Below are 57671 nucleotides of genomic sequence, written 5' to 3'. Positions count from 1 at the left end.
GGTCTGAATGGGGCCGGATGTTGGCCATGGAAAATCCGAAACCATTCGCCACCAAAGACCGCATTACCGCCATATCGCGTGTCCGTTCCACGATTTTCGGGGCGACAGAAGCCTGTTCAAAAATGCTAAGGAAATAGGTGCTGCTGATCGGCAGATCGAGCAAGACCATTGGATGGTTCGCCAACATTTTGACCGAGACGGATTTGTGATCTGCCAAAGGATGATACCCCGACACGACCGCATACAACGGCAGTGAGCGGACAGGGATGAACTCCAGATCAGGCGGAATTTCCAGATCATACGTTAAGGCCACGTCAATTTCAGCGCATCTGAGCTTTTCGATCAGTGTCTCTTGGTCACATTCAAATTGTGAAACCTGTACGTCGGGATGAGCGTCTTGAAACCTGCGCCGGATTGCGGGCAACAACACCTGCACAAACGTCAAAAGACAGCCGACATTCAGCGGGCCTTGCACGTTGCCCGATATGGTGCCCGCAAGCCGGTTAAGACCTTCGGCCTCGTTCAGAACCCGGCGCGCCTGATCCATGAATTGCCGGCCTGCCTGCGTCAATCTTAGGCCGTGGGCGTGTTTGCGTACAAACAGCGGTAGGCCAAATTCAGCCTCTAACTGGGTGATCGCAGCCGAGATCGAGGGCGAAGACACGTTGACCATCGCACTTGCTTGCGCAATGGACCCCTGTTCGCCGACAGAGACGAAGTATTCCAATTGCCGCAATGTGAAACGTGATGCCATTAAGCCAACATGCCTGAACCGCAGACAGGATCAAGCTGAATAAGGGGCCACATAAATGGGGCAGGTGTTCAGATCTGCAAAAGCGGTGACGCGATAAGAAAGGCCCTATTCGTCACCGGGCACGCCATAAGAAGGGGCCTCGCGGGGGTCAATTGCGCGTTGCACATAGGCGTCCAGTTGGGGCTTGTAGATCTCCCAAGCCGTTGCGACGCTTTCGATCGGACAGGTTTCTGTCCAATCGCAGCGCAAATCCGCCACGGGCCACGCGACCTTGTCCACCAACAGCATTCCAGCGGAATGAAGCGGCCCCGCTTCGCCACCCTGTGCCAGCCCCGCACGCATCGCGGCAATCAGGCGATCCCCAAGGTGCCCCGTAGACGCAAGAAACCCGTCCACAACCGCCTGCGGCACACCGTCGTTGGCCAGCATGTTGCCGCCGGACGCCACATCCTGCGCTTGCGCTTGGGTCCAAATGCCAAGGGAATTCGGGCCGGAATGGATCGCCGTGGCACCTGTTTTATCGACCGCCAAGACCTGACGGTATTCGATGAATTTTCCTTGCGCCTGTACGGCCGCGATGGCCTGTGACGCATGCATCCCTTCGGCCATCAGATCAAGCGCCAATGGCCCCAGTGTCGGGTCTGTTACATTCTGTGAGGCGACGGCGCCAACGCCTGCACGCGCATAGGCGCATCGCGCCGCAACGGCGGGGGAAGAGGATGAAATCGCCAGACCAAACATGCCAGTCTCGGCGCAGCGGGCAACAAGGGAAAAGGTCATGCGGGGATCACCGCCGTGCCATCAATTTCGACCAGCCATTCGGGCCGCGCGAGGGCCTGCACAACCAAACCTGTCGACACCGGATGCACGCCTTTGATGTATTCCCCCATGGTGCGATAAACGGCTTCGCGGTGGCGCACATCGGTGATGTAGACCACGACTTTGACAAGGTGCTCCATCTCACCGCCCGCTTCTTCGATCAGCTGTTTGATATTTTGCATAACTTTATGCGTCTGCTCAACGGGATCGTTGCTGGTGATGTTCACTGCGTCATCCAGATTCTGTGGGCATTGGCCACGCAGCCAGACGGTTTTTCCGCCTTCCGTAACAACCGCTTGGCACAGATCATTGTCGAGGTTCTGTTCGGGATAGGTGTCCGAAGTGTTGAATTTGCGAATGCGGGTATGGGCCATTTGGATGTTCCTATAGTTATTCTGCGGCGGGGCGCACGATTTCAGCGGCACCACGATAATCGGCGTAGGCGCGTTGAATGCCAATCTGGTCTGCGACAAATTTTGCATCATGCCAGACACCCCAAAGAAAGGTCGATCCACGCCGTGACTGCCACGGCAGACCCAGAAAATAGACGCCGGGTTCTTTGGATACGCCGCGTTGGTGGATGGGCGCACCTTTGTCATCAAAGGCATCGACCTTAAGCCAGCCGAAGTCCTGTTTGTATCCGGTTGCCCAAATGATTGTCGTGATGGTTTCTTTGGCGAAATCAATACGGTCGATTGGGTTGGTGAGGCTATCTGGATCCGGGTACATTTCGCGGGCCTCAGGCTCTGGCGGCAGATCAAGCCCCATGGCGCTGGCATAGGCATCCGCCGCGTCCAGCATCCCAAGGTAATTGGCATCACCTGCATCGATGTTGGTTTTCACATCCCCCGCAAAAGACAGTGTGCCATCCGCGTAGGCTGTTGTACGACCCAACAAAGTCACGCCCTCTTTCGCAAGGCGGCGGAAATCCATGGTGCGTCCGCCATATGCGCCACTGACCGAGATCGTCACATGTTCGGTACCCGGTTCTTGGGCGGCAAGATCCCACAATCCCAAAACACCCAACCACCATACAAAATCGCGCCCGCGATAGCGGCGCGGCGGGCGGTCGTGCGGGCCAACGGACAAAAACACTTTGCGCCCCGCCCTGTTCAATTCATCCGCGATTTGCGCCCCGGACGATCCGGCCCCAACGACCATAACCGCCCCTGCATCAAGTTGGTCGGGGTTGCGGTAGTCTGCGGAATGTATCTGTGTCACCGGCGCGTCAGCTGAGACAATCGGCGGGATCACCGGATGTTGAAACGCGCCCGTTGCAGATACGATGCGCGTCGCCTCGATCACGCCATTTGTGGTCTCAACGCGGAACCCGGCACGATCAGGCAAGCGTTCGGCTTTGATCACTTCCACGCCCGTTCGCACAGGCGCGTCCACCATCGCCGCATATTCTTCGATGTAGTCGGCGACGCGATCTTTGCCTACGAATTCATCAGGTGCGTTGCCGTTAAATTCCATGTTGGGGAACCGGTCGTGCCAGACAGGGCCGTTTGTCACCAAAGCGTCCCACCGCGATGTGCGCCAGGCCTCAGCGATGCGGCTTTTTTCAAGCACCAGAAACTGGACGCCCTGTTTGCCCAGATGTTCACACAGCGCGATTCCCGCTTGCCCCGCCCCAACAACAAGCGTGTCTATGGTTTCAACTGGCATAGGCGTAATCCCCCCCCGGGCGTGATGTGGTTTGGATGTGGTTTCATCCGCTTGTGTTCCAGTTCTGCCTTTAGCTGCGCGTTGGGGAAAGAAGTGTCTACATTAGTCCTGATTAGGTTCTGGCTAAGTTTTTGTGTGGAAGGAAAGGATTCACCTAAGCTCGCCTTCGGCAGAAACGATTTCTTAACATCCTGCGCTTCGTCCTAATCTTTGCCAAGGAACCTGCGGGATAGCGTTGGCAAAGGCTGTGCATGCCGGGTTCCTTACAATGCTGGGGGACACCAATGCAGGACACTGCGGAAATTGCGGTTGATGTGCGCGGCGCGGTCAAGCGCTACGGAAGTTTCACCGCCCTGTAAAAATTTTGCTTGGCATACGGGACAATGAATTTTCACCCTTTTGGGTCCCTCTGGCTTTGGGAAAACCACGCTGCTGCACATGATTGCGGGTTTTGAAGACGTCACCGAAGGTGGAATTTTTCTGTTTGGCGACGAGATCGCGAAACTGGCCCCAAACCAGTGCCCCGTGAACACAGTGTTTCAGAACTACGCGCTGTTTCCGCATATGACGATCCTAGATAACGTGGGGTTCGGCCTTGAGATGAAAGGCGCCTCGCGATCAGATGCGCGCAAACGTGCCAGAGTGATGCTTGTGCTGGTCCAGCTGACGCAATTCGCTCACCGCAAACCTGCAAACCTGCAAACCCGCACAACTGTCGGGTGGCCAACAACAACGCGTGGCCCTTGCCCGCGCCTTGGCCCCATCCCCCAAAGTCTTGCTGCTGGATGAGCCGCTGTCCGCGCTTGATCTGAAGCTGCGCAAGGCCCTGCAGATTGAACTGAAACACATCCGACGCGAGACGGGCATTGCCTTTATCTTTGTGACCCACGATCAGGAAGAAGCCCTGACAATGTCTGACAGGATTGCGGTCATGTCTGCGGGTGAATTGCAACAACTTGGCGCACCACGTGATATTTACGAATACCCGCGCAACATGTTTGTGGCGCGTTTCTGGCCCCGATCTTTTGGGCGGTGCCAAAGCATTCATGATCGGTTCGCTGATTGAAGAGCAGTTCAAAGGCAACGCTGGCAATTGGCCGTTTGGGGCGGCCGCTTCTATGATCCTGCTGACAATGGTGATGGTTGTGCTGTTGATCTTTGCCCGTCAGCAACGCGAGGCGAGGGTCCAGACATGAGCGACAATACCGATGTCAAAACCTACGCGGGCTTCAAGGCGATGACGGTGCTGTGCCTTATCATCTTTTAAGCCCATTAAAGTTGGCCAGCGCATCGGGTTCAAGGGCTTGGTAGGTGAAAATCGACAGACATCAAAATTCTTTACTAAAAAAGTCGGGTTGACATGTCTTATGAAATTACTCAGGTATTGGCGCAGACCCAATTCGCGGCCACCTAGCTCAAGTGCCATGGCTTCCGCTTGCATTTTTCTTATCGTTAGGAGGCACCATGAAACCTGTTTATCTGTCAACTTCCGTGCTGTGTTTGGCATTGGCCACCCCCGCGTTTGCAACTGACAAAACCGAAGTTCTGCAAACGTATGCCGATATCGCCGCGGCCAAATACGCGGACAGTCTTGCAACTGCGCAGACCTTACAAGACGCGGTAAACGCATTGGTGGCAGACCCATCAGCTGAGGCATTGCAAGCCGCCAAGTCAGCGTGGCTGTCGGCACGGGTGCCTTATCAGCAGACCGAAGTATACCGCTTTGGCAATCCGATCGTCGATGATTGGGAAGGCAAGGTGAACGCATGGCCGCTGGACGAAGGATTGATCGACTACGTGGATGCGTCCTACGGCGGGCCATCTGATGAAAATGAACTTGCCGCCCTGAATGTTGTGGCCAACCCGAAGTTTTCTTTGTCGGGCAAGGACATCGACGCCAGCGACATCACACCGGCTTTGCTGGCTGAAACACTGCATGAGGCAGACGGGATCGAGGCCAACGTCGCAACCGGTTATCACGCGATTGAATTCATGCTGTGGGGGCAGGACTTGAATGGGCACGGCGCAGGTGCTGGCAACCGTCCTTGGACAGATTACGCAAAGGGCGACGCATGCACCCATGACAACTGTGACCGCCGCGCGGATTATCTGGTGGCTGCCACACAGCTGTTGGTGTCCGATCTGGAATGGATGGCAGCGCAATGGGCGGATGCAGGTGTGGCGCGTGCCGACTTGACTGCGAATGTCGACGCCGGTTTGGCCGCGATTTTGACGGGCATGGGGTCATTGTCATATGGAGAGCAAGCAGGCGAACGCATGCGTCTTGGCCTGATGCTGAATGACCCCGAAGAAGAACATTCCTGTTTTGCCGACAACACCCACAACGATCACTATTATGACGGGTTGGGCGTGCAGAACGTATATGTGGGCGAATACATCCGCATTGATGGCACTTTGGTGTCGGGGCCATCCCTGGCGGATCTGGTTCTGGCCGCAGACCCCGCGCTGGATGCCGAAATGCAAGGGAAGTTGTCGACGACGATGATGTCTTTGGGACGCATAAAAACGGCGGCCGAAGCCGGATTTGCCTACGACCAGATGCTGGAACGAGGCAATGCGGCAGGCGAAGCGTTGGTGATGGGCGGCGTGAACGGATTGATCGATCAAACGCGCAGCATCGAAAGGGTGGTCACGGCGCTGGGCCTTGATCAGATCGCTTTTGAGGGGTCCGACAGCTTAGATGATCCCGAAGCTGTGTTCCAGTAACGCATTTGGCCTGACAGCAAGGCACGAAAAATCATGTTAAAAATTGCACTTCCATTGCATTTGACCCTGCGCAGTTTTGCGTGGGGGCTTTCTTGTGCGGTTGTGGGAATGGGCATGGGTGTAGACGCAAGTGCTTTTGCAGACGAACCCGCAGCACCGCCTGTTTGGACGCTTGGTGATCCGCATCTGAACGTGGTCCCGCGCACGCCGCAAGAAGCCAAGCGCATTTCCGATGTCACCGCAATGCCTACAGATTTTTCCGTGCCGCACCGCTTTGAAGAAAAGTCTGCCGGTGCTGCCACCGTGCGTGTGGCCAAATCGGCAGATGCGTTTTCGCGTCCATCGGGCAATATCACATTTGAAGACGAGTTGAACTTCAAGGTCGGCAATGGCCTGTTCCGCAAGCTTTGGGTGTCTGCGCCGGCCTCCACTTTGGCCTCTGACGGCTTGGGGCCGCTATATAACGCGCGGTCCTGTCAGCGGTGTCACATCAAAGACGGGCGCGGTCATCCGCCTGAACAAGACGACGACAACGCGATTTCGATGTTTCTAAGGGTGTCTATCCCCGCCTCGGCCGCCACAGTCTCTGCAACAGCAGCCAAGATCGCAGACTACATCACCACCGCGCCCGATCCGACCTATGGCACGCAATTGCAGGATTTTGCTGTGCAAGGCCACGCGTCAGAATACCGTTTGGATATACAATACACGGAACAGGCGATTGCGTTGGCCGGGGGGGCAACTGCGTCGCTGCGCCATCCTGAATACAAGGCCGTCGATCTTGGCTATGGACCGTTGCACCGGGATGCAATGCTAAGTCCGCGTGTGGCTCCGCAGATGATCGGACTTGGTCTGCTTGAGGCGATACCGGCTGCGGACATTCTTGCACAAGCGGACCCGGACGACGCCGACGGCGACGGTATTTCGGGCCGGCCAAATGTCGTGTGGTCTGTTGAATTTGACCAACCTATGTTGGGGCGGTTTGGTTTGAAGGCGGGCAGCCCGACAGTCAAAGAACAATCGGCAGCCGCCTTTGCTGGTGACATCGGAATTTCATCGCCCCTGTTTCCGGCAGGCGCAGGGGAATGCACCCTTGCACAATCCGCGTGCCAAACTGCGGTGCATGGCGATGGTGACAACAGGGGCACTGAAATCGATGCCGAAGGCCTCGAACTTGTCAGCTTTTACAGCCGCAATCTTGGCGTACCTGCCCGTCGTGATGTGGGGGGCGCAAACGTTCTGCGTGGCAAACAAGTGTTCCATGCGACGGGGTGTGCTGCGTGTCACACACCCAGCTTTGTGACGCACCGCTTGCATGATCAACCCGAACAAAGCTTCCAGCTGATCTGGCCCTACACTGACATGTTGCTGCATGATATGGGGCCCGGTCTGGCCGACAATCGCCCCGAAGCCCGCGCCACGGGCCGTGAATGGCGCACGCCGCCGCTTTGGGGCATCGGGTTGACGCAGCAAGTCAGCGGCCACAGTTATTTTTTACACGACGGGCGTGCGCGATCGCTGCTGGAAGCGGTTTTGTGGCACGGTGGTGAGGCGCAATCGCAGCGCGATGCTGTTGTGGATATGTCGATTGCAGACCGTGCGGCCCTTATCGCTTTTCTGGAGAGCTTATGAGACCAACCTACCTAAGTTTTGCGCTGCTGCTTTTGCCCGCGTTGGCGCAGGCTGACGCACAAAGTGATGCCGTTGAGACCATTTTGGGCGATCACATTCTGCCCGGATTTGAACAGCTTGCAGTCACGGCGCAAAATTTGGCGAACACGGCTGCAAAAAATTGTGATCCGACATCGCAAGACCTGAAGGTAGCCTATGGCGCTGCTTTCGATGCGTGGGTGTCTGTCAGTCATTTACGGTTTGGTCCGACAGAGGTTGATGATCGCGCCTTTGCACTGGCGTTCTGGCCGGACAGCCGTGGGGCGACGCCGCGTGCCTTGAACAGCTTGATTGCAGCGCAGGATCCGGTTGTGGCATCCGTTGCAGATTACGGCGAAGTTTCCATTGCCGCCCGTGGGTTCTATGCGATGGAATTCTTGCTGTTTGATGATGCGATAAGCCGTGCGGGCGATGCGCAGTATCATTGCGCGTTGGTTCAAACCATAAGCGCGGATATCGCCGCAACCACGCAAAATATCTACGCCGGTTGGCAGTCCAGTTTTACGCAAGAGCTGCGTCAACCCTCAGCCGATGGAACATACCGCAGCACGGCCGAGGTGTCGCAAGAACTGTTCAAGGCGCTGTCCACGGGGTTACAATTTACATCAGATACAAGGCTTGGTCGTCCTTTGGGGGCTTTCGATCGTCCGCGGCCCAAACGGGCTGAAGCGCATCGCTCTGGCAGGTCGGCGCAGCATGTGATGCTGAGCCTGACAGCGCTGCGTGATCTTGCAGCACGTCTGGCAGGTGGCGACGCGGAATTGGCGGCTCGGCTGGACGCACGGTTTCAGACGGCCATGTCCCAGTTAAAGGCGTTGAATGACCCGAGTTTTGCATCTGTGGCTGATCCGCAGTCGCGATTGAAGGTCGAGGTTTTGCAACAATCTGTTGACGCAATCCGCGCGACCGTGCGCGATGAATTGGGCCCGACTTTGGGTGTGGCGGCAGGTTTTAACGCGCTGGATGGTGACTGATGGTTGCTGCGAAAACGGGGCGCCGACAGTTTTTGGCAGGGCTTTTGGCCGCTGGTTTTATTCCCAAACCGTCGTGGGCCGATGCTGGATCGCCGAGATTTTTAGCCGCAGCGGCCAGGCCCGACGGGTCTTATGTCTTGTGCGGTATCTCAGCTGATTTGCAGGTGCGGTTTGCGCTGCCCCTGCCGGATCGCGGTCATGCGGCGGCCGCGCACCCCACCCGCCCCGAAGCCGTGGCTTTTGCCCGCCGCCCTGGCACTTTTGCGATCGTGATCGATTGCGCACAGGGGATAGAACGGGCGGTGCTGTCAGCGCCTGCGGGACGCCATTTCTATGGGCACGGGGCATTCTCGGCGGATGGTGCTTTGTTGTTCACGACCGAAAACAATTATGAGGCGGGCGAGGGTCGCATCGGTGTCTGGGATACCCGGAAGGGGTACAAGCGCGTTGATGAATGGCCCAGCGGGGGTGTCGGCCCACACGACATCAAACGTCTGCCGGGCACCGAACGTCTGGTCGTGGCAAACGGTGGTATTGATACGCATCCCGACAGTGGCCGTACCAAATTGAACATTGCCACGATGCAGCCTTCACTGACTTACATCGAAAACGGCCGCGTGATTCAGGACGTGGTGCTGGGCACGGCATGGCGCAAAAACTCGATCCGGCATCTTGCTGTGGCGCCGGACGGGACTGTTGCCTTCGGGATGCAATGGCAAGGGGGGGACGTTGCGCCCGCACTTGTCGGTGTGCACCATCCGGTAAAGGAGGTGCGCGTCTTGGATGTACCGCCCGATGACGTGCGCCGGATGCAAGGGTATGTTGGCAGTGTTGCCTTTTCTAATGATGGCGCGCGTATCGCTGTGACGTCACCCAGAGGGGGCGTGATGCAGGTGTATGATGCCAAGGCGTCACGGTTTTCCCATAACATCGCAGAACCGGACGTTTGCGGTGTTGCGGCGATGGGGCAGGGGTTTGCCATGTCGTCCGGTCTGGGGGGGATCCGGCACATTGACAATCGCATCCCATACGCAACGCGGCATTCCGATTTACAATGGGACAACCATTTGGTGCCCGTTGTGGACGCGTTTGTGTAGACTTTGGTTTGGGCTAGGTTCAGGCGTAGACAATACGGGTGTCAGAGGCATCGCAAAGCTGTTTGCAGGTTTCGGGCAGTGGTTTGTCGGTGAAAATCGCAGCCATATCGCCCATGGATGCCACGCGCGCAGGCGCTTTTCGTTCAAATTTGGAATGGTCAGCAGTCAAGAACACTTTGTCGCTTTGTTGGATGATGGCCTTGCTGATGCCGACCTCTTGCAGGTCAAAGTCCAGAATGTCGCCATCTGCGCGCAGAGCTGAACAGCCGATGACGGCATAGTCAAACCGGAACTGTTCAATGGTAGTTCGGGCGAAATCACCGGTTAGGGCCCCGTCGGATTTGCGCATCTGGCCGCCGGTGACTGCGACTTCGATGTCTGCGCTGCTCGACAGTGTGTGGGCGATGTTGATGTTGTTGGTGAACACAAGCAGGCCCTGATGGTTCAACAGCTCAACGGCGACGGCTTCGGTGGTCGTGCCGATGTTCAAAAAGATTGAGCAATCGTTGGGGATGTGGCGGGCGCAGGCGCGGGCAATGTCGACTTTGGACGCCTGATTTAACTGGCGGCGTTCATTGTAGGCGATGTTCACAGTTGTGGATGGCAGGATCGCGCCACCATGGACGCGTTCAAGCTGACCGGCATCCGCCATTTCAGTCAAATCGCGGCGGATGGTCTGGGGGGTGACGCCGAAATAATCCACAAGCCCGTCTACGGTCACTTTGCCCTCGCGGCGGGCAATTGTCAGAATTTCCGGCTTGCGTATGGTTAACACCACCAATGAACCTCCAATGTTCGTTTGGGGCCATTTTAGCGCGAAAATCATGTGTGTCACGAATCTTTGCGTGGGTTCGTGTTCGAAAATGTTCGATTTGCTTTCGTGGACCAAGGAAAAAAGCAGAATGAATTCAATAGGTAACTGAAAAACGATCATAAACGAACATTTTTTGCTTCCTTTTTCATGCGTTCCTTGTCACCTTTGCGTTATCGCGGCGGGAGGGCTGCGTGTCGGGAGGGCTTCAATGAAACCGGATTTCGATCTGCTGATTATTGGCGGCGGCATCAATGGCTGTGGTATTGCGCGTGATGCAACGGGCCGTGGTTTGCGTGTTTGCCTTGCCGAGATGAACGATCTGGGATCAGCCACGTCTGCCTCTTCGACCAAACTTTTTCACGGCGGCTTGCGGTATCTGGAATACTTTGAGTTCCGTTTGGTGCGCGAAGCCTTGATTGAACGTGAAAACCTGTTGCGGGCAATGCCCCATATTTCCTGGCCGATGCGCTTTGTGCTGCCCTACCACGAAAGCATGCGCTTCGACATGTCCACGCCCACCTCAAAACTGCTGGGGGCCGTGATGCCATGGATGAAAGGTCGCCGCCCTGCATGGTTGATCCGGTTGGGCCTGTTTTTATACGATAACCTTGGCGGCCGTGAAATTCTGCCCGGCACCACGAACCTTGATTTGCGTAATGCTCCCGAAGGGAACGGTCTGAAGGACCATTTTGAGAAAGCGTATGAATATTCCGACTGCTGGGTCGAAGATTCGCGGCTTGTGATGTTGAACGCCAGAGACGCAGAGATACGCGGCGCCGATATTCGGACACGCACCAAGGTCATTGGCGCAGATGTCGAAGACGGTGTTTGGTCAGTTGTTTTGGAAGACAGCGCCACTGGCGTCACCTCCACCGTCACGGCCGCAATGGTTGTGAATGCGGCTGGCCCTTGGGTTGGTGATGTACTGCGCGGCACGTTGAAAAGCAATTCGCAAGCCGGTGTGCGGTTGGTGCGTGGCAGCCATATTGTCACCAAAAAGCTGTTTGACCATGACAAGTGCTACTTCTTCCAAGGCACTGATGGGCGCATCATTTTTGCAATTCCCTACGAAAATGATTTCACCGTTATTGGCACCACGGACAATGACCATCCGGATGCGTCTGTGACGCCGGAATGTACGCCCGAAGAACAAGATTATCTGATTAACTTCATCAACGAATACCTTCAGGCGCCGATCAGCGCAGCCGATGTGGTTTGGACATATTCGGGGGTGCGTCCCCTATATGATGACGGAGCAAGCAACGCATCGGCTGCGACCCGCGACTATGTTTTGAAGCTGGACGAAGGGCGCGGTGCCCCTGCGTTGAACGTCTTTGGCGGCAAGATCACAACCTATCGCTGTCTGGCAGAAAGTGCGCTTGAGAAAATTCAGGACGTGCTGCCTGTCGATGCCAAACCGTGGACCGCCCGCGTGCCTTTGCCCGGCGGTGATTTTCCGGTGGATGGGGTGGATGCCCTGATCCGGGACACCAAAGCCCGCTATCCCTTTCTGACCGATGCTTGGGCCGCGCGATTGGTCAAAGCCTACGGCACTGAAGCTAAAGATGTGTTGGGCCATGCCGCCACGCTAGACGATTTAGGTACGGATTTCGGGGCTGATTTGTATCAAGCTGAGGTCCAGTGGGTGATTGAAAACGAATATGTCCGCGCCGCTGACGATGTGGTGTGGCGACGTAGCAAACTTGGATTGCGCATGACTGCAGCACAAATTTCTACGTTGGACGCATGGATAAAAGAACAGCTGACGGCGGCACAAAACGCTGCGGCTGAATAGGGGGACGACATGACGCTGGAACTTAAAGGCGTATCCAAAGTGGTGAACGGCGCAACACATATCCACCCGACCCATTTGACGCTGAACAAAGGGACGATGAACGTCCTTTTAGGGCCAACTTCTTCTGGCAAGACGTCCCTTATGCGTCTGATGGCGGGTCTTGATGTGCCAACCGAGGGCCAGGTGTTTTGGCAGGGCGAGGACGTCACAGGTATGCGCGTGCAGGACCGCAAGGTCGCGATGGTCTACCAGCAATTCATCAATTACCCTTCGATGACCGTCTATGAAAATATCGCATCGCCGTTACGGCTGATGGGCAAATCACGCAGCGAAATTGATGCAGCAGTCCACAAAGCCGCCGACTTGATGCAGCTGTCTCCGATGTTGCAACGCAAGCCATTGGAGCTGTCGGGCGGGCAACAACAACGCTGTGCCTTGGCGCGGGCTTTGGTCAAGGACGCAGGGTTGGTTTTGCTGGACGAACCGCTGGCCAATCTGGATTACAAATTGCGCGAAGAACTGCGCGTCGAAATCCCAAAGATCTTTGAAGAAGCGGGTTCAATCTTTGTTTATGCAACCACAGAACCCGAAGAAGCCCTTTTGCTTGGGGGTCATACGGCTGCTTTGTGGGAAGGTCGCGTGACGCAGTTTGACCTAACCCCGACGGTTTACCGCCGACCGGTAAACGCGACAACCGCGCGGGTTTTCAGTGACCCGCCGATGAATTTTTTGACAGTTACGAAATCCGGATCCGAAATCTCGTTTGGTGCGGGTCAGACTGTGATGGCCACCGGATCAATGGCGACGCTTCATGATGGGACATATACGGCAGGCTTCCGGCCCAACCACGTTGAATTGTCGGCCCAAAGCAGCGGCGCGCTTGAATTCGACACACATCTGATTGTGACAGAGTTGACGGGTTCCGAGACGTTTGTGCATCTCGATCATCATGGCGAAAAGTGGGTCGGTTTGGTGCATGGCGTGCATGATTTGCCATTGGGTGCAGCGTTGCCGGTCTATCTGGACCCAAGCCACATCTACATCTTTAGCGAAAATGGCGATCTGGTCGCCCCCGCATCCTACGCGCTTGCGGCCTGAGGGGAACAGACACATGGCAAAAATCACGCTGCAAAATCTGGCACATTCCTACTATCCGAACCCCAAGGGCGAAGATGACTTTGCCCTGAAGGAACTGAACCACGACTGGGCGGACGGCGAAGCCTATGCGCTGCTTGGGTCGTCGGGCTGTGGTAAATCCACGCTGCTGAACATCATTTCGGGGCTGTTGCATCCGTCGCAGGGCCGCATTCTGTTCGACGACAAAGATGTCACGCAGGCCTCAACCGCTGACCGCAACATCGCGCAGGTGTTTCAGTTTCCGGTGGTCTACGACACGATGACGGTACGCGATAATCTGGCGTTTCCGCTGAAAAACCGTGGGGCCAGTGCACAGTACATTCAGGACCGTGTGCAGCAAATCGGCCAAATGATCGGGATGGAAGCTGAGCTGAACAAGCGCGCCCGCGGTCTGACGGCAGACGCCAAGCAGAAGATCTCGCTTGGGCGGGGGATGGTGCGTGAAGACGTGAACGCCCTGTTGTTTGATGAGCCGCTGACCGTGATCGACCCGCATATGAAGTGGGAATTGCGCACGCAGTTGAAATCCTTGCACCACGAATTCGGGCACACCATGATCTATGTGACCCACGACCAGACAGAGGCGTTGACCTTCGCCGACAAGGTTGTGGTTATGTATGACGGGCGGGTTGTGCAGATCGGCACCCCGCAGGAATTGTTTGAAAAGCCGCAGCACACGTTTGTGGGCTACTTCATCGGGTCACCAGGGATGAACGTTATTCCCGCCGAGATCACGGGGAAAACTGCGTCTGTGCATGGTGCGTCGGTAGACCTGAACCGTGGCTATGGCGCGTTAAGCGGCAAGGTCGAAATCGGGGTGCGCCCTGAATTTGTGACACTGACGGACGGGCCGGGTCTGCCTGTCAGCATCCGCCGCGTCGAGGACGTGGGCCGCCACAAAATCGTGCGTGCAGACCTGTTTGGCACAGAAATCAACATTGTTGCGGGTGAAAGCACGTCAATCTCGCCTGACATGACCAAAGTGGTCTTCGATCCGGCGCAAGTGAACGTCTACGTCGATGACTGGCTTAAAGAAGGAAAGGCCGCCTGATGGAAAAAACAGTTAACCAAAAAGCGTGGTTCCTGATCCTTCCGGTGCTTTTGCTGGTCGCCTTTTCTGCGGTCATTCCGCTGATGACGGTCGTGAACTATTCGGTGCAGGACACATTCGGGCAAAACGTCTTTTTCTGGGTGGGGCTTGAGTGGTTTTCCGAGATGTTGCAGTCCGAGCGCATGTGGGATGCATTGGGCCGTCAGTTGATGTTCTCGGCGATCATTCTGACCATCCAAATCCCGCTGGGGATTTTTGTGGCACTGAACATGCCCAAAAGCGGATTTTGGTCCAGCCTGTGTCTTGTTTTGATGTCCCTGCCACTGCTGATCCCGTGGAACGTGGTCGGCACCATCTGGCAGATTTTCGGGCGCGTCGATATTGGCCTTTTGGGCTATACGCTGGACGCGCTGGGCATTTCCTACAACTACACGCAAAACACCTTTGCGGCATGGGCCACGATCATCGTCATGGATGTGTGGCACTGGACGTCGCTGGTCGCCTTACTGGCTTTTGCCGGTCTCAAGTCCATTCCCGACGCCTATTATCAGGCTGCCAAAATCGACCAGGCAAGCCGTTGGGCCATCTTTCGCTACATCGAGCTGCCCAAGATGGCAGGGGTCCTGATGATTGCGATTTTGCTGCGCTTCATGGACAGCTTTATGATCTACACCGAACCCTTCGTGGTCACAGGTGGCGGTCCGGGCAATGCGACAACCCTGCTGTCGATTGATCTGGTCAAGATGGCTTTGGGCCAGTTTGATCTGGGGCCAGCGGCCGCGTTTTCCATCATGTACTATCTCGTTATCTTGTTGATTTCATGGGTGTTTTACACCGTCATGACCAACATGGACAAAAAGGACGGCTGAGCGATGAAAGTGAACAAAAGCGCCATCGTCATGGGGATTTACCTGACGTTCATGCTGTTGCCGATCTATTGGCTGCTGAACATGAGCCTGAAGACAAACACGGAAATCCTGAACACCTTCAGCCTGTTTCCCAATGATCTGACCTTTGCCAATTATGCGACGATCCTGACGGACCCGTCGTGGTACATGGGCTACGTCAATTCGCTGATCTACGTTTTGATGAACACCGCGATCAGCCTGACGGTGGCGTTGCCTGCGGCCTACGCGTTCAGCCGCTACCGGTTCATGGGTGACAATCAGCTGTTTTTCTGGCTGCTGACCAACCGCATGGCGCCGCCTGCCGTGTTCGCCTTACCGTTCTTTCAGCTTTATTCGTCGGTTGGATTGTTCGACACGCATATCGCCGTGGCCCTGGCGCATTGCCTGTTCAACGTGCCGCTTGCGGTGTGGATCCTCGAAGGCTTCATGCGTGGCGTGCCCAAGGAAATAGACGAGACGGCCTATATCGACGGCTATTCCTTCGGGCGGTTCTTTGTGAAGATCTTCATGCCGCTTATCTCATCCGGCATCGGGGTCGCGGCATTCTTTTGTTTCATGTTCTCGTGGGTTGAATTGCTGCTGTCGCGGACCCTGACAACCGTAGACGCCAAACCCATCGCTGCTATCATGACGCGAACCCAAGGCGCCTCTGGAATCGACTGGGGCGTCTTGGCCGCAGCAGGCGTACTGACCGTCGTGCCCGGCGCATTGGTGATTTACTTCGTACGAAACTACATCGCCAAGGGCTTTGCCCTGGGCCGGGTATAGGAAAGGGATCAGACAATGGCTTGGATGGCATGGACATGGCCCACCGCGATTTTCTTCATCATCATCGCTTGCATTTTGACCGTCTTCACGGTGCTGGCGATCAAATACCCTGAAACGCCCCGCAAGGGTGTTTTACGGATCGAGACGACGCGTGGCGATCGTCTTTTCATCACACTGCTTGGCTCTGCCTTTATCAATTTGGCATGGCTGGGCGTGATTGGCGCAAACCAACCTTTTGCGCTGCTTGTATGCCTTGTTTACGCGGCGGCGGTGTTTCGCTGGGTGTAGTTGGGCCAACCAAACGACCAATTCCAATAGGGAGGGAATTATGAAGTTTATCTTGAAATCAAGCACAGCACTGACGCTGGGGCTTGGAATGACAAGCGGTGTGGCTTTTGCCGACATGGATGCCGCAAAGTCGTTCCTTGACGCAGAAATCGGTGAACTGTCCACGTTGTCACGGGCAGACCAAGAAGCCGAAATGCAGTTCTTTGTGGATGCTGCCGCACCTTACAAAGACATGGAAATCAAGGTGGTGTCTGAAACCATCGCGACACACCAATACGAAAGCGAAGTGCTGGCGCCAGCGTTCGAAGCAATCACCGGCATCAAGGTCACACATGACTTGATCGGCGAAGGCGATGTTGTGGAAAAGCTGCAAACGCAAATGCAGTCCGGCGAAAACATCTATGACGCCTACATCAACGACTCTGATCTGATCGGCACACACTGGCGTTACAAGCAAGTGCGTAACCTGACAGACTGGATGGCCGGCGAAGGCGCATCCGTGACGTTGCCCACGCTGGACATCGCGGACTTTATCGGTACGTCTTTCACGACAGGCCCCGATGGCAAACTGTACCAACTGCCCACACAGCAGTTCGCGAACCTCTATTGGTTCCGCTATGACTGGTTCAACGACGACAAGAACAAAGCCGACTTCCAAGCGAAATACGGCTATGATCTGGGCGTTCCGGTCAACTGGTCTGCTTACGAAGACATCGCGGAATTCTTCACGGGCCGCGATCTAAGCCATTTGGACGTTGAAGGCGAAGTCTTTGGTAACATGGACTACGGCAAGAAAGACCCGTCTTTGGGTTGGCGTTACACCGACGCGTGGATGTCCATGGCTGGTATGGGTGACGCGGGCGAACCAAATGGTCTGCCAGTCGACGAGTGGGGCATTCGTGTGAACGAAAATTCACAACCTACCGGATCCTGTGTCGCACGTGGTGGTGCCACAAACGCACCTGCTGCAGTCTACGCTGTGACCAAAGCGATCGAATGGCTCGACAAGTATACGCCACCGGCTGCTGCGGGCATGACGTTTGGTGAAGCGGGTCCAATCCCGGCGCAAGGCAACATTGCCCAGCAAATGTTCTGGTACACGGCCTTCACGGCGGACACTGTGAAACCCGGTTTGCCTGTGATGAACGAAGACGGCACGCCCAAGTGGCGGATGGCACCATCCCCGCACGGCGTATACTGGAAAGAGGGTCAGAAAATCGGCTACCAAGACGCCGGTTCCTGGACTTTGATGGAATCCACACCTGTGGATCGCGCCCAAGCCGCTTGGCTTTATGCGCAGTTTGTTGTGTCCAAAACAGTTGACTTGAAAAAGTCTGATGTGGGTCTGACCTTCATTCGTGAAAGCACCATCGCGTCCGAGCACTTCACAGAACGCGCCCCACGTTTGGGTGGTTTGGTGGAATTCTACCGCTCTCCTGCGCGCATCCAGTGGTCGCCAACGGGTACAAACGTGCCTGACTATCCAAAGCTGGCGCAGCTGTGGTGGCAGAACATCGGCGATGCGATGTCCGGTGCAAAGACCCCTCAGGAAGCACTTGATCAGCTGTGTGCCGATCAGGAAAAAGTTCTGTCGCGTCTTGAGCGTGCAGGCGTCCAAGGTGATCTTGGTCCAAAGCTGAACGAGGAAATGAGCGCCGAGCACTGGTTCTCACAGCCGGGCGCACCCTACGCCAAGCTTGAGAACGAGGACGAAGAGCCAAAAACAGTTGCTTATGACGAGCTGATCAAATCCTGGCAGTAACGTCACTATGAACTGATGTGCGGGGCGTGATTTACATGCGCCCCGCACCCCAACGACCACGATCTTCCCTGATGGCCAGTGATATGGCACACCTTCGGAGGTGGCCCCACGGCTGCCTCCTTTTTTTGCGACCAAACGGAACTTTGCGATGAAATATGTACTGGCAATTGATCAAGGCACCACATCCACGCGGGCGATCATCTTTGATCAAAGTCTGAATGTTATCGCCACTGCCCAAGAAGAATTCCCGCAGATTTTCCCGCAATCTGGCTGGGTCGAGCATGACCCCAACGACCTATGGAGCACGACAGCAGGCACCTGCCGCGCCGTCATTGAACGCGCCGACATTGGCGCCGAAAACATCGTATCTATCGGCATCACCAACCAGCGCGAAACCACCATTGTGTGGGACCGCAAAACGGGTCAACCCTTGCACAACGCGATTGTCTGGCAAGACCGCCGCACCGCTGACTTTTGCAAAGAACTGTCCGTGGCAGGGCACGGTGACATGTTTGCGGATCGCACAGGCTTGCTGCTGGACCCATATTTTTCCGGCACTAAACTGAAATGGATTTTGGACAACGTTGAAGGCGCACGTGCCAAAGCCCAAAACGGCGATTTGCTGTTTGGCACCGTCGACACCTATCTGATCTGGAAGCTGACGGGGGGCGCGTCCCACGTAACGGACGCCACCAATGCCGCCCGCACGATGCTGTATGATATCCGCAAAGGGCGTTGGAGCGAGACGATCTGCGATCTGTTCGACATTCCCATGTCCATGCTGCCGCAGGTCAAAGACAGCGCCGCCGACTTTGGCGAAAGCCGCGCCGATCTGTTTGGCCGCCCGATCCCGATTTGCGGTGTGGCGGGTGACCAACAGGCCGCGACCATCGGGCAGGCGTGTTTTGAACCGGGCATGATGAAGTCTACATATGGCACCGGATGCTTTGCGCTTTTGAACACGGGCGACACGCCTGTGAAATCCAACAATCGTTTGCTGACGACCATCGCATACCAATTGGACGGCAAACCCACTTATGCGTTGGAAGGGTCGATTTTTGTGGCGGGGGCTGTGGTGCAATGGCTGCGCGACGGGTTGAAAATGATCCGTGATGCGTCTGAAACGCAAGGCTTGGCTGAGGGTGCTGATGACACGCAATCCGTGGTGCTTGTGCCTGCGTTCACGGGGCTGGGGGCGCCCTATTGGAACCCGGAATGTCGGGGGGCCATCTATGGGCTGACGCGAAATTCGGGCCCAAATGAATTGGCCAAAGCGGCGTTGGAAAGCGTCGGTTATCAGACGCGCGATTTGCTGGATGCGATGCGTGCGGATTGGTCCACCGAAGGGGCCACTGCGGTTTTGCGCGTGGACGGCGGCATGAGCGCCTCTGACTGGGCCATGCAGTTTCTGGCCGACATCATTGACGCGCCTGTGGATCGTCCGCAGGTTTTGGAAACGACAGCGCTGGGGGTGGCCTGGTTGGCGGGGATGAAAGCGGGGATCATGCCTGGCCAACAAGAATTTGCACAGCAATGGGCGCTGGACCGCCAGTTCACAGCCAATATGGCCGACGACGTGCGCGACCAGAAATACGCGGACTGGCGGCGGGCTGTGGCATGCACGCTTGAGTATTGATCGATGACATCTGCGCCATTTTCTTTCGTCTGCCCCACAAAAGTGCATTTCGGGGTCGGGACGCATCGGGGTATTCTGAATTTTCTACCGCAAAACGCAGCCCATGTTGTGGTTGTTAAAGGTGCCTCTGACGGGGCATCTGCACCGTTGCGTGCCATCTTGGATACCGGTGATTTTACTGTTGATATCGTGACATGCCGGGCTGAGCCGACGCTTGAAACGGTCAATGATGCGCTGGGCCAACTGGGGTCACAGCCAGTGGACTGTGTCGTTGTGTGCGGCGGCGGGTCGGCGATTGATACCGGAAAGGCGTTGACCTTGGCGCTTGATCGCGGGCGCGCATTATCGGACGCGGATTTTGGGCAGTCTCATGCGCATGGACGCGCCATCACCTTGATCGTGTTGCCCACAACCGCAGGCACCGGCGCCGAAGTCACGTCGAATGCGGTCCTTGGATCTGCGCAAACCACCGCCAAGGTCAGTTTGCGCGGCCCCGCTTTGCAGCCTGACATTGCGATTGTGGACCCTTCCCTGATGGTGTCGGCCCCGCGCAAAGTAGCGCTATTTTCCGGTTTGGATGCGGTTGTTCAGAACATTGAGGCGCATACGTCGTCTGCAGCGACCCCGTTTTCGTGCGCTTTGACGACGCCAGCCGTTGGCGCAAGCATCGCCGCTGTGCGTCAGGTGATGGAAGCACCTGATGAAGATGCGTGGACACGCCTTGCCTGGAGCAGCTTGTCCAGCGGGTTGGCTTTGGCGAATGGGGGATTGGGCGTTGCGCATGGTTTGGCATCTGTTCTGGGTGGGGCGTATCAAGCGCCGCACGGTGCGCTGTGTGGCAGGCTTTTGGCACCAACGTTGCGGGCTAATCTGGCATCGGATGATGCCAGCTCAGACACACAAGGCCGGATCAGGTTTTGCATTGACGCGATTGCGCAGGTCTTTGCGCCTGTTGATGTAAGTGACCCGTTGTCGGGGTTCGAGCAATGGGTGCAAATACAGGGCTTGCCGCGTTTGGCGCATTGGGGCGTTTTGGCCAATGACGTTCCTGCCTTGGCGCAAGCCGGCGTACAAGCATCGTCCAGCAAAAAGAACGCGGTGCCTTTAGGTCCTGCTGATCTTGCGCATATTCTGGAAGCCGCGCTTTAGGCGACCCGAAGACCCTGGCACCAAACGCCATGGATCAAGGGCAGCCCGTCATAGACCTCAAACATCACAAGATCTGCGCGTGTGTTCAAAGCCAGTGATCCCCTGTCAGACAGGCCGCAGCCCTTTGCGGGGTTGGCAGTGACCGTAGCCAACCCTGCGGCCATATCGCCCCAAAGCTCTGCCAGTTGCAGCGCGCCTTGCAGCAAAGCGGCTGGAATGTAGTCGGATGACAGAATGTCCAAATGGCCCAATTCTGCCAGTTCCAGTGCCGCGACGTTCCCGGAATGTGACCCACCCCGCACCAAGTTCGGGGCGCCCATGATTGTGGCCATTTGTGCATCTTTGCTGGCCTTGGCCGCTTCGATGCTTGTGGGAAATTCTGCCAGCGTCACCCCGTTGGCATGGCTGTGCGCCACTTGATCTGCGGTGGTGTCGTCGTGGCTGGCGAGGGTCGCGCCATAACGTGCGGCGGCGGCAATGGCTGCATCTTCATGTTTGGTGCCAAGTTTGGCCTGCAAGCCGTAAAGGAAGTCGATGTAGTCGCCGAAGTTGTCGCGGGACAGCCCGTTTTTCCCGCACACGTAGTCTTCGAATTTCTTGAGATCGCGGAATTGCCGCTGACCGGGTGTGTGATCCATCAAGGATACGATACCGATGTGGTCGTCTGGGCCGAATTCCTCCAGCTCTTCTGCGAGTGTTTCAGAACAGAGTTCGGCACGTAAATGGATGTGATGACTGATCCGCAAGATATCGTTGTCGCGCATGGCCAACAGGTCGTCGGCCATGGAACGGGCGTAGCGTCCGTAGCGCTTTTTGCCGCTGTCTGACACGATGGACCCCACTCGAATGGCATCAAAAACGGTCGTAATTCCGCAGCCTGCCATCTCTCGATCATGTCCCAAAATCGCTGCCTTGTGCGGCCAATTGACTTTGGGGCGGGGCTGCATGTGTCGTTCAAGGTTATCGGTGTGAAGTTCGATCAAGCCGGGCGCTAAGAACCGTTCTCCGCAATCAATTGCAAAAGGTGGCACATGGGCGCCTTGATGAATATCCACGATTTGCCCGTTTTGTACACGAAGCCCTCCGACAATCACGTCGGTGGGCAATATCAATCGGGCATTGGCAAAGACGATGTCGGTCTGTGTTGTGGTCATGCGGCCACCTTATTGTCGGGATGTGAGCTCTAAACAACTAGACAATATATTCCGTATGAGGCCACCATTTTCAATTCCTACTAACAAACGGTTTACAGGTGAGCCTGTGACGCTGACGTTTGATGGTGGCTGCGGGTACTAAGGCGTACCATGCGGGCTGACATTCTGATGCGTTGGGGTGCCACGCAAAGGACCGCTTGTGCGCAAAGGCACAAGTTGCTGCAAACGGTCAAACCAGAACGGAGCGCCTAGCATCACAGCCAATGTGCTTAAGATCCAGCCAAACACCTTGGCCAGCCAGTCTTGAAGATCGTAATCGCCCAAGCAAGCCGTGGTCATGCACCCGTTGCCCGACCATCCCAAGGGATGGGGCATCAAGGTGGAGAAGGTGTTGTTTAATACTGTTGCATCGACGGTCGGAACAGCGCCTGTTTCGGAAACAGATGCGTTGGATAAAACCGCTTGCGCCTTTTCGACAACGGCTTGCCGTAGGGCATCATCTTGCCAGATGGATTTGCTGATCTCCAATGTGTCTGCGTCTGCCATGACCACGATCAAGGCCGCAGACAAACCGGACACCACGGTCAAATGCCTTTTATAGACGCCCGATGCACGATCCATGACGGCATTGAACCACGCTTCGATGCCGTTGTGAAAAAGTTCCAATTTGTTGTCTGCGTCTAAAGCGATTTGTTTCAGGACGTCTTCCAAGCCGGTGCCTTTGCCCAAGCCTTGCAATAGCTCAGATGGTTTTTGACCCTTGGCATCGCCGGTCTTGGCAAGTGTCGACACTAGGGCTTTGGAAAACATATGTGCTTCGACATAGCTGGGCGCGGTTTTGACGCTGATGTGTTGCGTGGTGCTTGGCCTGCTGAAGGACCGCATCAGACCAGAGGCCCAAAAGCCGTCCCGCACTTGGGTGTCATCAAGGATCTTGTTTATTTCGTGAAACAGCACTTTGCCGCGCAACCGCAAAAAACCTGCGATGGCTTCGTTTATGCTGGTGCTGAGTAGGCTCAGAACCAAATAAACCAGCACAAGGCCTATTGTGATGTCGATGATTGGGGGAATGGACATAAAACAGCTCCGGAAAAAAAGAGAGAAACCAGAAAGGCCGGCTCAAATATAGCCAGCCTTCCTTTTGGTATATTTTACCGGCCCGGTGTTGGGTCAGCCGCTGTGAGCGTTCCATCGCTGCGGATTTTGACAGCTTTGACTTTGCCCATTGCGCTGGGGTCCGCGCCTGTCAGCAACGCGTCTGGCAATCTGCGTTCCACCAGCAGCGGCACTGTCATTTCCACGTTTTCTTCCGCATGATATGCCATCATCTGTTCGCGTAGAATGCCGATGGTGATCGCTTCGCCCAGAAGTGCCGATTCAATATAGTCGGTGTAGAAATGCACCCCACCGATGTTACGCGCATTTGAGATGTTCCAAATCAGCTTGTTCAGCTCACCTTCTAGGGTCAGACCTTTTTCCATGGGCAGCGCCAAAGCATCAATTGTGACGTCTTCGGGCGACGCACCGCAATCCGGAACCAAGGCTTGGCCTTTGGGTTTCACCAGATAAGTTGGTGACTTTGGGTTCTTGTGATCTGACATGTTGAAAAAGGCTTTTAACAAAGTCACACACGCACCTGCGACTGTCGCATGCCCCGCGCCATATGCGGGATGCATGGGTGACCCTTCGGGGAAAGCCATCGGCAGCAACCACGTTGTATCTCCACAGTTTTTCTCGTTGTGCAGGCGCACTTCTGTCAGGATTTTATCCAGCGCAGGGTCTGACCCTTGCGATGTGCCATCACTTGCATACGGGTGGGTGTAGGGCGCGATCAGGCTGGCCATTTGATGGCGGGCCAAGCTTTCTGCGGATGTCCCGGTTGCGTCATAAGGCGATGTTCCGGGCAAATCCCGGTGCGGATGGTATTCCGTGAAAACGGTGTGAAACAGGGCGGCGGCTGCTTCCGGGCGCAAACGGCGGTGCACTGTGAACTTTTGCAAGCGTACCGCTTTTAACGCACGGCTCGACACTTCGGTGACCAACGTCAACAGGTGTGGTCCACCAAACAAGGCAAACGGTTCGCGGTTGTTGCGTGATAAAGCATTGGCAGATGCGCCGTGAAATGGAATGCCGGAATCAAAAGCAAACTTTTCATCCAGTAAAATCAACGCTGCATTCAGATATGCCTGATACAGTTGGTCATCGTGCACATATGTGGCCATGTCGCGTAAGCTTGACATTTTACGTCGTGCCCCGGGGATAAATTCCGACGCAAGGGGGCGGACATTGGCCCCGTTCTGCACGTCGATGTATTCGGCCCATTTCATCATGTAATCGGTTTCAGGTTTCGCCACGCGGACCTTTTGGTCGATGCTTTGTGCGCCATAGGCGATGGTGCCGGATGCGCGCTTTTTCAGATCTCGGGTGCATCCGCCTGATCCCATAAACATCAATTGCGACAAGAATGGAGTGTTCCAGTTGTCTTCGCCTTCACCGCGGAACATATTGGACGGTGTCTGTTTTTTACCAAACCGGCGCCGGGCGCGTTGGTCGGCGTCCGCAGTGTCGTTTAGGGCGTCGCGGCCTTTAAACCAGCGCAGGTGGCTAAGCGTGTCTGCGGCGTCTTTGGCCTTCGCATTGCATGAGGTGATCCGTTTGGCTGCGGCAGCAGACAATTTTTTGCCACCCAAGGTGGTTAACGCACCCACCAGTTCAGTGCTCATTAGTGACGCAACGCCCCATTCGCGGCCCAGTGCCATTTGGTAAACCTCCGCAATCTCCGCTGCAAATTCTGCTGATCCCGCTTCCGGGGCAGGGGGCATTGTCATGGCGCCAGGGTCGGGGCCCTCAAAGACAAAGGCATGCCCGGCCGTGGGGCTTTCCCATTGACGATAAGGCGACCGATCCGCTTCGCAGTCCAGCGCTGCATGTGCGTTTGGATCAACGTTTAAAAAAGGTCCGCGGTGCGGGCTGACGGCAGCAAAAACGTTGGGATCATGTGTTTGGGTGCCTTTTGCAAAGTCACGATAATCCTGTTCGTTTTTCAACAATCCGTTTTCACCATGAGACAAGCCTTTGGTGAAATTGAACAGGAACGGTTCTTTGGGGTCATTGTTGGGGCGATGCACGGGATGGGGCATGCTTGTCGACAATTTGGTTGCTTTGTTTCGGGTGTGTTTGGCCGCTTTGTGGCGATTGGGTTCGTGATAGGTCATTGTGGAATCCTTTTGAAAAATCGCTTGATCAACGCCGCCACGCGCATGGGCACAGTGAAAATCTGCGCCGCGCGTGGCGACTTGGGGAGAATGAAGAGAACGCTCAGATCATCAGCTGCGGGAAGGAAAAGGATCATTTGAACGCGAAATATCGTTCAAATGATGTACTGGTTAAAATGCAACTGGCATAAATGATCGTCACGCCGCTTCGGAAGTAAGCACAGCGTGTCGCGCCACCCGTGAGCGGCGCGTCAATCAATCGTTAGCAAAGGGTTAACGATTTGTTCGAACTTGAAAATCTAAGATGAAATTGGAACGGCAACCTCTGAAAAACGACTGTGCACGTCTTAGATCTTGCGAGTTGTATGTTCATGTGTCCAAGCCCGCCCACGTCGGTGGTGTTCTACGGATTGCTTGGAAATTTGAAGCGTTGATTGATTTTTTGGCGAAATGCTTAGGCCCGTAAAGCTGCTGATCATGCCAGCACAACCTATGGCCGAAAAACATCCGCGACTTGTGTATTAGGAAAACCGCGACGGAGATACACTGTTTGAGCCGTGGATCATAAACATGAATCTGACAGACCAAAGGTATCGACCTTAGCAAGTCAGTGAACCGAGTGAGGTGGCCCTGCAAATCTATGCCGGGTTTCCAATTCATATACCGCTTCAGAGGCAAAGGGTCGGATGTGTCGGGGTGACACTGGGTTATGTCCATCGGAACCGAAGCAACGCTCCCCGCTGCCGTTAACGCACGATGAATTCTGCGTGTAATGCACCTGCGGCTTTTATGCTTTTTAGAATGTCGATCATATCTCTGGGAGACACGCCCAAAGCGTTGAGACCACCTATGACTTCCGACAAAGACGCACCTGACGGTATTTCTGCTAAACCAATGCCGGGCTCTTCTTCGATGGCCGCATCCGTACGTGGAATAACAACGGTCTCACCCTGCGCAAATGGGTTGGGTTGAACCACCAAAGGGGCCTCTTGAATACGTAAAACAAGATTGCCTTGGGACACAGCAACTCGCGATATGCGAACATCTTCGCCCATAACGATCGTGCCTGAACGTTGATCGACGATGACGCGGGCCTTGCGTTCTGGCTCCACTGAAATGTTTTCAATACGTCCCAACGCATGCGCGACTGAAATCATACGAGTGCCTTCAATGTTGAGTGAAACAGTGCCAGAATCCAGCATCAGTGCAACACGACGCCCGAAGTTTTTGTTGATTGCTTCTTCGATGCGTGCAGCCGTCGTAAAGTCCGCATCACGCAGTGCAAGACGCACGTCTTCCAAATCGGATAAATTAAAGTCTATCTCACGCTCGACGCGTGCTCCGGAAGGAATGACACCAGCTGTTGGCACACCCTGTGTGACCTTGGCGCCGTCGCCTTCCGCAACTGCGCCGCCCGCAATAATCGTGCCTTGGGCCACAGCATAGATCGCCCCGTCCGCCGCATTGAGCGGTGTCATGATTAAGGTTCCCCCCAACAGGCTTTTGGCATCACCAATGGCAGAGACAGTGACATCCACCTGCCCCCCGGTTCGGGCAAAGGGCGGAAGGCTTGCAGTCACCAGAACTGCGGCAACGTTTTTTGGCCTGAACTGTTCGCCTGCGACGTTTACCCCCAAGCGTTCCAAAATATTGGACATTATCTCTTCGGTGAAAGGCGAGTTTCGCAAACCGTCACCGGAGCCGTTCAATCCAACCACCAAGCCGTACCCGACAAGGTCGTTGCCGCGTACGCCGTCGAATTCAACCAAGTCTTTGATGCGTACTGGTCCCGCAGTCACACTGATGGCCAGTGCAATCCAAACCACAATTGCCATGATGAAGCGGATCATAGGAAATTGACCAAAGTTAATTCCGATGACCGAACGGTGACAGTATATAGACTTTGCAATTGAAATTGGACTTCCTCCAGGCGTGTGGCTGTCTCATAGGGATCTACGCTTAACAAAGCACCTTTGGCGTATTCCAAGCTCGTGCTTTCTATTGAATTGCGTGTCGCGATGTCATCGATGCGCTCTTCGATAAAGCCGATATTCGCGCGCAATGCTGTTACATCGGCGGCATTTGTCATCAACCCGACGCCAGCATCGTTCAACAAGGCCGCACGTTCGGTGAAATCAATCCCCAAAGCCGCGTCGTTTGCCAGGGCCGCGACCGCCACGTTTCGTATGACGTCTTTGATTGCTTTGTCATTCGCGCGTACATCCAATGACAAATCCTCATGCTCTGAGAGACGAAATGGTGCCATCGCGTCACTAGAACCTTGATATATCACGGCATCAAAACCGGCGGGGTCGGCAAACCATGCGTCGACTGCTGCGAGTTTATCAGTTGGTCCAATTTGACCTGCCATAACACTTCTGACGGAGTTCAAAATATCGGTGGATGAGGCAAGAGGTGCCTGATTTGAGGCGGTGCCTGAAAAAATACTACGTCCCGCAAGATCAGTGTTCAGCGTGTTCACTATGGCGCCCAACTGTTCACGGGCTTCTACTGTGACTTGTCTGGATACCGCGTCGATACCGCCTGCAACAACAGACAGAATATTGGTTCCCAGATCGGTGCTTTGTGTTTGTACCACGTCTAAGGCGCTTTGCATCGCACTGGTGAATTGTGTGGCTTCTGCAGAGGAAGTTTTATAGGCATTCAGGTGCGACATACTGGTTTCGATGTCGCTTAAGTAGCTGAAATTCCCGGCTAGTATGCTTTTTATGTCCGCGACTTGACCGCTGGTCAGTTCTTGATTCAATTTGGACATTTCAGCCCTTAGGCTGCTTCCGCGTCGCTGTAAAAGATATGAATGGGCGAGATCGCCGATGGAAACACTAGTCATCTTCAGATCCTCAGAATTGTTTGCATCATGTCGTCGACTGTTTCGATAATTCGGGCATTTGCTGCATATGCTTGTTCAATTAAAATCAAGCGGCGTAGCTCCTCGTCGCTGTCAACACCATCAGCCAATTCAAGCTGCGTCAGCTCTTGCAATTGTGTGGACGCGAAGCTGAGTTGCTGGTCCGAATTTTTACGATCGGCAGCCAATGTCGACATCATGGAGGCCGTTAAGTCGTTCGCGTCATAACTGCCAGTTCCGAACCCGCCGGATCCCGGTACCCTTGTTGCCTCCAGTGCGTCACCTAAAGACTGCAGCAGGCGTGCATCGCCCACGTTTCCAGGCGTTGCAGCCCCGATCCCATCCCTAAGTCTCCATGTTTCGCCCCCCTGTTTGGGGTCTACCAGGGCATTCAAAGATATCCGGTCAGACAGGCCAACTTCATCCAAAGGGTCAAAGGCTGTGCCGCCATCTGTGAAAAGGCCTGCCATACCGACCCCAAGCGTCGGGTCCACGGCTGGATCTTGAAACCGTTCAATCAAGTCCCTTGCGACGGCGTCCAACTTTTCCTGTGCTTGAGGCGCAAGTTCGTCACGAATTGCAAATTGAGCTCCTAATGTCCCGCCGCGGAGTGACCCCCGTTCCGATCCTGTTTGCACTGGGTTGCCGTTGACCGTTAGACCTGAAAGAGAACCTGCCGCTTCGGACATGTAGGGTGTCACGATGTTGACGGGATCAAAGCCAACCTCTGCGGCGGATCCGTCTAACAGAACGGAGCCCCCTGTGGTGTAAAGTGCGATGGATCCATATTGGCGTTGAACAGTGCGCACAGGAACCATTTCGCTAACTTCATCAACAAGGTTTTGGCGGACGTCATGTAAGGCTGCAGCATCTCCGCCTTGAGAAAAGGTTGAAGTGATCATACCGTTGAGATCTTCAAGTTCTTGAAGTGCATCGTTCAGACGCCTGACCTGTGCGTCTATGGATCGGTCTGCTTGCGTGCGGGCGTCCTGAATTTCACTGGCGGCTACGTTGATTTTGGTTGCCAGATCACGGGCACTGTTGACGGCAGCACCAAGGCGTTCAGGGGCATCAGGACGGCTTGATGCAGTGATAAGACTGTTTCCCAAATCCGCGACCCTCGCGGACAACGAATTCGGGTCATCGGGCGTACCCAGCATCGTTTCCAGCTGATCAAGAAAGCCCGCAGTGGCGCTCCGATTGCCAAATGTCGCGCTGGCCAATTGTCGATCCGCTAGTAACACAGGATCGACATTGCGCACGATTCCATCAATGCGCACACCGCCGTTGCCTCCCATGATCGACGGAGACAATTCCAGCATGCGTTTTGCATATCCCGGTGTCAGTGCGTTTGACAGGTTCGACGATACGACTTCGGCCGCACGTCCCGTTGCACGCAAGCCCGACATCGCGTTGTTTAAAGCGCCACTGATTGTCATGGATTTCCCTCAATTTGTGCTGACCAGTCAGCTGAGAATGTGAAGGGAGCGGGCGTGGTGCCCGCACCGTTTATCGTTTGATGTTCGTTGTTTCTTGCAGCATTTCATCCACTGTTTGGATGACTTTGGCATTTGAAGAATAGGCCCGTTGGGTTTGGATCATTGCTGTCAATTCACCTGCAACGTCTGTTGCGGATTCTTCCCGTGCAAAGGAAACCACATCGCCTGTCGGGCCATCACCTGCGTCCCAAAGAAAGTATGACCCGCTTTCTGGTGACGGCAAATATGTTTGATTGTCGAGCGCGACCATTCCGTTGGGGTTGGGCAAGTCAACCAATGGCACCTGATAGATCGTTCGGGTGATCCCAGTGTCGAAGAATGCGTGTACATACCCATTCGCATCCACCTCAACACTGGTCATATTGCCGACAGGTGATCCGTCTTTGATGATCGATACCGGCGCGAAGTCATCAGACACCTGCGTTAACCCGTCGCTTTCGCCAATTTGTCCGATGTTGATTTCCATTGGACCACCTTCGACGTTCACGATGAAGCTGCCTGCGGCGGGGTCATATGTGCCACCTACGCCCCCAACGGTCGCCACCGAGGCCAATGTGCCCCCTGATGTGCGCGTGTCGTCGAAGGTCAACGTGTATTCCCCGATCGTGACGCCAGGCTGCGCGGAATCAGTCAAAGTCATTGTCCATTCGTTGGACGATGCAGTGCCTGAAGGTACAGTTGGGGTAAATGTAACTGCGATGTTTTCCGATGTGCCAAGATTGTCAAAGTACTCAACGGAGGTTTCCCGAACGTCACCGACAGCGCCTGGTTCGGTTTCCGTTGCGGGCAGGTTGATGCCCAACTGAATACGCGTTGTTGGTTCACCCGAGAACTGGTTGACGTTGATTTGGATGGGTTCCAAAGCATCTGCCGTATCCCTGGGGTAGAGTGGAACGGACCCATCGGGCAGTGCTGGCCATCCCAATAGGACCAGGCCAGATTGCGACCGCAAATACCCTTCTGCATCGGTCCGGAAAGATCCGGTTGTCGTCAGGAACATTTGATTCGAGCCGTTGCCAACCTCGACTTGTGAGGCTTGAGCGACTGGCAACATGCCCCGTCCACGAACAGCCAAATCTGTAGCGTTGGAAGTGGACACCAAAGGCCCGCGTTCATCAATCAATCTGTGTGCCGTTGCCCGAACACCGCCAGCGGAATACGTGCCACCAGTGGACGAAATAACCATGGACTGGAAATCTGCTGCGACCCGTTTGTATCCGTAAGTTGACGAATTTGCGATATTGTCTGAAATCGACGCAAGCCGCGTCGCGTTTGATTGAAGCCCCGCCACACCTGCATTGAGAGAAGAGGAAATTGTCATGGAAACGCCTTTCTGCTGCACCACTCTGAATTGAAGCAACTGATAGGCCATGCGATTTAACGCGGAGCTAACATTTAAAATGCGTTCTATTTATTCCGCTTTTTGTTCGAGACTGCGCAAAGGTCATTCGCGCAGCATTACTATTTCCAAACGGTTGTTCCGCAACGCCATCGGATCACGAGAGACAGGTTCCCGATCTGCGTGGCCCGTGACACGCTGAATCCGGTTAGCTTTCATGCCGACATCTTCAAGAAGTAGTCGCATTGCCGTGGCCTGTTGGGCCGACATGTCCCACACGCGGTTTTCAGCGATGACGATGGGTTTTGCCGGTACGTGGCCGCCAACAGCCACTTCATTCGTTACAGTTTTGGCCATGTCCACAATTAATACAGCAAGACTGCGCAGCAGTGACGTGGGTTGGTCTGTGCCCGGTTCAAACAATAAACTGTCTTCTCGGGCGAATAGCTCAATAATCAGTCCTTCATCTGTGACGCGTGTTGTTATGTGTTTAAGAGCGTTTTCCATCACGGCGCTTTCGCCGCCATGCCCCAATAGTAAGGCTTCCATTGTTTCAAATGCCTGGTTCTCGGCATCGGCATCGGCATCGGCATTGGCTTCACCACCTTCTTCGGACATGCCGGAGTCTCCGCGGGCTTGGCCTTGTTCCGTTGGGCGCTGGGCGCTTGCCCCTGTACCATTTTGCGGCAAGGTTTCTTCGGAAAACACGCTGCGTCCGCCAAAGGCGCCGTCGCCGCCGCCAGAAATACGGTTGATTGGAATCGTCGGCGAAAAGTAATCCGCGATTCCCTTGCGTTGTTTTTCCGTCGTTGCGTTTAACAGCCACATCAACATAAAGAACGCCATCATCGCGGTCACAAAATCCGCATAAGCGACTTTCCAGGCCCCACCATGGTGCCCGCCGCCTTTGACAACTTTTTTCTTCTTTATGATGATGGGTGCGACATTTGCTTGCGCAGTCATTTCCACCACCTCATTTTCACCCAAGTGCAGGTGTAGCAGGCAGGTCTTACGCGGCTCTTAACAATTAGAATTGTCATGATCTTGTTGTAGATTTGTGACCGGCTTATGAAAAAACGCTACAACCTTAACGGACACCTCTTGCTATCAAGTTCGGATGTCTACAGGTGCGACAAGCCATATGTTAGGAAGTTATATCTGATATTCAGAACATAATTATTTTTGTAGTTGCATACCTTATGTTCTGAATATCAGGAGATAATATGCAACACGTAAAACTATCTGACAGAGAGCTTAAAGTTATGCTTGCCATCTTGCGCTGCGGCATGGACGCCTATGGCCCGCGCATCGGTGAGAAGCTGGAAGACCACACAGGCGAGCGTCTTTCTTTGGGCGCTTTGCATTCCGCGTTGGAACGTTTGGAAGACCGCGGCCTTGTGGACAGCCACATGGGCGCGGCGACAGCCGTGCGCGGTGGGCGGCGCAAGCGCATGTATGAAGTGAAGGCCGAAGGACAGATTGCCGTGCAACATGCGGTGGCGGTGATTGGGAGGATGGCTGAAGGGGTCGTTTCGCCATTGGATGAAGTAGGCGAAGGAGGCGTGACATGAGACTGAGATTGCTTGCGCGGATGCGCAAGTATGAGGCACATGAAAAGCTGTCTTTCATCGTGTTCAATTTATTCATTCTGACGGAAGCGGCGCTTTATGTCCGTAAACCCGAAAGCGGTTCTCTTTCCGTGTTTGATGTGCTGATTTTCACGCTGCTAGGGCTTAGTCTTCTCATCACGGTGGTAAGTGCAAAGGCGAGACGAATAGATGTATCGCGAACAGAGTTCATTATGATGCAAATGTGCTCTAAGGAGGACACAGAAGTCGCTTTTGGTGACTTTCTTGAGCGCACAAAGGGTCAGCGAACTGCTTGGTTCGCGTATGAAGCAGTTGTTCTGATGTCCAGCTTGGTGTTTCGGCGCACCAGAGGTCTTTTTCGATAGGTTTTTGGTCAATCGCAGGGCTAGGCGGGCTAAACCCCGCCTTACTGGCTGGCATCCGTAAGGTGTCGCCTGTGGCGCACCTAACCTAGGTGTTCGCCGCCACGTTTGCGAGCCAGTTCGATCTGTTTTTGGCGTTCGCGGAAACGGTTCTTGTCGGCCTCTGATGTCACGTTGATGCACTGGTGGCAGCTGACGCCAACGACAAACTCTGACCGCTTTAAGTCCTCGGGGAACAAAGGTTTGCGGCAGGCGTGGCACAGCTGGTGCGGCCCAACTTTTAACCCATGCCCAACCGACACCCGGTTGTCGAAGACAAAGCAATCGCCGTCCCAGGTGCTTTCGGCTTCTGGCACCTCTTCAAGGTATTTCAGGATGCCGCCCTTCAAGTGGTAGACGTTTTCAACCCCTTGCCCCAACAGGAAGTTCGTGGACTTTTCACAACGAATGCCGCCCGTGCAAAACATGGCGATCTTTTTGTTGTGGAAGCGCTCTTTGTTGGCTTCCCACCATGCTGGAAACTCTCCAAAGCTGGAGGTTTCAGGGTCAATTGCGCCTTCAAATGTGCCAATGGCCACTTCGTAGTCGTTGCGGGTGTCGATCACGGCGACGTCTTCGGACTGGATCAAAGTATTCCAGTCTTCGGGCGCCACGTAGTTGCCGACCTTCGCCTGCGGATCCACGTCGGGTTGCCCCATCGTCACAATTTCCCGCTTCAGGCGGACTTTGATTTTGCCGAAAGGGGCTGTGTCCGCAAAGCTTTCTTTCCATTCCAGCCCTTCACACCCCGGCAAAGCACGAATGTGCGCCAGCACCGCATCGATGCCGGAACGCGGGCCTGCGATGGTGCCGTTGATCCCTTCGCCTGCCAGCAGCAACGTGCCTTTCACGTTCTGGTCCACACACAGCGCCTTAAGCGCTGGACGCAAGCCATCGGGGTCATCAAAACGGGTGAAGTGGTATAGGGCAGCGATTGTATACATGGGCGCGGAGATACGCTTGTGCGTACGTGCTCGCAAGGGGGCAGTGACGTGTGGGAACCTTTGACGCACCGTGGTGCGCACGTCACGGTTTGGCAATGGATGATACGTTTTACGAAGATGTTGAGGGTTGGAGCGGTCCGGGTCGCTTGCTGCGGGTGCGAGGTTCAGCAAAGGCCGGCGTTCCCGTGGTTGTCACGCATGGCACCTTTTCGGATGCATCGACGTGTGTGCCTATCGCGCATTTTTTCGGGCAGCTGTGTCCGACCTATGTGATTGAATGGCGCGCCCGCGACATTGGCTGGGGCCACGTGCAGCGTTTTGATTACACCGACTTGGCTATGGATGAACTGTGCACCGCCTTCGCCCATGTACAGGCTTTGCACGGCGGCTCTGTGCATTTTGTGGCCCATTCAGGTGGCGGGTTGGCGGTTTTACTGGCCTTGGCGTTGAAACCTGACGTCGCACAGATGTTGCGGTCGATGACGATAATTGCGGCCCAAGCCACATGGCGGAACCCGGATTGGCGCAGCCGCGTCGGCGTTGCAGGGATGGAGCGTTTGGGGCGGTGCATCGGGTATTGGCCAAAGCGCTTTTTGCCAATCGGGCCGTGTAGCGAAGCTGGAACGCTTAAGTCGAATTGGGTTTCTTGGACCAAAGCCGGATGCATTTTTGATCGGGACAGGCGCGATGTTTTGGCTATGGTGCGTGGCCAAAAGGTGCCAAGTCTTGTTTTGGCCGGGGCTGCCGATCATGACATTGCGCCACCTCATGCGTGTCAGCCGATTGCATCGGCCTTGGGGGCCCGGTTTGAAGTTTGTGGGACAGCGACGGGACATGGTGAGGATTTCACGCACCCGCGGATTTTCAAATCCCGCGCCGCCGCGCAAACGGTGTTTCCAATGATTGCCGATTGGATCGCCGCGCAGTAAAGAGAGAACAAAGGAGATCTCGATGTCCCATGCTTTGATTGTGATCGATGTTCAGAACGATTTTTGCCCCGGTGGCGCGCTGGCCGTGGCGGGGGGCGATCAGATTGTGGATGGGATCAACGCGCTTATGGGCGACGCGGGCGCTGTTGTCTTAACGCAGGATTGGCATCCGGCCGGGCATTCGTCGTTTGCATCGTCCCATGCAGGGCAGGGGCCTTATGATGTGGTTGAGATGCCTTATGGGCCGCAGGTTCTGTGGCCAGATCACTGTATTCAAGCCAGCCCTGGCGCACAATTCCACATGGGACTGCACCGTGACAAAGCCGATTTGATTATCCGCAAAGGGTTCAATCCCGAGATCGACAGCTATTCTGCATTCTTCGAAAATGACAAATCGACGCCCACGGGGCTTGAGGGCTATTTACGCACCCGTGGTTTTGAAAAGTTGGTCATGGTCGGATTGGCAACCGATTTTTGCGTGAACTTCTCAGCGGTGGATGCGGCGAAACTGGGGTTTGAAGTTGAGGTGCGCATGGACCTGTGCCGCGCCATTGACCTGGATGGATCCTTGCAGGCGGCGATAGATGGGATGACGGCGGCTGGGGTGGCTTTAAGCGACGCCTAGTTTGGGCGGGCCGTTGTGGCCAAATTGCTCCAACCCCATGCTGAGACCGCGCCCAATGCGGTGGGCCAGCGTACTCCATTGCGCGGCGATATCTGCGGGCAGTTCTTCGTTCAAAACCCTATCAAACAAAGCCAACCACGTTGGAAAATGCGTTGCCATCACGTTTCCTGCAGCCATATGCACGCGCATGGGGTTTCCTGAATAGATGCCGGACCCCAGAATTGCGTTGGCCCAGAATCGCGTGATTTTGGCCTCGTGGGGGTCCCAATCGGTGACATGGGTTGCAAAGATCGGGCCTAGTTCGGGATTGGCACGCACGCGCGTGTAGAAGCGATCAACAACATGCGCGATGTCGTCTTCTGTCACGTCGAACCGCTGCATCACGACGCGGCCATCACGGCCCACATCACAAACAATATGACGATCAGGTAAACCAGCATGTTGAACATGGAACGGATCAAACCTTGATCGGATGTTGGTTCAACACCCAATGCTTCACAGATTTTGGTGCCGGGCCACAGGATAAGATCAGAAATAGACATGCGCGATTCCTTTAATGCGTATTTTTTATGCGCAATAACTGCCCCCTTTTATTCCGCAAATCAAATGCTAAATATGTCGCATGCAATTGGATAAATTCACCGACTACGCCCTGAGGGTTCTTGTAATCCTCGCCGTGCGTGCGCCAGAGCGCTTGCCGACGTCTGCCATCGCCAAGATTTACGACCTGTCAGAGCATCACCTGTCCAAAGTTGCGACGGCTCTTGTGCGCGGCGGGTTTGTGACGTCGGAACGTGGACGCAGTGGGGGCTTGTTGCTGGCGCGACCCGCCGATCAGATCAACATCGGGCAGGTCGTGCGCGTCCTGAAATCGGATGATCCTGTGGTGGAATGTTTTGGTTCAGGGACATCTTGTTGCATCGTTCCGGCTTGCGGTTTGCGCACCCCTTTGCAGCAGGCCCAAGAAGCATTCTTTGCCGCCTTGGACGTCTATTCCTTGGCTGATGTGACCCAGCAACACAGCGCTTTGGCTGCGCTATTGACCCCGCAAGACCCCCTTGCCCCTGCGCGACCAGACTGATCTAAATCACCCAAGTCAGGGAGGACCATCCATGGTCGATATCGCAAGCCGCGTCTGGAATCATAAGTGGAAGATCGACCCGATTGTGCGGTCTTTGATCGACACAGATTTTTATAAGCTTTTGATGTGTCAAAGTATTTTCCGCAATAAGCCGGACACGTCTGTCACTTTCAGTCTGATCAACCGCTCCAAGCATATCCCGCTGGCTGATTTGATCGACGAAGGTGAATTGCGCGAACAACTGGATCATGTGCGATCGTTGTCTCTAAGCCGCGGCGAAAGCACATGGCTGCGGGGAAACACGTTTTATGGCAAGCGGCAGATGTTTCGCCCCGATTTTATGGAATGGTTTGAGGGCCTGCGCCTGCCGCCCTACCACCTTGAACGCGTCGGCGATCAGTACGAGCTGACGTTTGAGGGCAAATGGCATGAAGTCATGTTGTGGGAAATTCCGGCGTTGGCCATTCTGATGGAACTGCGCAGCCGTGCCGTTCTGGACCAGATGGGCAAGTTCGAACTGCAAGTGCTCTATGCGCGTGGCATGACGCGCGTTTGGGAAAAGATTGAAGCCCTGCGCGATGTTCCTGACCTTTCGATAGCGGATTTTGGCACCCGCCGCCGTCATTCGTATCTTTGGCAGGATTGGTGTGTGCAAGCGATGCGCGAGGGGCTTGGGACAAGTTTCACAGGCACATCAAATTGCAAAATCGCCATGAACCGCGAAGTAGAAGCGATTGGCACAAATGCGCATGAACTGCCGATGGTGTATGCCGCTTTGGCCAAAGACGATACTGCGTTGTTCCAAGCACCTTATGACGTTTTGTCGGATTGGCATGATGAACATGAAGGCAACTTGCGCATTATTTTACCCGACACCTACGGCACGCAAGGGTTTTTGGACAATGCGCCGGACTGGTTGGCGGGTTGGACTGGTATTCGCATCGATTCCGGTGATCCAGCCACAGCGGCCGAGGTTGCATTGAAGTGGTGGAACGCACGTGGTGAAGACCCGAAAACCAAGCGCATCATCTTTTCCGACGGCTTGGATGTTGAAAAGATCAAAGAGCTGCACGCACAGTTTTCAGGCCGCGTCGCCACCAGTTTCGGATGGGGCACGCTGCTGACCAACGACTTTCGCGGCTTGGTCCCTGATGACGCATTGGCCCCATTTTCGCTGGTGTGCAAAGCGGTGCAAGCCAACGGAAAGGCCACGGTCAAGCTGTCGGACAACCCCAAGAAGGCCATGGGCCCCGCAGAGGAAATCGCGCGTTATAAACGCGTCTTTGGTGTGGGGGATCAGGTGGCGCAAGAGGTTGTTGTTTAAGGCCGGTTTCGCCGTTCGCGCCAGACGATCAACAGCCCACCCAATGCGATCAGGATGGCCCCCGGAAACAGGGTGTCCCAAGGGGCTTCGTCGAAGAACAACCATCCCAACACGAAGGCCAAGGGAATGCCAAAGTAGCTGAACGGTGCGAGGTTGCTGGGTTCCGTCATGCGGTAACTCGCGACCAGAAACAGCACCGCTGTGCCACCAAAAGCCCCCATCGCAATGATCCAACCCATGTCTGCAAAGGATGCGACAGGTGTGAAGCCGCCCCACCAAAGTGCCAGAAAAAACGCCCCAACCGTAGAGGCGATGGTCGAATAGACACTGACCAGCGGATTGGGGACATCATCATCGAACAACCGCGCTGTAATCGCGACAAGCGCATACAAGGCTGCGGCGGCCAATGGCAAAAGGGCCGTGACGGAAAATGCATCGCTGCCGGGTTGCATGACCAAAATCACACCGGCAAAGCCGATCATTACAGCGCTCCAGCGGACCCAACCGACTTTTTCAGCCAGCACAGGCACGGAAAGCGCCGTCATGAACAACGCGTTGGCGTAGGTGATCGTCGAGGCCGTAGCAAAGGCCATCAATCCCAAAGACAGATAAAAGCAAAGCTGCGCCCCGGTCACGATCACACCGCGCATCAATGCCAGCTTCCATTGCCGGATTTTCCAGACGCGACCAGATGAGCGCCACGCAGCGGATGTCCACAACGCAAGGAAAGACGGCACCAACCCGAACAGATTGCGCCACGCAGAAAGTTCTGCCGCAGAATAGTCCGAAGACAGGTGTTTGATAATCAACCCCATGGCATCAAACAATGTCAGCGCAATAAGGCTCAGGACAATGGCAAGGCCGGTGCGGTCAGTGGGGCGCATGGTTGGCTTTCATGAGGTGCGGGGTTTGATTTCAAAGGGGGGGCTCGCAGGTGTTTGTGTTTATTTGGATCTAGCTGTCGGGATCAACTTTGCCGCGCATCGATTTGACCTCGCCGCGTACTTTTTTGGCCTTCAGGCGACGCTTTTTTGACCCAAGCGTCGGACGGGTCGCAATGCGCCGTTTGGGGGCGACCAAAGCCTTGCGAATAAGATCGGCAAGGCGGTCGCGGGCCAGATCGCGGTTGCGCGCTTGTGATCTGGTTTCTTCACAGTAAATGATCAATGCACCCTCTAGGGTCCAACGTCTGCCAGCAAGGCGTTTCAATCGTGTTTTTACGGGTGGCGGCAGGGACGGGCTGGTGGATGCTTCAAAGCGCAGCTCTACTGCCGTGGATACTTTGTTCACATTTTGCCCGCCCGGTCCGGACGACCGTACAAAGCTTTCCGTAAGCTCCCAGTCCTGAATGGTGATGTCTTCGTTGATGCGGATCATAACATTTCTATAAACAACTGCGGCCCGACGAAAAAGTGTAGCCCGACGAAAAAGGGCCGCCCAAGGTAGGCGGCCCTTTCGAAAGTTTCAGGAGGGATCTCGGTTAGACCGGATGGATCCACTTGAGCGGTTCACACCGCTATGGGCTGCCTTAGCGGGCGACCTCCCAAGCTGTTCCGACACCTCGCTCCAATATCTTTCTCGACACTAGATCACCTCCTTTGCATTTGTTTAAGACACCTGAATCGTCGCACAGGTTTTCAAATCTGCCAAGACATTTCTGCAAAAAATTGTCTTGGCCAAAGGATCGGACCCAAACCGCTGCCGCTTTAACGGGCTGCTGCCAGGCGTGCCGTCAGGATGCGAAACGGAACAAGTGCCAACAGGGCTACACCCAGCTTCACCAGCCAATCGGCAAAGGCCAGCGTCACCCACAAGGGCGCTTCGGGGCCGGACATCATGAAGGGTACAGCTTCCCATGCCCAATTGATTGCACCGTCTGCATTGGCGCCAAAGATCGTGACGGACGCGGAAAAGGCGATGGTGAAAAACAAGGCGGTGTCCAGCGCCGACCCCACGATGGTCGATGCCAAAGGTGCGCGCCACCACGCGCCGGTGCGCAAGCGGTTGAAGATGCTGACGTCGGTCATTTGTGCCAAAAGGAACCCGACACCTGACGCAACAGCGATACGAAATGGCACGGCGGGGCCGTATTCCAGCATGATCTGGCTGCCGATCAGCGAACAGATGATCCCTGTCACGAACCCTGCAAACACGACGCGACGTGCGGCCGCGACCCCGTAGATGCGGTTCATCACATCGGTGACAAGGAATGCCAGCGGGTAGGTGAACGCGCCCCACGTAAGCAGGCCGTCAAGGATCAGAAATTGAACAAGGATGTTGGAGGCAACCACAATGGCGGCCATGGCGAAAATGCCCGGAAGAAGGCTGGAAAGACGTGTCATAATGTATCCCGTTTTATCAAGGTAGCGGAGAACTCGGCCCGCACCATGCGGACGGGCGGTCTTTAGGCCTGCACGCGCTGTGATGCAAGCCTCATTCCATTAGCCTGTATTCCACGACCTGATTGCGTTGGAGCGGTTGGAAGTTGTCGTCCGACACCAGTGTCAGCCGGATATGACCATTCGGATCGGTCCAGACCGTGATCCCTTCCAGATTGTCGTGTTGCAGCGCAAAGGTGGTCAGCAACAGCTTTTCGCCCAAGTCTGGCTGCGCCAAATCGAAACGCCGTATTTGGCTACGAAACCCGATAGGGGTGAAGTGACGTTCCAGCAAATACAGGAAGCCGTCTGGCCCGAAATCGGCCCCAACAGGCACAAATGGTCCGCGTTTCGGGATAACAGTGGTCTTGGTCCATTGGCCTTGATCAAACACATACAGCGGGAAAGGCGCGTCATTTGTACCGGTGCGTTCTTGTAGCGTGTAAAGGCGCCCATCCGCGTCGATGGCCAAGGCCTCAAGGGCGCGATTGGATGGCATTTTGCGAAAATCCGGATGCCTGCGCAGGGACATCCCGTCCAATGTGCGGATGCGTGCGGGTCCTTCAAACGACAGATAGGTTTCGGACGGTGTCATCGCCAGCCCTTCGGTGTCCTGCTGTGTCGGGGCGATGTTGGCGGGGCTTGCCTGAACTTCTACAATCTCACCAGCGGCATCGCGCATCAGGTGCAGATCAAAAAAGAAACCACGATCGGAAACAGCTAAGGCATGGACCCCGTCCTCGGTTTCAATCGCAGAAAGCCCGCCCAAGGTTTTGGCGGTTCCGTCAATGGACGTCGCAGACATGAAATCCAGCGTTTGCGCCCCCACAGAGGACGCAAACAGCGCTAATCCGACGCCAAGACTGCGGAACATGAACCCGGAAGGTCCGCCACGCGCAATTCACGACGCGGTTTGGGCGGCTTTGCGTTTGGATCTCGTGGTTTTGGGGGGGGCGGGTTCAAGATGTCTTTGACCCATTGGCGTGCATCCGCGCAGCCGTCCCCTTTGGGTGGGGCTGCTTGATCGACGCAGCCGCGTGCACCTTTGGGGCATTTCAGGCGCACATGGAAATGGTAGTGGTGGCCGTACCACGGGCGCACTTTATTCAGCCAAGACCGGTCGCCTTTTTCGTCGTTGCACATTTTCACCTTTGCGCCGGGGAAGACAAAAATGCGGGCGGTGCGTTTGTCTTTGGCGGCGGCTTTGATGATTTCGTGATGCGCGGGCGACCAATTGGAATTGGTGTAGGCCCCTTTGGCGCGACGTGTGGAAATACTTGAGATATTTTCGCGATCCGTAGTGTTTAGGTTCAGGTTATTGGCGGGCAGCATCCAGATGTCTGCGTCCAGCCCGATCTGGTGGCTGCGGTGGCCTGTCAACATCGGCCCCCCGCGCGGCTGACTTAAATCACCCACATAAAGCCCGTTCCATCCGGGTTGTGCCGCCGCTTTGCGCGACAGCTTTTGCACCATGTCCACAAGTTCGGGGTGGCCCCAGTTGCGGTTGCGTGACAGGCGCATCGCCTGCCATGTGGGACCGGTTTCTGCCAATTGGACGGACCCTGCCGCACAGCCCTTTGCGTAGCTGCCAAAAGCGGCTGGACGCTGTGCCGAAGCGCTGCGTTTCGCACCAAAGGCAGACTTTGCCAAACCGCGCAATTCGGCGGCGGTTGGTTCTTTCACAGGGGTGCCGTCGATGTTGGTGTCGGAGCTGCCAGCGCAGGCAATCAGCACAAGGCTGGTGACAATCGCAAGAGTGTTTCGGATTCTAATCATTACTCGTTTTCTCCGTCCGGCTTGACCCAGAGTAACAGGATCAGACCAATTAAGAAAAGGGCCACCAGCGGTGTGACCCCCAAACGCTGGGACCCCGTGATGTCACTGGCCAACGCGATCAACAACGGCGCCATAAAGGACGTGGCTTTGCCCGACAGCGCATAAAGGCCAAAGGCTTCGGTCATGCGGTCAGGATGGGCTTGGCGTGTCATCATGTTGCGCGAGGCCGATTGCACCACGCCGCCACCCGCACCGATCATGGCCCCAGCGATGTAAAACGCGATGTTGGGCAGGTTGGATCCTTCGGGAACGGCCACCCACAACACCGATGTGGGCGTCAGTGAAATGATCAGCAAGGACGACAACATCAGGACAATGACGCTGGCGATAATCACAGGCTTTGGGCCGATGGCCTTGTCGATGTATCCTGCAATATAGCAGAACACTGCGCCGCTGACCGCACCCAGAATGCCAAAAACGCCAACCTGTGTGATCGACCAGTCCAGCACGCCCAGTGCGTAAATGCCCCCAAACGTATACAACCCGTTCAACGCATCACGGTAAAACATGGACGAGCCAAGATAAGCAAACAGGGACGGGCGCGACGGCAAGGATGCGAGTGTTGTGCCCAATTCGCGGATCCCGTCCATCACAGACACTTTTGTTTCAGGCACTGCCGTTGGGTCGTCGCGCATGTATAAAAAGAACGGGATCATAAAGACCGCAAACCAGATCGCCGTCATGGGGCCGACAATGCGGGTGTCAGCCTTGGTTAACGGATCAAGGCCGAACAGAGGTTTTAACCCCAACATCGTATTCCCCGTTTCTGTCGCTTGAAACAGGCCCAGCATCACAAGCAACGACACCACACCACCCACATACCCAAAGGCCCACCCCGTCCCCGATATGCGGCCCAAATCATCCTTTTTGCCCAGCGTGGGCAGGTAGGCGTTGGTAAAGATGGTGGCAAACTCCATGCCAATCAGGCCAATGCCAAAGAACACAAGCGTCTGGATCACAGAAAAGCTGCCGGGGGCGGCCAACCAAAGGCCCATGGAGCCGATGAAATACAGCATCGAAAACAGCCAGATCCACGGCATTTTGCGCCCAGAGTTGTCCGAAATAGACCCAAGGATCGGGGCAAGGATCGCGATGGACAGGCCCGTGACCGTTAACCCGTAGCCCCAATAGGCCTGCGCCTTGGCCTTTGCGATGCCGGGGTCCATGCCCCCGGCGGTCAGCGCATCGCTGGCGACCAAAGCAAAATAGGGGCCGAAAATAAACGTCAGGATCAAGGTGTTATACGGCTGGCTGGCCCAGTCGAAAAAATACCAACCCCAGATGCGCTTCTTTTGTGAAATCTCTGACATGCCCTGCCCCCGTCTTTATTGTTAACGGATTAAGAACAGGCGCAGGGCGTTGGCGCAAGAATTAACTGCCTTGCGCGGGGGCTTGCATGGGGGGCCAAGGGCGCATGGCGTCGGCCTCTACCCAGGCTTTGATCCAGTCGGGAAAGGGCGGGCTAACGGGATCGCGCCCCAAGCCTTCGGCAACGCGGGCGGGGTCAATGGCCTTGCGGTTTTCCAAAACGGCAGCGCGGTAGAGGATGTGGTTGGCGCAGGTTCCATCGGGAAAGAACATGGCGTGTTCGAGGTAAATGAACCGGTCATCCCAGCACACTGCGCGGCTGTGGGTGGTGAACTTTTGAAACATAGTGATGCGTTTGCGGTAGCGCACGGTTGCCCCGGCCATGGCCAACGCCCATTTTTTCCTGAACAGCAACGCGATCAACCCGCCACGCTGCGCAAGTGCGAAGCGTCCCAGGTCCGAGATCGTTAGCACTCGACCATTGTTCATTTCTGCAAACATGTCCAAGTCCCATGGCCAGCAAATGTGGTGTGAGACATGCGTGTCGTTGAAATTTTCCAAAGGCGGCAAGCGGCGCGCCATCAGGATATCTTTGAAAAAGCGGATGAAGGGAAACATGCGGGCTCCTTTGTAGTCCGAAATGGAGGTGTTGGCGCATGGGTCAAGCATTAACCTTGCGGCAGGGTTGCCGTTTTATGTAGGGACACCTAACTGTTTGGTGGAAACCGGAGGATCATGGATGATCATTATTTACGATGCACTGCAATTGGTTTTGGGTGTCGCCTATTTTATCATCATCGCGCATGTGATTATGAGCTGGTTGATCAACTTTCAGGTGCTGAACCTGCATCAGCCGATCGTTTCGCAAATCTGGTATGGCATTTCGCGCCTGCTTGAACCGATGTACGCGCGCATTCGCAGCTTTCTACCGGCAACAGGTGGGCTTGATCTGGCCCCGCTGGTGGCTTTGCTTGCGGTGATTTTATTGCGTTCTTCCGTGCTGCCAGTTTTGTTCGGGCTGCGTTAGGACTTGTTCACCAAATCGTAGTGTGGGAGTCTGCATTAAAAGAGCAGACAACCCAACAGGATCCGCCCGATGACCAGCGCTGCCACGCTGCTTTCTGACGTTTTTGGCTTTGATGCCTTCCGCGCTGGCCAACAAGAGATTGTTGAAGCCGTAACGGACGGTGAAAACGTGTTGGCCATCATGCCGACGGGTGGTGGTAAGTCCCTTTGTTTTCAATTGCCTGCTTTGATGCGGTCTGGGGTGACTGTGGTGATTTCACCGCTGATCGCTTTGATGCGCGATCAGGTGCGGGCGTTGCAGGAAGCGGGCGTTTGCGCGGGGGCATTGACCTCTGGCAACACCGAAGAAGAAACTGACGCGGTCTGGGACGGTTTGGAACGTGGCGACCTGAAGTTATTGTACATGGCGCCAGAGCGGCTTGCCTCGTCTGGGACCCGCGACATGTTGCGGCGGGTGGGTGTGTCCTTGATCGCAGTGGATGAGGCGCATTGCGTCAGCCAATGGGGGCATGATTTTCGCCCTGATTACCTGCGCATTGGCGAATTGCGGCGTGCTTTGGACGTGCCCTTGGCGGCATTCACGGCGACGGCAGACGCCGAAACCCAAGTCGAGATCGTGCAAAAACTATTTGATGGCACCCCGCCACGTGCGTTCTTGCGTGGATTTGATCGGCCCAATATCCACTTGGCGTTCGCTTCAAAAGACAGCCCGCGTCGTCAGATTTTGGATTTTGCAGCGGCACGAAAAGGGCAATCTGGCATCGTATACTGCGGCACCCGTGCGAAAACCGAAGGTATCGCAGGGGCGCTGCGCGACGCCGGGCATGCAGCGATGCATTATCACGGTGGTATGGACGCCGATGACCGACGGATCGCAGAACGTAGGTTTCAGCAAGAAGATGGCCTGATTGTTGTGGCAACTGTCGCTTTTGGAATGGGGGTCGACAAGCCGGACATTCGCTGGGTTGCGCATGCGGATTTGCCGAAATCTATCGAAGCGTATTATCAGGAAATCGGTCGTGCCGGGCGTGATGGGGCACCGGCAGAAACACTGACTTTGTTTGGCCCCGAAGATATTCGATTGCGCCGTACCCAGATCGATGAAGGGCTTGCACCACCTGAACGCCGCGCGGCGGATCATGCGCGTTTGAATGCACTGTTGGGGCTGGCCGAAGCGTTGGAATGTCGCCGCAAAACGCTGTTGAAGTATTTTGATGAAACGGACGTGACCTGTGGCTCGTGTGATTTATGTGATGCACCTGTGGATGTCTTCGATGGGACAACGGCAGTACGCAAGGCCCTGTCGGCGATGTTGCGCACCGATGAATGGTTTGGTGCGGGGCATCTGATCGACATATTGCTGGGCAACGAAACGGATAAAGTCCGTCAGCGTGGGCATAGTAGCTTGCCGACTTACGGCGTGGGCAAAGAATATGACAAGCGCCAGTGGCAGGCCGTGTTTCGCCAGATGATGGGTCACGATCTGGTGCGTCCTGATCCTGAACGACACGGTGCACTTCGTATGACGGATGCCGCGTTGCCAATTTTACGAGATGAGGCAAAAATTTCGTTGCGCCGGGATACCATCAAATCCGCAGGCAAGAACCGTCGCCCTGCGGCCAAGGAAATGGTGGCTGAAGAAGATGCGCCGCTGCTGAGTGCGCTTAAAGCCAAGCGTCGCGGTTTTGCAGAAACCAACAAAGTGCCCGCCTACATTATTTTCAACGATCGTACCCTGATAGAGATGGCTGAGACACGCCCTAAAACTCTGGATGATATGGCGCGGGTCGGCGGTGTCGGTGCCAAGAAACTTGAAAGCTATGGGGCCGCATTTCTGGAAGTGATCAACGGTGAAGCAGAAATGATGCACCCCACCCGGCGTAAACTGGCAGGCCGCGACGCGGGCACTGTGTATGACAGATTGCTGGAGGTGCAGTCGCAATTGGCCCGCGGTGCTGATGGGATCGACAAACCTCTGAGCTGTTCTGCGTCGCAATTGGCCAAAGTCGCGCAAATGCGGCCAGGTGATGTTCAAGGGTTGGAGCGGTTGTTGGGCGACAAACGCTCACAAAGATTTGGGCCGGCATTTCTGGACGTCTTGCGGGACGCGGGCTAGATCATGCAACAAGCAAACAAAAGGACACGTACATGTTGGTAGTTATTTCTCCGGCCAAAAGGCTGGATTGGGAAGAACGTGATGTGGCCATGACGGCACCTGATTTTCAGGATGACGCGATCAGATTGACCAAAACTGCACGTAATTTGACGTTGGGCAAGTTGAAGGACTTGATGCATCTCAGCGATGATTTGGCGAAATTGAACCGCGACCGGTTTAAGGCGTTTGAAGATGCACCAAGCGTGGATGTGACCCGTCCGGCCGCTTTGGCTTTTGCCGGTGATACGTACCAAGGGCTTGAAGCGCAGACGTTGGATTCCGACGAAATGGCATGGGCGCAAGAGCATCTGCGTATTTTGTCGGGACTTTACGGCGTATTGCGGCCACTGGATGCCATTCAGCCCTATCGTCTGGAAATGGGCAGTCGTCTAAAAACACGCCGTGGCACCAATCTGTATGAGTATTGGGGTGACGATCTGTCAAAGGCTTTGAACCTGCAAGGTGCGTCTGTTGGGACTGAGACCTTGATCAATTGCGCAAGCCAAGAGTATTTCGGCGCTGTTGCGATGAAGTCCCTGAAGCTGCGGGTGATTACGCCGGCCTTCATGGAAGACAAAGGCCAAGGCCCTAAGATTGTGAGCTTTTTTGCCAAAAAGGCACGTGGGGCAATGGCGCGTTTTGTTGTGCAGAACCGTCTGACGCATCCCGACGATATTTTGGGATTTGAAGCGGGTGGCTATGCCTATCAACCTGATCTTTCCACAGAAGATAAGCCGGTTTTTGTCCGCCCTTACCCAACCTAGGCCTTAGCCTGCCTGCGCCTGATGCTGCACGGGTGGCGTGACATGCGCGGGCGCGCAGGCTTCAATCCGTTCCATGATTTCCGGCTTGCGCAACGGTTTGGTCAGATAATGATCCAAACCGGCTTGCAGTATTCCTTGGTCGTCGCCGTCCATGGCGTGCGCGGTTAGCGCAACGATCGGCACGTGACCACCCGTGGTTTGTTCAAGTTTTCGGATGGCGCCGGTTGCTTCTTTGCCGTCCATTTTTGGCATCGAGATGTCCATGAAGATCAGGTCCGGCTCGAAGCTTTCAAACATTTTAACGGCCTGAAGCCCGTCGGTCGCAAACATCAAATCAATGTTCAGTTCTTTGACCATCTTTTGAAACACCAACCTGTTGGTCTTGTTGTCTTCCGCGGCCAAAATGCGCATTTTTCGGGTGTCATGGGGCGTGGCCAGTTCCTCTGACCAGCCGATAGGTGTGGCATCCGCCGTTTGTTCCGCTACAGGGGGTATGACCTCTTTACTGTGATTTGCGCCAAGCGATTCCAGTTTTGCGAACAGTTGCTTACGTGGCACCGGCTTTTGCATCAAAGCGTGCAAATGTTTGCGGGCAGGTTCCTTTTCGGCAAACCCGGGGTCCGAGCTGAGTAAGATAATCGGGGTGTCGTCGCCGCGCGAGCGAATGGCTTCAGCGAACTCCATACCGTCCATTTCAGGCATATTGTGGTCGGTCAGGATCAAATCCACTGTACTGTCAAGCTGGGACAATGCGTTTTTGCCATTCGTGCAGCTTGTGACGGTAAGGCCCAACAGTGCTAGTTGTTTTTCCAAAATCGTACGGTTTGCGGCGATGTCATCAACCACCATCACATGATGCAGCCCGTTGGGGATCAAAGGTGCCATTTGCATCTGGTCGTCCGTGGTGTCCATCGTAAGACGCACCCCGAAACACGACCCTACGTTTTCTTCGCTGGTCACCCAGATGTCGCCGCCCATCAGCTTGATCAAACGCTGTGAAATCGCCAACCCCAACCCAGTTCCGTCGAACTTCCGGTTGCGTTCGTTTTCGACCTGATTGAATTCACCAAAAATATGCCCGACCATATCATTTGCAATGCCGATACCTGTGTCTTCAATGGTGATCGTGACGTCTGCGTTGCCGGTTTCAGGATTCGGAACGCCAATGACGCGCACCAAAATATGTCCCGAGGCCGTGAATTTGACCGCATTGCCCATCAAGTTGGTCAAAACCTGTCGAATGCGTCCTGGATCGCCGACGAAACTGGTCGGTAAGAACAAGTCGTAATCGAGAAGCAGGTTCAGTCCTTTGTCCCGCGCCAAAGGCTGAAGCAACATGATGATTTCGTGGATGCTGCGTTCTAAATCAAAGGGCTCTGGGTGCAGTTCCAGACGTTCTGCTTCGATCTTCGAATAGTCGAGAACGTCGTTGATGATGACCAGCAGTGCCTCGCCTGAATTTTTGATAGTTTCGACATACAGCTGCTGTTCCTCGTTTAAATCAGTCTCGACTAAAAGGTCAGACATGCCGACGACACCATTCATGGGGGTGCGGATTTCATGGCTCATGTTGGCCAGGAAGGCTGATTTGGCACGGTTTGCGGCTTCTGCCACTTCGCGCGCTTCATGTAAGTCATTCTCGTTCAGAACAGCGGCTGTGATGTTCAGCCCAAGAGAAACAATGTCTCCGCCTTGTCCACGTCTATCGACCAGTTTGATGTATTGATCGTTCCACAACCGGATGGTGACAGGTTCTGGATCCCGGGCGTGCCAGCGATTGGACATCATTTCGCGCCAGGCATCGACGGAAAGATCGCCGGTGTCGACAATGCCTTCGTCTGTAAGTGCTTGTAGAATAGTAATATAGTTGACGCCAGGCTTGATGTTTTCCAACCCATCAAAGATCGACAAATAGGATTTGTTGGCGGCAACCATCAGATTTTCCGCGTTGAAAAAGGCAAAACCGTCCGTGATCGTTTCAACCGAATGCCATAACCGCCGTTCTGCGATCATGATCTTTTGATTGGCCACGGTCAGGTCTGATTTAACGCGTTCGTTTTCATCACGAACAGTTGCGACTTCGGCCCGTGTTTCTACTATTTCATTGCTAAGTGCCTGCGCGTGTTTGCCCAATTTGCGGTTTGCAGCAAAAAGTTCGGCCTGTTTCAATTCCAGCAAACGTTCCGCAGCCAATCGCCCGCGTCGTTCTTCCGCCAGTTTGTTGGCCAGAGTCATCTGGTGCTCCGTTTTGTCGCAATACTTTGCGCGTACATTCGCTGGTTGAGGTGAAGATTGACTTAACCAGCAGGCAGGAATCGTTGCAAATCCTGTTTCCTCTGTGCGACCCTTCACACAAGTATTTACCGGAGGGTGCTATGCGTTTTTTGTCGGCTATCATTTTGATTTTCAGCGTTGCAACGGGGGCCTCTGCACAAGATATTTTGCCGGACGAACGCTACATCGTAACCCCGAATGTGGATTTTTATGGCTCTGACCGTGCATCACTGTTTGATACGACCCAACAGGCATGTGCCCGCGCATGTTCGGCAGACAGCGCCTGTGTCGCTTATACGTTCAACAGCCGGTCAAACGCATGCTTTCCGAAATCCGACGTATCCGACCGCCAGCCCTATGACGGGGCGATGTCAGCCGAAAAAATCAAAACAACAGCGCAAGCCAAAGGTCTGGCCGCAGCCCGTCTGACGGACCTATCGTTTGTTCGGTCGTCGGATTTGAAAATGGCGGCAGCACTTGCGCGGTCCATGGGGGATCGTTTTCCGACAAATGGCCAAAGCCCCGAAGCGGTGGTGTCTGCCGCACGTTCGGTTTTTGGATCAGAACGGGTATCGGCATATCGCAGGATTGGCGCAGCAATTGCTTTCACAGATGCGTCTGATTTGTGGGCGCAGTTCGCTTATGTTGGCCGACGTTTAAACGCTGGGTCCAACCAAACAAAACGTCAGGGGCGTCGTGACGCGATCCCTGCGGCCGTGAACGCCTATTTGCGCGCCGCAAGCACCGGGGCGCAGGTGAATGCGCTTCAACAATTGGCCTTTGCCTATGAAGCCAACAACCGCGGCAAAGATATGATTGCGCCGTTGCGCTTGGCCTACGACATCCAGCCCCGCGAAGAAGTCTCAAAAGCGTTGGACAAGGCAATCAACAAATACGGTTTTCGTATCATTGAACACACGGTGGAAAACCGTGGCCCAGAGCCACAGATTTGCGCAGTCTTTTCAGAAGAATTGGCAAAATCGGGTGTCACATATGGTGATTATGTCCGCATCGATGGAGACGTTGGTGTCACTGCCAAAGGTCGCCGGTTGTGTGTCGAAGGTGTGCAATTCGGGTCCCGTTATCAAGTGACGTTCCGTGCTGGTTTGCCTGATGCGAAAGGCGAAAAACTGGTGCGCGATGTGGATTTGGCGCTTTACGTGCGGGATCGCGATCCGCAAGTCCGGTTTCCCGGGCGCAGCTATGTTTTGCCGCGCGGCGCTGACGCGGCTTTGCCGGTTGAGACGGTCAATCTGAACGAAGTTACCTTGCAATTGCGCCGCGTCAGTGATCGCAATCTGCTGCGCTCCATTCAGGAAAAATACTTCGGCAAACCGCTGTCCAGTTGGCAAGAACGCAACTTTAGCGAAGACATCGCACAGAACGTCTGGAGCGGAACAGCCGATGTTCAGAACACGCTGAACGCCGACATGACCACACGTTTGCCAATTGGCGATGTTTTGGGCGGTATGCCCCCGGGCATCTATACCCTGACGGCCCGTGTTCCGGGGCAAAATGAAAGCGACGGGGCAGGGGCCACGCAGTGGTTTGTGCTGTCCGATCTGGGGCTGACGACATGGCAGGGCAACACCGGTCTGACGGTGACGGTGCGCGGGTTAAGCGATGCGCAAGCGCGTGCAGGCGTTGAGGTTTCTTTGATTTCCAAAGCAAATGCAGTGCTGGCCAAAGCGGTTACTGACGCGGATGGTTTTGCGACTTTTGCACCCGGTCTTAGCCGTGGATCGGGCGCGTCCGCTCCTGCATTGATTGTTGCGCAAATGGGCGAAGACGACATCGGGTTTTTGCCGTTGACGGACCCCGCATTTGATCTGTCGGATCGCGGTGTGGCAGGGCGCCCGGCCGCCCCGCCGGTGGACGTGTTCTTGACGACGGATCGCGGTGCCTACCGTCCAGGCGACACGATTTTTGCCACCGCATTGTTACGTGATGCCCAGGTCAAAGCGATTGCTGGCATGCCGCTTACTGCGATTCTGACCCGCCCTGACGGTGTGGAATACAGTCGTCATCTAAGCGCAGACGCGATGGCGGGGGGGCATGTCTTCGAGATGCCAGTGGGGGGCACGGCCCCACGCGGAACATGGCGATTGTCTTTGAAATCTGATTTAGATGCTGCGGCACTGGCCAGCCAAACTGTGCTGGTTGAAGACTTCCTGCCCGAACGCATTGATGCAAAGCTGTCCTTGCCCGACGCCCCTATTCGTCTTGGGGATCGCCCTCCTTTGACTGTAGATGCACGGTATTTGTTTGGCGCACCCGGCGGCAATCTGGCGGTGGAAGGCGATGTGCGCCTGCGTGCTTTACGCAGATTGGAGGCTTGGCCCGGCTATCAATTTGGCCGTCATGATTTGCAGCTTTCGACCCAAACCCGCTACTTAGAGCCTTCTCGAACGGACGATCTGGGCCGTGCGGTGATGGAACTGCGCATGCCTGACGGCAATCCGGAACATGCCTTGTACGAAGCGCAAGTGGCTGTGCGTGTCACCGAAGGCTCAGGTCGTCCGATTGAACGGCGCATGGTCCGCGCATTGGATTTGCAAGGTGCTGTGATTGGCATAAAGCCGCTGTTCGAGGACGTGTTGAACGAAGGCGCGGATGCTTTGTTTGAACTTGTGTCTGTTGGCGGGTCTGTTGATGCGAAATGGACCATGAACCGCGTGCGAACGCGGTACCAGTGGTACCAGCTTTACGGCGATTGGAACTGGGAACCGATTGTGCAACGCACCGAGATTGCCTCTGGCGCTGTGACGCTGGGCATCGATCCGGTGACGGTTGCCGCCCCTACCGAATGGGGCGAATACGAGCTTGTCGTGGAAACGTCAGGCGGGGCGTACACGGCATCTTCCGTCGATTTTTACGCGGGATGGTACGGCGGGGGTGACGCTGCTTCGACGCCAGACCGCTTGGAGATGTCGCTGGATGCAGAAAGCTATGATCTGGGGGACACAGCCACATTGCGTTTGGTGCCACGCTATGACGGCGTAGGATTGATTGCGGTTATGTCGGGAGGCGTGATTGAACGTCGCGTAGTCGATGTCAAAGCGGGTGAAAATACAGTGCCGTTGACGGTGTCGGCAGGCTGGGGCGCTGGTGCTTACGTGACTGCTACAGTCATCCGGCCCATGGATGTTGCAGCGGGTCAAAACCCTGCGCGTGCTTTGGGCGTCGCCTATGCGAAGGTCGCGCCGGGGGCAAAAGCGCTTAGCGTTTCGGTAGATGCAGGTCAGGGCCTAAGTGGCCAAGCCGGCACCTCCGAGGTGCGCGTTAAAGTCGATGGGATCACGCAGGGCGAGACGGCTTATGTGACATTGGCTTCGGTTGATTTGGGCATTCTGAACCTGACCGGTTTTGATGCGCCGGACCCCGACGGCCACTACTTTGGCCAGCGGCGTCTGGGCGTGGAAATGCGCGACGTTTACGGCCGCCTGATCGACGGCTTGAACGGTGCCATGGGGCAAGTCCGCTCTGGCGGGGACGCTGTTGGCGGGATGCGGCGCGAAAGCCCGCCACCAACCGAAGACCTGATGGCGGCCTTCAGCGGGCCTGTTACTGTGGATAGCGATGGTTTTGCGACATTCACAGTCCCGCGTCCCGACTTTAACGGAACGATCCGCATGATGGCTGTGGCGTGGTCTGATACGGGTGTGGGGGCTGCGACACAGGACGTTGTGGCACGCGATCCGATGGTTTTGACGGCTTCCGTGCCACGGTTCATGGCGCCCGGTGATGTCAGTCGCCTGTTGTTGCAAGTGGTGCATGCAGATGGCGCTGCGGGCCAAGTCGCGCTGAACGTAAGCAGTGATGGTTTGTTGCTTGGCGCGGTGCCTGCCGAATTGCGCGTGGCCGATAAAAGCGCAGTTGAACTAGAGGTGCCTGTCACCGCGACTTTGATAGGCGATTATGCAATCGACCTGACGTTGGTTACGCCTGATGGTGTGCAGCTGACCAAAACGCTGACACTGGGGGTGCGGGCCAATGACCCCGAAATCTCAACGACACGCCGCTTTTCACTGGGCGTGGGTGAAGCATTTACCTTTGATGGCAATGTGTTTGCAGGGTTGATGCCGGGCACTGCAAGGGCGACTTTGGCGGCCGGTCCTTTGGCGCGGTTTGACGTGCCAGGGCTGATGCGACAGCTGGACCGTTACCCTTATGGGTGCACCGAACAGCTGACGTCCGGGGCGCTGCCTTTGTTGGCGGCTGGTGATTTGGCCGGATCATTGGGCCGCGATGATGTGCAGGACCGCGTGGATGGTGCGATAGCCCAAATTCTAACGCGGCAGTCCAGCAATGGCGCATTTGGGATGTGGCGTGCGGGGTCCGGTTACTTCTGGTTGGACGCGTATGTCACCGATTTCCTTAGCCGTGCAAAAGCCGCCGGATATGTTGTGCCGGACCTCGCGTTTGATCTGGCTTTGGACAATCTGCGCAACCGCATAAACTATTCGCCAGATTTTGATGAGGGCGGCGAAGACGTTGCCTATGCGTTGTTCGTGTTGGCCCGCGAAGGTGCGGCTGCCATGGGCGATTTGCGTTACTATGCGGACGCCAAGGCAACAGCTTTTGGCACGCCACTTGCGGCGGCACAGTTGGGTGCCGCTTTGGCGCAATACGGGGATCAGACGCGCAGTGATGCGATGTTTGGCCGTGCTGGTGCATTGTTGCTGAAAGCCCGTGCATCCAAGCCGGTTTGGCGTGATGATTTTGGCACCAACCTACGCGACACTGCTGGTGTTTTGCGTCTGGCGGCCGAAGTGGGCAGCACAGCCGTAAACCAAGTTGCCTTGTCGCAAAGTGTCAGCGGCGCAAACCGCACGTTGTCCACGCAGGAAGCCGCACAAGTGGTTATGGCGGCCCAAGCGCTCAGTCGTGATGTTGCGGTGCCTGCCTTGACGGTGGATGATGTGCCCGCGCGGGGCACTGTGGTCGAGGAAATGTCCGACAGCGCCCCCACAGCGCGGGTGATCCGCAATGTGTCGGGGCGGCCTATTGATGTGACCATGACCACGTTCGGTGTGCCGGATGTCGCCCCGCCTGCCGGTGGGTATGGATATGCGATCAACCGCGAATACTTCACTTTGGACGGCGTGCCTGTGTCGGGTGATATGAAGGCAGGCGAACGCCGTGTCGTTGTCTTGCGGATATCGCCGTTTGAAGCCGTTGGGGCACGTTTGATTGTGGACGACCCGCTGCCAGCCGGATTGGAAATCGACAATCCGAACTTGATCCGTGCGGGCGACATTGGGGCGATGGAGTGGTTGAAACCGGCCCGCACCCAACATGCTGAATTCCGCAGCGACCGCTTTTTGGCAGCAGTGGATCAGCAAGGCAGCGATCCTTTTGTTCTGGCCTATATCGTGCGTGCCGTCAGTCCGGGGACCTACCACCATCCGGCGGCCTTGGTGCAAGATATGTACCGGCCCGAATATCGCGCGGTGACGCAAACAGGTCGCATAAGCGTGGTGAAGTAAGCCATGGCAAAGACGCTGTGGTTGCTGGCGATTGTCGCCTTTTGTGTCGCCTTGGGGCGGGACAGTTGGGACAGTTGGGTCCACAGAACAGTGTTGCCGGAAACGCTGGCCGAAACGTCTGTTGAGGTGCGTGATCGTGACGGGGCTTTGCTGCGTGTGTTTACGGTCGAAAACGGGCGCTACCGCCTGCCTGTGTCGATTTCCGGGGTTGATCCTGCATTTATTGCAATGCTTTTGACCTATGAGGACAAACGGTTTTTGCATCACAGTGGTGTCGATGGTTTGGCTGTAGCGCGGGCGGCCGGTCAGGCGATTTTGAACGGTGGTGTGGTGTCGGGTGGATCGACGCTTACGATGCAAGTGGCGCGTTTGCTGGAAAATTCCGGCACAGGGCGTTGGTCGGGCAAGCTGCGGCAGATGCGTGTTGCTTGGGCCTTGGAGCGAAGACTGACCAAGGACCAGATACTAGAGTTGTACCTTCTGCACGCGCCCTACGGAGGCGCCGTCGAAGGGGTGCGGGCGGGGGCTTTGGCGTGGTTCGGAAAAGAACCTGCGCGACTGACGCAAGCGGAAGCCGCTTTGTTGGTGGCGCTGCCGCAAGCACCAGAGGCACGGCGGCCTGACCGGCATTTAAAAGCTGCGCGGCACGCACGTGACCGCGTTTTGGAGCGGGTGGGAATTGCTGCCGAAGATCAGAATTTGCCGCGCCACCAGCGTGATTTTGTTCGACTGGCCCCTCATTTGGCGGATCATCTGCGCGGGCGTGATCCATTGGCGTCACGCCATGACGTGACGGTGGATGCAGATCTGCAGCGCAAGATCGAAGCGCTGTCGCGCACAGCTGTGCGAGATCAGGCAGCTGGCGTATCCTTGGCGATCGTTGTTGCGGATCACCACACGGGCGAGATTTTAGCGACGTCCAGTGCGCCGCGATATTCAAGCGCGGGCGGGGCGTTGGGATTTGTGGATATGACGCGGGCAAAACGGTCACCGGGGTCGACATTGAAACCATTGATTTACGGGCTGGCTTTCGATCAAGGGTTGGCGCATCCCGAAACGATTTTCAATGATGCCCCAATTGCCTTTGATCGCTATGCGCCGCAGAATTTTGATGGCGTATTCCGTGGTGAAATTACTGCGCGACGCGCCTTGCAGCTGTCGCTTAATATTGCGCCTGTTATGCTGACCCAAGCGATGGGGCCGCGCCGCTTGATGGCGGGTTTGCGGGCCAGCGGAGCTGAGCCGCAATTGCCCGCAAACGCGGCGCCGGGATTGGCTGTTGCACTGGGCGGCATGGGGGTGTCCCTGCGCGATTTGGTCCAGCTTTATGCAGGTATCGCACAGGGCGGCGTGGCCCGCAGTTTGGTACATCAGGAGGGGGGAAAACGCCCCGAAGGCCGTATCATGTCGCCGCGATCTGCCTGGTATGTCAGCAATATTCTGGGTGGGTTGGCGCCACCGCCCGGGGCCTCCAAAGGTAGATTGGCTTATAAGACAGGCACCTCTTATGGACACAGGGACGCTTGGGCCATCGGGTATGACGGCCAACATGTTGTGGGCGTTTGGATGGGGCGGCCAGATGGTACGCCTGTGCCTGGGGCATTTGGTGGTGCGCTTGCGGCCCCTGTGATGTTCGAAGCCTTTGGACGTTTGAAAGCCGGTTTTGACCCTTTGCCGCCGCCCCCCCCTGATGCTTTGATTTTACCGACTGCGCGTTTGCCACAGCCCTTGCAATATTTTGGCCGGCGTCATGATCAGGTTGCGCGTGACGCTTTGACTTTGACCTTTCCCCCTGATGGCGCGCGATTGGCGAAAGGGGCCGGTATTCCGTTGAAACTGCGTGGCGGCCACGCGCCGTTTACTGTTCTTTTGAACGATCGCCCTGCGATGACGGGATTGCGACAGCGCCATGTCGTTTTGCCCGACCCGGGTGCGGGGTTCAGCCGTATTTCAGTGGTTGATGCTTCGGGCGCGTCGCAGGCTGTCGAAGTGCAATTGGATTAGCGCAAGGTCTGTAGGGGGGCGCTGCCCCCGTCCTGCGGACTCCCCCGGGATATTTTCGGCCTTATGTATCAAACGCACCAAGCGGGTGTGAGCGATGATTAAGGTATTGCTGGTTCTGTTTTTTCAGCAGGTTATCGGGTGGGCGCTTAACTCTGATGGTAGTCCACATGCATTTTACTTGTCCCTCCCATTGGTAGAAGCAAGCAACCATCAAGGACCATTCATTGCCGTCTCCGAGTATTCTTTTCCCACGGGGCATTGGCGAAATAGCCAGTCGGCTAGTCTCCCCTTGGAATACCGCACTTTCTTTGGACCTGTCGCGGTTTGATGCCGCTCCTTTGATAGCATTTATTGCAACAAAGGAGACGAACTATGGGATTGAAACGGACGGATGAATTCCGGGCTGACGCGGTGCGGATCGCGCTGACAAGTGGGCTGACACGCAGACAA

Annotated in this window: 49 protein-coding genes and 2 pseudogenes (1 of these 51 running past the window's edge); 26 read left to right on the top strand and 25 right to left on the bottom strand. The window is 55.6% G+C overall.

Going from position 1 to position 57671, the window contains the following annotated elements; translation table 11 throughout:
• The 4 genes from ABJL60_RS10975 to ABJL60_RS10960 form a co-directional block, all read right to left on the bottom strand.
• Positions 1-754 carry the 5' portion of a LysR family transcriptional regulator gene (locus ABJL60_RS10975; protein WP_348374356.1) on the bottom strand. The gene continues 185 nt to the left of window position 1, outside the view, so only the first 754 of its 939 coding nucleotides appear in the window; it begins with the start codon at positions 752-754; the stop codon falls past the left edge of the window.
• A 105-nt stretch (positions 755-859) separates the two neighbouring features.
• Positions 860-1534, bottom strand: a complete 675-nt coding sequence (locus ABJL60_RS10970; protein WP_348287901.1) for a DUF1028 domain-containing protein — start codon at positions 1532-1534, stop codon at positions 860-862.
• Positions 1531-1947 carry a RidA family protein gene (locus tag ABJL60_RS10965; RefSeq protein ID WP_108826939.1) on the bottom strand — a complete coding sequence of 139 codons (417 nt, stop codon included), beginning with the start codon at positions 1945-1947 and terminating at the stop codon, positions 1531-1533. Before ABJL60_RS10965 ends, ABJL60_RS10970 begins: the two co-directional genes overlap by 4 nt.
• Before the next feature lie 16 nt (positions 1948-1963).
• Positions 1964-3241, bottom strand: coding sequence for an NAD(P)/FAD-dependent oxidoreductase (locus tag ABJL60_RS10960; protein ID WP_348374355.1), 1278 nt, complete (start codon positions 3239-3241; stop codon positions 1964-1966).
• Between the two features lie 284 nt (positions 3242-3525).
• Here ABJL60_RS10960 and ABJL60_RS10955 point away from each other — a divergent pair.
• Together ABJL60_RS10955 and ABJL60_RS10950 are read left to right on the top strand one after the other, a co-directional pair.
• A pseudogene (locus ABJL60_RS10955) lies at positions 3526-4253 on the top strand (ATP-binding cassette domain-containing protein); the annotation flags it as partial.
• Between the two features lie 4 nt (positions 4254-4257).
• Positions 4258-4437: pseudogene (locus tag ABJL60_RS10950) on the top strand (ABC transporter permease); the annotation flags it as partial.
• Here ABJL60_RS10950 and ABJL60_RS10945 read toward each other — a convergent pair.
• Positions 4407-4667 (bottom strand): hypothetical protein, encoded by a 261-nt coding sequence (locus ABJL60_RS10945; RefSeq protein ID WP_348374354.1) that lies wholly within the window; start codon positions 4665-4667, stop codon positions 4407-4409. The pseudogene ABJL60_RS10950 and the gene ABJL60_RS10945 sit on opposite strands and share 31 nt — an antisense overlap.
• A gap of 38 nt (positions 4668-4705) precedes the next feature.
• Here ABJL60_RS10945 and ABJL60_RS10940 point away from each other — a divergent pair, with 38 nt between their 5' ends.
• From ABJL60_RS10940 to ABJL60_RS10925, 4 genes are all read left to right on the top strand, one after another.
• Positions 4706-5968, top strand: a complete 1263-nt coding sequence (locus ABJL60_RS10940; RefSeq protein WP_348374353.1) for an imelysin family protein — start codon at positions 4706-4708, stop codon at positions 5966-5968.
• Between the two features lie 114 nt (positions 5969-6082).
• Positions 6083-7600: a di-heme oxidoredictase family protein gene (locus ABJL60_RS10935; protein ID WP_348287920.1), complete on the top strand. Its 1518-nt coding sequence runs from the start codon at positions 6083-6085 to the stop codon at positions 7598-7600.
• Positions 7597-8613: an imelysin family protein gene (locus ABJL60_RS10930; protein WP_348374352.1), complete on the top strand. Its 1017-nt coding sequence runs from the start codon at positions 7597-7599 to the stop codon at positions 8611-8613. The genes ABJL60_RS10935 and ABJL60_RS10930 overlap by 4 nt, the downstream gene beginning before the upstream one ends.
• Complete coding sequence (locus tag ABJL60_RS10925; RefSeq protein WP_348374351.1) at positions 8613-9710, top strand: DUF1513 domain-containing protein; 1098 nt, start codon at positions 8613-8615, stop codon at positions 9708-9710. The genes ABJL60_RS10930 and ABJL60_RS10925 overlap by 1 nt, the downstream gene beginning before the upstream one ends.
• Positions 9711-9729: 19 nt before the next feature.
• Here the strand turns inward: ABJL60_RS10925 and ABJL60_RS10920 are convergent, their stop codons facing one another.
• The gene (locus ABJL60_RS10920; RefSeq protein WP_348374350.1) at positions 9730-10488 is read right to left on the bottom strand and encodes a DeoR/GlpR family DNA-binding transcription regulator; all 759 of its coding nucleotides are present in this window, start codon (positions 10486-10488) and stop codon (positions 9730-9732) included.
• A gap of 244 nt (positions 10489-10732) precedes the next feature.
• Between ABJL60_RS10920 and glpD the strand changes: the two genes are divergently transcribed.
• The 9 genes from glpD (at position 10733) to ABJL60_RS10875 (ending at position 21018) form a co-directional block, all read left to right on the top strand.
• Positions 10733-12319 (top strand): glycerol-3-phosphate dehydrogenase, encoded by a 1587-nt coding sequence (glpD, locus tag ABJL60_RS10915; RefSeq protein ID WP_348374349.1) that lies wholly within the window; start codon positions 10733-10735, stop codon positions 12317-12319.
• Positions 12320-12328: 9 nt separating this feature from the next.
• Positions 12329-13417: an ABC transporter ATP-binding protein gene (locus ABJL60_RS10910; RefSeq protein ID WP_348287888.1), complete on the top strand. Its 1089-nt coding sequence runs from the start codon at positions 12329-12331 to the stop codon at positions 13415-13417.
• A 13-nt stretch (positions 13418-13430) separates the two neighbouring features.
• The gene (locus ABJL60_RS10905) at positions 13431-14507 is read left to right on the top strand and encodes an ABC transporter ATP-binding protein (RefSeq protein ID WP_348374348.1); all 1077 of its coding nucleotides are present in this window, start codon (positions 13431-13433) and stop codon (positions 14505-14507) included.
• On the top strand, positions 14507-15376 hold the full coding sequence (locus ABJL60_RS10900) for a sugar ABC transporter permease (RefSeq protein ID WP_348287884.1): 870 nt from the start codon (positions 14507-14509) through the stop codon (positions 15374-15376). Before ABJL60_RS10905 ends, ABJL60_RS10900 begins: the two co-directional genes overlap by 1 nt.
• 3 nt (positions 15377-15379) lie before the next feature.
• Positions 15380-16183 (top strand): carbohydrate ABC transporter permease, encoded by an 804-nt coding sequence (locus ABJL60_RS10895; protein ID WP_348374347.1) that lies wholly within the window; start codon positions 15380-15382, stop codon positions 16181-16183.
• Between the two features lie 15 nt (positions 16184-16198).
• A complete protein-coding gene (locus tag ABJL60_RS10890) occupies positions 16199-16471 on the top strand; it encodes a DUF2160 domain-containing protein (RefSeq protein WP_108826954.1) in 273 nt (90 codons plus the stop codon).
• A gap of 40 nt (positions 16472-16511) precedes the next feature.
• Positions 16512-18233, top strand: a complete 1722-nt coding sequence (locus ABJL60_RS10885) for an ABC transporter substrate-binding protein (protein ID WP_348287881.1) — start codon at positions 16512-16514, stop codon at positions 18231-18233.
• Between the two features lie 148 nt (positions 18234-18381).
• Positions 18382-19869, top strand: a complete 1488-nt coding sequence (gene glpK, locus ABJL60_RS10880; RefSeq protein ID WP_348374346.1) for a glycerol kinase GlpK — start codon at positions 18382-18384, stop codon at positions 19867-19869.
• Positions 19870-19872: 3 nt separating this feature from the next.
• Positions 19873-21018 (top strand): iron-containing alcohol dehydrogenase, encoded by a 1146-nt coding sequence (locus ABJL60_RS10875; RefSeq protein ID WP_348374345.1) that lies wholly within the window; start codon positions 19873-19875, stop codon positions 21016-21018.
• Here ABJL60_RS10875 and ABJL60_RS10870 read toward each other — a convergent pair.
• The 8 genes from ABJL60_RS10870 to ABJL60_RS10835 all read right to left on the bottom strand — a co-directional run bounded on the left by ABJL60_RS10870 (position 21015) and on the right by ABJL60_RS10835 (position 32057).
• Positions 21015-22172 (bottom strand): alpha-D-ribose 1-methylphosphonate 5-triphosphate diphosphatase, encoded by a 1158-nt coding sequence (locus tag ABJL60_RS10870; RefSeq protein ID WP_348374344.1) that lies wholly within the window; start codon positions 22170-22172, stop codon positions 21015-21017. The genes ABJL60_RS10875 and ABJL60_RS10870 overlap by 4 nt on opposite strands.
• A gap of 138 nt (positions 22173-22310) precedes the next feature.
• Positions 22311-23249 (bottom strand): hypothetical protein, encoded by a 939-nt coding sequence (locus ABJL60_RS10865; RefSeq protein WP_348374343.1) that lies wholly within the window; start codon positions 23247-23249, stop codon positions 22311-22313.
• A gap of 74 nt (positions 23250-23323) precedes the next feature.
• Positions 23324-25387: a hypothetical protein gene (locus ABJL60_RS10860; protein ID WP_348374342.1), complete on the bottom strand. Its 2064-nt coding sequence runs from the start codon at positions 25385-25387 to the stop codon at positions 23324-23326.
• Between the two features lie 746 nt (positions 25388-26133).
• On the bottom strand, positions 26134-27237 hold the full coding sequence (locus ABJL60_RS10855; protein WP_348374341.1) for a flagellar basal body P-ring protein FlgI: 1104 nt from the start codon (positions 27235-27237) through the stop codon (positions 26134-26136).
• Complete coding sequence (locus ABJL60_RS10850; protein WP_348374340.1) at positions 27234-28238, bottom strand: flagellin; 1005 nt, start codon at positions 28236-28238, stop codon at positions 27234-27236. Before ABJL60_RS10850 ends, ABJL60_RS10855 begins: the two co-directional genes overlap by 4 nt.
• A gap of 2 nt (positions 28239-28240) precedes the next feature.
• Positions 28241-29695, bottom strand: coding sequence for a flagellar hook-associated protein FlgK (gene flgK, locus ABJL60_RS10845; RefSeq protein WP_348287866.1), 1455 nt, complete (start codon positions 29693-29695; stop codon positions 28241-28243).
• Positions 29696-29765: 70 nt separating this feature from the next.
• Entirely contained in the window at positions 29766-31076 is a 1311-nt protein-coding gene (locus tag ABJL60_RS10840) for a flagellar hook-basal body complex protein (RefSeq protein WP_348287864.1), read from the bottom strand.
• A gap of 123 nt (positions 31077-31199) precedes the next feature.
• Positions 31200-32057 (bottom strand): flagellar motor protein MotB, encoded by an 858-nt coding sequence (locus ABJL60_RS10835; protein ID WP_348374339.1) that lies wholly within the window; start codon positions 32055-32057, stop codon positions 31200-31202.
• A 260-nt stretch (positions 32058-32317) separates the two neighbouring features.
• Here ABJL60_RS10835 and ABJL60_RS10830 point away from each other — a divergent pair, with 260 nt between their 5' ends.
• Entirely contained in the window at positions 32318-32665 is a 348-nt protein-coding gene (locus ABJL60_RS10830; RefSeq protein WP_348374338.1) for a helix-turn-helix transcriptional regulator, read from the top strand.
• Positions 32662-33048, top strand: coding sequence for a hypothetical protein (locus ABJL60_RS10825; protein WP_348287858.1), 387 nt, complete (start codon positions 32662-32664; stop codon positions 33046-33048). The genes ABJL60_RS10830 and ABJL60_RS10825 overlap by 4 nt, the downstream gene beginning before the upstream one ends.
• 80 nt (positions 33049-33128) lie before the next feature.
• On the opposite strand, the gene ABJL60_RS10820 is transcribed toward ABJL60_RS10825, so the two are convergent.
• Complete coding sequence (locus ABJL60_RS10820; protein WP_348374337.1) at positions 33129-34028, bottom strand: rhodanese-related sulfurtransferase; 900 nt, start codon at positions 34026-34028, stop codon at positions 33129-33131.
• A 95-nt stretch (positions 34029-34123) separates the two neighbouring features.
• On the opposite strand from ABJL60_RS10820, the gene ABJL60_RS10815 reads away from it, so the two are divergent.
• Both ABJL60_RS10815 and pncA read left to right on the top strand, forming a co-directional pair.
• Positions 34124-34957: an alpha/beta fold hydrolase gene (locus ABJL60_RS10815; RefSeq protein WP_348374336.1), complete on the top strand. Its 834-nt coding sequence runs from the start codon at positions 34124-34126 to the stop codon at positions 34955-34957.
• A 22-nt stretch (positions 34958-34979) separates the two neighbouring features.
• Positions 34980-35582, top strand: a complete 603-nt coding sequence (gene pncA, locus ABJL60_RS10810; RefSeq protein WP_348374335.1) for a bifunctional nicotinamidase/pyrazinamidase — start codon at positions 34980-34982, stop codon at positions 35580-35582.
• Here the strand turns inward: pncA and ABJL60_RS10805 are convergent.
• Both ABJL60_RS10805 and ABJL60_RS10800 read right to left on the bottom strand, forming a co-directional pair.
• A complete protein-coding gene (locus tag ABJL60_RS10805) occupies positions 35568-35963 on the bottom strand; it encodes a group III truncated hemoglobin (protein WP_348374334.1) in 396 nt (131 codons plus the stop codon). The genes pncA and ABJL60_RS10805 overlap by 15 nt on opposite strands.
• Entirely contained in the window at positions 35963-36124 is a 162-nt protein-coding gene (locus ABJL60_RS10800; RefSeq protein ID WP_348287848.1) for a hypothetical protein, read from the bottom strand. The genes ABJL60_RS10805 and ABJL60_RS10800 overlap by 1 nt, the downstream gene beginning before the upstream one ends.
• Before the next feature lie 80 nt (positions 36125-36204).
• Here ABJL60_RS10800 and ABJL60_RS10795 point away from each other — a divergent pair, with 80 nt between their 5' ends.
• Positions 36205-36663, top strand: a complete 459-nt coding sequence (locus tag ABJL60_RS10795) for an Rrf2 family transcriptional regulator (RefSeq protein WP_348287847.1) — start codon at positions 36205-36207, stop codon at positions 36661-36663.
• Between the two features lie 31 nt (positions 36664-36694).
• Complete coding sequence (gene pncB / locus ABJL60_RS10790; protein WP_348374333.1) at positions 36695-37987, top strand: nicotinate phosphoribosyltransferase; 1293 nt, start codon at positions 36695-36697, stop codon at positions 37985-37987.
• Here pncB and ABJL60_RS10785 read toward each other — a convergent pair.
• From ABJL60_RS10785 to ABJL60_RS10755, 7 genes are all read right to left on the bottom strand, one after another.
• Positions 37984-38871: a DMT family transporter gene (locus ABJL60_RS10785; protein ID WP_348287843.1), complete on the bottom strand. Its 888-nt coding sequence runs from the start codon at positions 38869-38871 to the stop codon at positions 37984-37986. The genes pncB and ABJL60_RS10785 overlap by 4 nt on opposite strands.
• Positions 38872-38941: 70 nt before the next feature.
• Positions 38942-39364 carry an alternative ribosome rescue aminoacyl-tRNA hydrolase ArfB gene (gene arfB / locus ABJL60_RS10780; RefSeq protein WP_348287841.1) on the bottom strand — a complete coding sequence of 141 codons (423 nt, stop codon included), beginning with the start codon at positions 39362-39364 and terminating at the stop codon, positions 38942-38944.
• A gap of 329 nt (positions 39365-39693) precedes the next feature.
• Positions 39694-40329, bottom strand: a complete 636-nt coding sequence (locus ABJL60_RS10775; protein ID WP_348374332.1) for a queuosine precursor transporter — start codon at positions 40327-40329, stop codon at positions 39694-39696.
• Between the two features lie 91 nt (positions 40330-40420).
• The gene (locus ABJL60_RS10770; protein WP_348374331.1) at positions 40421-41239 is read right to left on the bottom strand and encodes an esterase-like activity of phytase family protein; all 819 of its coding nucleotides are present in this window, start codon (positions 41237-41239) and stop codon (positions 40421-40423) included.
• A complete protein-coding gene (gene mepA, locus ABJL60_RS10765; RefSeq protein ID WP_348374330.1) occupies positions 41212-42141 on the bottom strand; it encodes a penicillin-insensitive murein endopeptidase in 930 nt (309 codons plus the stop codon). The genes ABJL60_RS10770 and mepA overlap by 28 nt, the downstream gene beginning before the upstream one ends.
• Complete coding sequence (locus ABJL60_RS10760; RefSeq protein ID WP_348287834.1) at positions 42141-43511, bottom strand: MFS transporter; 1371 nt, start codon at positions 43509-43511, stop codon at positions 42141-42143. Before ABJL60_RS10760 ends, mepA begins: the two co-directional genes overlap by 1 nt.
• Positions 43512-43572: 61 nt before the next feature.
• Positions 43573-44127, bottom strand: coding sequence for a thioesterase family protein (locus tag ABJL60_RS10755; RefSeq protein ID WP_348287832.1), 555 nt, complete (start codon positions 44125-44127; stop codon positions 43573-43575).
• 121 nt (positions 44128-44248) lie between these two features.
• On the opposite strand from ABJL60_RS10755, the gene ABJL60_RS10750 reads away from it, so the two are divergent.
• From ABJL60_RS10750 to yaaA, 3 genes are all read left to right on the top strand, one after another.
• Positions 44249-44536, top strand: coding sequence for a YggT family protein (locus ABJL60_RS10750; protein ID WP_108829956.1), 288 nt, complete (start codon positions 44249-44251; stop codon positions 44534-44536).
• Between the two features lie 69 nt (positions 44537-44605).
• A complete protein-coding gene (recQ, locus tag ABJL60_RS10745; protein ID WP_348374329.1) occupies positions 44606-46651 on the top strand; it encodes a DNA helicase RecQ in 2046 nt (681 codons plus the stop codon).
• Between the two features lie 32 nt (positions 46652-46683).
• Complete coding sequence (yaaA, locus tag ABJL60_RS10740) at positions 46684-47454, top strand: peroxide stress protein YaaA (protein ID WP_348286442.1); 771 nt, start codon at positions 46684-46686, stop codon at positions 47452-47454.
• Between the two features lie 3 nt (positions 47455-47457).
• Here yaaA and ABJL60_RS10735 read toward each other — a convergent pair whose 3' ends face one another.
• Positions 47458-49689, bottom strand: a complete 2232-nt coding sequence (locus ABJL60_RS10735) for a response regulator (RefSeq protein WP_348374328.1) — start codon at positions 49687-49689, stop codon at positions 47458-47460.
• A gap of 140 nt (positions 49690-49829) precedes the next feature.
• On the opposite strand from ABJL60_RS10735, the gene ABJL60_RS10730 reads away from it, so the two are divergent.
• On the top strand, positions 49830-55217 hold the full coding sequence (locus ABJL60_RS10730) for an alpha-2-macroglobulin family protein (RefSeq protein ID WP_348374327.1): 5388 nt from the start codon (positions 49830-49832) through the stop codon (positions 55215-55217).
• A gap of 3 nt (positions 55218-55220) precedes the next feature.
• Entirely contained in the window at positions 55221-57221 is a 2001-nt protein-coding gene (gene pbpC, locus ABJL60_RS10725; protein WP_348374326.1) for a penicillin-binding protein 1C, read from the top strand.
• The last annotated feature ends 450 nt before the right edge of the window (positions 57222-57671 follow it).

This window comes from Ascidiaceihabitans sp. (assembly GCF_039986515.1).
In the GTDB taxonomy this organism is placed as follows: Bacteria; Pseudomonadota; Alphaproteobacteria; order Rhodobacterales; family Rhodobacteraceae; genus Ascidiaceihabitans.
This window is presented reverse-complemented; position numbering and strand designations above follow the sequence as displayed.

What these genes read in the sequence shown, in the direction of transcription:
- ABJL60_RS10970 (WP_348287901.1), bottom strand. Translation starts at nt 1,534, where the DNA reads ATGACCTTTTCCCTTGTTGCCCGCTGCGCCGAGACTGGCATGTTTGGT.
- ABJL60_RS10965 (WP_108826939.1), bottom strand. Translation starts at nt 1,947, where the DNA reads ATGGCCCATACCCGCATTCGCAAATTCAACACTTCGGACACCTATCCC.
- ABJL60_RS10960 (WP_348374355.1), bottom strand. Translation starts at nt 3,241, where the DNA reads ATGCCAGTTGAAACCATAGACACGCTTGTTGTTGGGGCGGGGCAAGCG.
- ABJL60_RS10945 (WP_348374354.1), bottom strand. Translation starts at nt 4,667, where the DNA reads ATGGCACTTGAGCTAGGTGGCCGCGAATTGGGTCTGCGCCAATACCTG.
- ABJL60_RS10940 (WP_348374353.1), top strand. Translation starts at nt 4,706, where the DNA reads ATGAAACCTGTTTATCTGTCAACTTCCGTGCTGTGTTTGGCATTGGCC.
- ABJL60_RS10935 (WP_348287920.1), top strand. Translation starts at nt 6,083, where the DNA reads ATGGGTGTAGACGCAAGTGCTTTTGCAGACGAACCCGCAGCACCGCCT.
- ABJL60_RS10930 (WP_348374352.1), top strand. Translation starts at nt 7,597, where the DNA reads ATGAGACCAACCTACCTAAGTTTTGCGCTGCTGCTTTTGCCCGCGTTG.
- ABJL60_RS10925 (WP_348374351.1), top strand. Translation starts at nt 8,613, where the DNA reads ATGGTTGCTGCGAAAACGGGGCGCCGACAGTTTTTGGCAGGGCTTTTG.
- glpD (WP_348374349.1), top strand. Translation starts at nt 10,733, where the DNA reads ATGAAACCGGATTTCGATCTGCTGATTATTGGCGGCGGCATCAATGGC.
- ABJL60_RS10910 (WP_348287888.1), top strand. Translation starts at nt 12,329, where the DNA reads ATGACGCTGGAACTTAAAGGCGTATCCAAAGTGGTGAACGGCGCAACA.
- ABJL60_RS10905 (WP_348374348.1), top strand. Translation starts at nt 13,431, where the DNA reads ATGGCAAAAATCACGCTGCAAAATCTGGCACATTCCTACTATCCGAAC.
- ABJL60_RS10900 (WP_348287884.1), top strand. Translation starts at nt 14,507, where the DNA reads ATGGAAAAAACAGTTAACCAAAAAGCGTGGTTCCTGATCCTTCCGGTG.
- ABJL60_RS10895 (WP_348374347.1), top strand. Translation starts at nt 15,380, where the DNA reads ATGAAAGTGAACAAAAGCGCCATCGTCATGGGGATTTACCTGACGTTC.
- ABJL60_RS10890 (WP_108826954.1), top strand. Translation starts at nt 16,199, where the DNA reads ATGGCTTGGATGGCATGGACATGGCCCACCGCGATTTTCTTCATCATC.
- ABJL60_RS10885 (WP_348287881.1), top strand. Translation starts at nt 16,512, where the DNA reads ATGAAGTTTATCTTGAAATCAAGCACAGCACTGACGCTGGGGCTTGGA.
- glpK (WP_348374346.1), top strand. Translation starts at nt 18,382, where the DNA reads ATGAAATATGTACTGGCAATTGATCAAGGCACCACATCCACGCGGGCG.
- ABJL60_RS10875 (WP_348374345.1), top strand. Translation starts at nt 19,873, where the DNA reads ATGACATCTGCGCCATTTTCTTTCGTCTGCCCCACAAAAGTGCATTTC.
- ABJL60_RS10870 (WP_348374344.1), bottom strand. Translation starts at nt 22,172, where the DNA reads ATGACCACAACACAGACCGACATCGTCTTTGCCAATGCCCGATTGATA.
- ABJL60_RS10865 (WP_348374343.1), bottom strand. Translation starts at nt 23,249, where the DNA reads ATGTCCATTCCCCCAATCATCGACATCACAATAGGCCTTGTGCTGGTT.
- ABJL60_RS10860 (WP_348374342.1), bottom strand. Translation starts at nt 25,387, where the DNA reads ATGACCTATCACGAACCCAATCGCCACAAAGCGGCCAAACACACCCGA.
- ABJL60_RS10855 (WP_348374341.1), bottom strand. Translation starts at nt 27,237, where the DNA reads ATGATCCGCTTCATCATGGCAATTGTGGTTTGGATTGCACTGGCCATC.
- ABJL60_RS10850 (WP_348374340.1), bottom strand. Translation starts at nt 28,238, where the DNA reads ATGACTAGTGTTTCCATCGGCGATCTCGCCCATTCATATCTTTTACAG.
- flgK (WP_348287866.1), bottom strand. Translation starts at nt 29,695, where the DNA reads ATGACAATCAGTGGCGCTTTAAACAACGCGATGTCGGGCTTGCGTGCA.
- ABJL60_RS10840 (WP_348287864.1), bottom strand. Translation starts at nt 31,076, where the DNA reads ATGACAATTTCCTCTTCTCTCAATGCAGGTGTGGCGGGGCTTCAATCA.
- ABJL60_RS10835 (WP_348374339.1), bottom strand. Translation starts at nt 32,057, where the DNA reads ATGACTGCGCAAGCAAATGTCGCACCCATCATCATAAAGAAGAAAAAA.
- ABJL60_RS10830 (WP_348374338.1), top strand. Translation starts at nt 32,318, where the DNA reads ATGCAACACGTAAAACTATCTGACAGAGAGCTTAAAGTTATGCTTGCC.
- ABJL60_RS10825 (WP_348287858.1), top strand. Translation starts at nt 32,662, where the DNA reads ATGAGACTGAGATTGCTTGCGCGGATGCGCAAGTATGAGGCACATGAA.
- ABJL60_RS10820 (WP_348374337.1), bottom strand. Translation starts at nt 34,028, where the DNA reads ATGTATACAATCGCTGCCCTATACCACTTCACCCGTTTTGATGACCCC.
- ABJL60_RS10815 (WP_348374336.1), top strand. Translation starts at nt 34,124, where the DNA reads ATGGATGATACGTTTTACGAAGATGTTGAGGGTTGGAGCGGTCCGGGT.
- pncA (WP_348374335.1), top strand. Translation starts at nt 34,980, where the DNA reads ATGTCCCATGCTTTGATTGTGATCGATGTTCAGAACGATTTTTGCCCC.
- ABJL60_RS10805 (WP_348374334.1), bottom strand. Translation starts at nt 35,963, where the DNA reads ATGCAGCGGTTCGACGTGACAGAAGACGACATCGCGCATGTTGTTGAT.
- ABJL60_RS10800 (WP_348287848.1), bottom strand. Translation starts at nt 36,124, where the DNA reads ATGTCTATTTCTGATCTTATCCTGTGGCCCGGCACCAAAATCTGTGAA.
- ABJL60_RS10795 (WP_348287847.1), top strand. Translation starts at nt 36,205, where the DNA reads ATGCAATTGGATAAATTCACCGACTACGCCCTGAGGGTTCTTGTAATC.
- pncB (WP_348374333.1), top strand. Translation starts at nt 36,695, where the DNA reads ATGGTCGATATCGCAAGCCGCGTCTGGAATCATAAGTGGAAGATCGAC.
- ABJL60_RS10785 (WP_348287843.1), bottom strand. Translation starts at nt 38,871, where the DNA reads ATGCGCCCCACTGACCGCACCGGCCTTGCCATTGTCCTGAGCCTTATT.
- arfB (WP_348287841.1), bottom strand. Translation starts at nt 39,364, where the DNA reads ATGATCCGCATCAACGAAGACATCACCATTCAGGACTGGGAGCTTACG.
- ABJL60_RS10775 (WP_348374332.1), bottom strand. Translation starts at nt 40,329, where the DNA reads ATGACACGTCTTTCCAGCCTTCTTCCGGGCATTTTCGCCATGGCCGCC.
- ABJL60_RS10770 (WP_348374331.1), bottom strand. Translation starts at nt 41,239, where the DNA reads ATGTTCCGCAGTCTTGGCGTCGGATTAGCGCTGTTTGCGTCCTCTGTG.
- mepA (WP_348374330.1), bottom strand. Translation starts at nt 42,141, where the DNA reads ATGATTAGAATCCGAAACACTCTTGCGATTGTCACCAGCCTTGTGCTG.
- ABJL60_RS10760 (WP_348287834.1), bottom strand. Translation starts at nt 43,511, where the DNA reads ATGTCAGAGATTTCACAAAAGAAGCGCATCTGGGGTTGGTATTTTTTC.
- ABJL60_RS10755 (WP_348287832.1), bottom strand. Translation starts at nt 44,127, where the DNA reads ATGTTTCCCTTCATCCGCTTTTTCAAAGATATCCTGATGGCGCGCCGC.
- ABJL60_RS10750 (WP_108829956.1), top strand. Translation starts at nt 44,249, where the DNA reads ATGATCATTATTTACGATGCACTGCAATTGGTTTTGGGTGTCGCCTAT.
- recQ (WP_348374329.1), top strand. Translation starts at nt 44,606, where the DNA reads ATGACCAGCGCTGCCACGCTGCTTTCTGACGTTTTTGGCTTTGATGCC.
- yaaA (WP_348286442.1), top strand. Translation starts at nt 46,684, where the DNA reads ATGTTGGTAGTTATTTCTCCGGCCAAAAGGCTGGATTGGGAAGAACGT.
- ABJL60_RS10735 (WP_348374328.1), bottom strand. Translation starts at nt 49,689, where the DNA reads ATGACTCTGGCCAACAAACTGGCGGAAGAACGACGCGGGCGATTGGCT.
- ABJL60_RS10730 (WP_348374327.1), top strand. Translation starts at nt 49,830, where the DNA reads ATGCGTTTTTTGTCGGCTATCATTTTGATTTTCAGCGTTGCAACGGGG.
- pbpC (WP_348374326.1), top strand. Translation starts at nt 55,221, where the DNA reads ATGGCAAAGACGCTGTGGTTGCTGGCGATTGTCGCCTTTTGTGTCGCC.